Source organism: Robiginitalea sp., from assembly GCF_982776155.1.
In genome coordinates this window covers 197,122-254,792 of the sequence record NZ_CEXZKX010000003.1, presented here as the reverse complement: position 1 = coordinate 254,792, position 57,671 = coordinate 197,122, and the positions used below count along the sequence as shown (strand labels likewise).

Sequence of the window (57,671 nt, the reverse complement as noted above, 5' to 3'; positions counted from 1 at the left end):
TAAAGAGGACTTCTTCGGATATCCCCATCAGGGAGGCGCACTCCTGTACGTAAACCTCCCGTTTGATGCGATCGGGGATCCGGGCGATGCTGCTGACGATATCCCGGATGGTCTCTGCGCGCCGGATCGGGTCGTTGGCGGCTTCTTCGGTTAGCAGGGCCGTTTTAAACTGTATAAAATCCCGGGAATTCTCCTTGAGGTAGGCCTCGATGGCATCCCGGGAATGAGACCGTGCAAAACTGTCCGGGTCCTCCCCTGCCGGGAACGTGCATACCCGGACGTTCAGCCCCTCTTCCAGGATCAGGTCGATCCCCCGGAGGGATGCCCGCAGCCCGGCTGCATCCCCGTCAAAAAGGACCACCACGTTCACCGTCAGGCGTCGGATCAGGCGGATTTGTTCCGGGGTCAGCGCCGTACCGCTGGAGGCGACCACGTTTTCAATGCCGCTCTGGTACAACTGGATGACATCCGTATACCCTTCCACCAGGTAACAGACATCCTCGCGGGCTATTGCCTTCTTGGCGTGGTAGATGCCGTAGAGCACCTTGCTCTTGTGATAAATCTCGCTTTCGGGCGAATTCAGGTACTTGGCGACTTTCTTCTCGGAACTCAGGGTCCGGCCCCCGAATCCGAGAACCCGTCCGCTCATGGACTGGATGGGGAAGAGTACCCGCCCCTTGAAGCGGTCGAATTTCCTCGGTGGCTGGGCGGGGTCGGCGGCGGGTTTCACTATGGTCAGGCCCGTTTTCTCCAGGAATTCCAGTTGATAGCCCTTTTCCAGGGCCGCATCGGTAAAGGCAGACCACTGGTCCGGGTTGTACCCCAAGCCGAATTCGCGGATAGTATCTTCGGAAAACCCGCGCTCTTTAAAATACGTCAGCCCGATGGCCTTCCCGCTCTCGCTCTCCCAAAGGCACTCCTGGAAAAAATCCCGGGCAAACTCGCTGACCAGCAACATGCTTTCCCGTTCACTCGCCTGCTCCTTCTCCTCGTCCGTCCGCTGGGTTTCCTCTACTTCAATCTGATATTTGCGGGCCAGGTATTTGATGGCCTCCGGGTAGGTGAAATGCTCGTGTTCCATTAGAAACGCCACCACATTGCCCCCCTTGCCGCTGCTGAAATCCTTCCAGATCTGTTTCACCGGGGAGACCATAAAGCTCGGCGTCCGTTCGTCCGTGAACGGGCTCAGCCCCTTGAAGTTGGAGCCGGACTTTTTTAACTGCACAAAATCCCCGATGACCTCTTCCACGCGGGCGGCGTCAAAAACCTTGTCAATAGTCGTCCTGGCAATCAATTCTTCCCGTTTTTGGCAAAGGTAAATGTACGAAATCGTATGGTCCGGAAAAAGGTATTATATCCCGGGTCGTACTGGAAAAAATAAGGGGCGCCCGAAAGCGCCCCTACCGTTATCGGGAATCCGGAACAACGGCTCAAAGGTCAAATCGCAGGCCCAGGGACAGGTTGTGCTCGTCCACCGCCGCGTTTTCAAATATGGGGTTCAGGTCGTACTTGGCATAGAGCAGCACCCCTTCCACGCCGATGTACCCGGCCAGGCCATAGACCAGGTCGGAGGTATTGTAGCCCCTTTTCAGTTTGTCTTTTACGCGTTCCCCGTCCCGGGTGTACTTGAGTTTCTGGCGCGCCCCCAGGTTGAAGCCGCCGTACCCGCCCAGCCCGATGCGGAACTGGTTCTCCAGGGAATACCGGAAATGGTCCTCGTACTCCTTGTAGCGCGAAGGCCCGAATTCCAGGTACACGGGCACCACCAGATTGTCCATCCGGAATTTGGATTTGTCCAGCTCGTACTCAAATTCCTGCAGGTTGGTTTGCCCGTCCTCGGCTACGAAATACTGGTTGCCCTCCGGTTTTAAGCCATTGAATTGCAGGGATACCCCGTAATGGAACCGCAAAAAATTACTGTTGTTGAAAACCCGGGTCCGCCAGGACCAGCCAATCTCAAAAAACCGGCTGCCGGCGAGTTTATAGGGGGCCTCCTCCAGGCTCCGGCCGGAAGCCAGAGCATTGTTGAAGCCCACGGCCACCACCAGGTCGGAATACGTGCGGCGGTCGTATTTTACCGGCCGGTTCCGTTCGCGCCAGCCAAACACATCCTCGTCGTTAAACCGGATGTTGAAGCCCACCACCTCCCCGGCATCATCACGGTTCTTCCGGGTGCCGAGCACTTCACCTTCGTTCCGCTCCAGCAGGGCAATCTCCCGGTCGATCATGTTGATCCGGTCCGCGATATTCAGGGCGCGTTTTTCAGCGGCGGCTTCTTTGAGCTGCGCTGCCTCCGCCTCCGTAATCTCCCCGTCAATCAGGCGCTCCTCAATACGCAGGATTTCCTGTTTCAACGCCTCCTTCTCCTGAAGGGAGACCTGCTCCCGCATCTCTTTGAGGGATTCGACGCGATTTTCATAAGGTTCCTGGCCCAGGGCGATTTGTGTACTTGCGAGGATCAACATGGGGATTAACAGGCGTACTAATGTGTTCATTTCTTTTTGATTTGATGATTGATGAATAGACTCCTCCCGGACCCCGTTACGGGATCGGAATAATTGTTTGTATTTCAATGGGTTAATTGTTCCGGTCGGCTACTGCCGTCCGCACCTTCCTAAAGCCGTCTTTCAACTTTTCGAACAGCTCTTCCCGAAAAGTCTGGTCGAGTTCCGATTCGGCGGCCGAAAGTAGCGACCGCGCGTCCACCGAATCCCGGGGCATGCGGTAGGCCGAGGCAGCTATCCGCTCCTGCGCCTCCCGCAGCAGCGAATCGATTTCGGCATCCGTAACGACAGCGCCCCCTTCCTGCTCCCGTTGGGCAACCTCCGTGAGGATGGCATCGAGTTGCCGGTTTATCTGCAAGGCCAGGCCGCTGGTATCCACCCCGGTTGCCGGGGCCTCCCCGTTATTGGCGATATCCGGGCCGGGATCATCATTTAGCGGCAATTGGGCCGCCCGCGTCGGATCTGCCGACGGTTGCCTTCCTGCCGCAGATTCGGTGGCTTCCCGACGTTTCTCCGGGCTGGCCTCCCCGGCCAGGGCATCCGCAGGGGGCTGCTCCCCGGGGGGTTGTGACTGTTGGCGGTCCTCCGCCCGGGTGTCCGGGGCGGCAACTACGGGCAGGTCCCCGGAAGCCGGATACGGCCCCATGGGATCAATGCCCCCGGCGCTTCCCGGGCCGGATAGCATCCGAACCCCCAGGACGATCAGCAGGCAGGCTGCCGCAGCGTACATCCAGGGCAACCAACGTTTCCGACGGCCCGCCCCACGGGGTACGTCGAGCCGTCCGGACAGGCGCTCCCAGGCCCCGGGGGTCGGTTGGATCTCCTGTTCCTGTAATTTTTCCTTTATTTTCCTTTCAAAATCAACGGGTGCCATAGCGGGTAATTTGATGTTTTTCCAGCTGCTCCTGCAGCAATTTCCGGGCCTTGTACAGCTGGGATTTGGAGGTGCTCTCGGATATATCCAGCAACTCCGCAATCTCCGGGTGTTTGTAACCTTCCACAACGTATAGGACAAAAACGGTCCGGTACCCTTCGGGCAAGGCGTCAATGAGCTCGTAAATCTGGCGCAATTCCAGGAAATCCGATTCCCGATCCGGTTTGCTGGCGGGCTCCGGCAGTTCCTCCTGGAGCACCAGGAATTGCCTTTTGCGCAAAAAGTCAATCGATTGCCGCACCATGATCCTACGCATCCAGCCTTCAAAACTCCCTTCGTGCCTGTAGGTTGCCAGGTTTTCAAAGACCTTGACAAACCCTTCGATCATCACGTCTTCTGCGTGCTGCAGGTCCCGTACATACCGACGGCAAACAGCCAGCATTTTCGGGGACCAGTGTTCGTAAAGCGTTTTCTGTGCTTCCCGATGCCCATCGCGGGCCTTTCGGATAAGGGCCTTCTCGTTCTGAAATAAGGCGATGATCTTCACGGTTTGGTGTCGGTTTCTATAGATATAGACGAAGCCGGATGAAAAAGGGTTGCCTGGCCGTCTGATTACTGCCTGCGGTCCACCACATAATTGACCATCAATTCCAGGGCCTCCCGGTAGGATGATTGCGGAAACGGTTTGAGCATTTCCAGGGCTTCCTGTTTGAATTCCTGCATCCGCCCTTCGGCGTATTCCAGGCCGCCGGAAGATTTTACAAAATCGATCACTTCGCGCACCCGCTTCTTATCGGTGTTGTGGTTCTTTACCGAATTGATCAGCCACTTCCGGTCCCGTTCGGAGGCTGAATTCAGCGCATAGATCAGGGGAAGCGTCATCTTCTGTTCCTTGATGTCAATCCCGGTAGGCTTCCCGATCCGGTTTTCGCCGTAATCGAACAGATCGTCCTTGATCTGGAAGGCCATACCGCAGCGTTCCCCGAATTTCCGGAACATTTCCACATATTCCGAATCGGGACGGACCGAGGCGGCCCCCAGGCTGCAGCACGCCGCGATCAGGGTAGCAGTTTTCTGCCGGATGATCTCGTAATACACTTCTTCGGTAATATCCAGCCGGCGCGCCTTCTCGAGCTGGAGGAGTTCGCCTTCGCTGATTTCCCGCATGGCCGCCGAAATAATCCGCAACAGGTCAAAATCTCCGTTGTCCACGGATAACAACATCCCCCGGGCGAGCAGGAAGTCCCCCACCAGGACGGCAATCTTGTTCTTCCAAAGGGCATTAATGGAGAAGAAGCCGCGTCGCTTGAAGCTCTCATCCACCACGTCGTCGTGGACCAGGCTGGCCGTATGGATCAACTCAATGACCGAGGCGCCGCGGTAGGTCCGTTCGTTTACCTGGCCTTCGTTGAGCAGTTTGGCTGTCAGGAAAACGAACATGGGCCGCATCTGCTTGCCCTTCCGGTTGACGATGTAATAGGTAATCCGGTTGAGCAGCGGCACCTTGGACGACATGGACTGATGGAACTTCTTTTCAAAGAGTTCCATCTCCTTATCAATGGGCTCACGGATGCGGGCGCTGGTCTTCAATCGGGTCGTTTTGGAAGGTCATGTCTAAGCAGGTATAAATGTAGGCAAAAAGGCGGGAAGCCCGGCAGGAAACCGCCCAAGCGACCTGCATTGTGGATGGACGTCGCCGGATTCCCTTCCTGGGCCAGCCATCCAGGGCCCTGGTCGTCCGCCCGTTGTAACAAAACGCAGCATCCTGCGACCAATTAGGCATGAAAAAGCTACAGATTATCAACGCGCTCCTATGGGCCGCATCGATCCTGGTAACCTCGTATTTCTTCCGGGAAGGGACGGGGTATGAGTATGTCCTGGGGGTACAGGTAATTGCGGCAACCCTGATGCTCGGGTTGATCCAGAACCAGAGCAGGAAGCGCGCGAGAACCCGTTAGGAACTGGTTACGGGTCGTGCCGGCCAGACAATGACAGGAGCAGTTGTCTTTTGGGGAGTTACCCCTTGTTGGCGAGCTGCCCGCAGGCGGCGTCGATGTCCTTGCCCCGGGAACGCCGTACAGTAACCGTGATCCCGGCTCCCTCCAGGGCACTGATGTATGCCTGCAGGGCGGGTTCGGATGCCTGCCGGAAGGCATCGTCCCCTATAGGATTGTACTCAATCAGGTTGACCTTACAGGGGGCGGCCCGGCAGAATGCCAATAGTGCAGCCACGTCCTCCGGCCCGTCGTTAATCCCCTCCCAGACCACGTATTCGTAGGTCACCCGGTTCCCGGTCTTTTCGTACCAGTATACGATGGCGTCCCGCAGGTCGTCAAGCGGAAAGGTCTCGTTGAACGGCATAATCGTTGAGCGGGTGCTGTCGATGGCGGAATGCAGGGATACGGCCAGATTGAAACGCGGGCCCTCTTCGGCCATCCGGCGGATCATCTTGGGGACCCCTGAGGTGGAAACGGTAATGCGCCGGGGGGACATGCCCAGGCCCTCTTCCGAGGTGATTTTATCAATCGCCTTCATCATGTTCGGGTAGTTCATGAGCGGCTCCCCCATCCCCATAAAGACGATATTGCTCAGGGGGCGACCGAAATAGAGCCGGCTCTGCCGGTCGATTACCACCACCTGGTCGTAAATCTCGTCCGGGTTCAGGTTCCGCATCCGCTTCAGGCGGGCCGTGGCGCAGAATTTGCAGTCCAGGCTGCACCCCACCTGGCTGGATACACAGGCCGTGGTGCGGTTTTCGGTGGGGATCAGCACGGATTCCACCACGAGTCCGTCGTGCAGGCGCACGGCGTTCTTCACCGTGCCGTCCGCGCTGCGCTGCATCCGGTCTACTTCAATATGGTTGATGGTGAATTCGGCTGCCAGCTGCTCCCGGAGATCCAGGGAGAGGTTCGTCATCGCATCAAAGTCATGCGCCCCTTTTTTCCACAGCCATTCATATACCTGGTTGCCACGGAAGGCCTCCATCCCGCGGGATTCGAAGAAGTCCCGCAGCTGCTCCCGGCTCAGGGCACGGATATCTTTCTTGGCCTCGGACTTCATATGGGCAGGGGTTCAGGCCGCTTCCGGCCGGTTTTAAATTAAAGGATCAGCATAGCATCCCCGTAGGAATAGAACCGGTACTGTTCCAAAATGGCTTCCTTGTACGCCCGCTTCATCAGGTCATGGCCCATAAAGGCCGAAACCATCATCAGCAAAGTGGACTTGGGCAGGTGGAAATTGGTCACCATGCAATTGGCGATGCTGAACTCATACGGAGGGAAGATGAACTTGTTGGTCCAGCCTTCGTGGGTGTTCAGCATGTGCTCGGACGAAACGGCACTTTCCAGGCCTCGCATCACCGTGGTTCCCACGGCACATACCTTGCGTTTGTTTTTCTTGGCGGTATTGACGATCTCGGTGGCCCGCTCGTCGATGACCAGTTCTTCACTGTCCATCTTGTGTTTTGACAGGTCTTCCACCTCAACCGGGCTGAAAGTCCCCAAGCCAACGTGCAGGGTGAGCTCGGCAAAGTTGATGCCCTTGATCTCCAGCCGCTTGAGCAGGTGCTTGGAGAAGTGCAGGCCGGCTGTCGGGGCGGCTACGGCACCCTCGTACTTGGCGTAGATGGTCTGGTAGCGGCTTTCGTCTTCCGGTTCCGGGTCGCGCTTGATGTATTTCGGGAGCGGTGTCTGCCCGAGCTCCCGCATCTTGCGGCGGAAATCCGTATAGGAGCCGTCGTAGAGGAATCGCAGGGTCCGTCCCCGTGAAGTGGTATTGTCGATTACCTCTGCCACCAGGGCCTCGTCTTCCCCGAAATAGAGCTTGTTGCCAATCCGTATTTTCCGTGCCGGGTCTACCAGCACATCCCAGAGGCGCTGTTCTTCGTTCAGCTCGCGGAGCAGGAAAACCTCGATGCGCGCCCCGGTTTTTTCTTTGTTCCCGTACAGGCGGGCAGGGAATACCTTCGTGTTGTTGAGCACTACCACATCGTCTTCCTCAAAGTAGTCGATCAGGTCCTTGAACAATTTGTGCTCGATCTTACCCGTTTCCCGGTGGACGACCATCAATTTGGATTCATCCCGGTTCTCTGTCGGGTACTCGGCCAATAGTTCTTTGGGAAGCTCAAAATTAAAATGTGATAGTTTCATAGTCTGGCGTTCGTGTTTTTTGCGGCTGCAAATATACGACCCTCAAACAGGGGATGTCAAGTAATAGAGAGACTTAAATTGGAAAATGCTGGGAAGTTGCAGGCGGAAGCCCACCCGATTTCCGGCAGAAGCGCCAATTGCTTATCTTTAAACGCCCTGAAAGAGGGGGCAAAGCCTGGTATATGAAATACAATTATTGCCTATCCATCATCCTCTGCCTGGCAGCCTTCGGTTCCTGCGGGACCCCCAAAGCCACCGGCGATTCCGGGTTTCCCTATGCCACAACCTGGGAACTCGATTTTATTTCGGGTACCCGAATCGCTTTTGAGGGCTTGTTCCCGGATCGGAAACCCGTCCTGACCTTTGATGCCGGCGAGGGCACCGCCTCGGGCAACAGCGGGTGCAACGGTTACACGGCTCCGGTTGAGATTTCCGGCAACCGGATTGAATTCGGGCAACCCGGCCCCTCCACCATGATGTACTGCGGACCCGGAGAGAACCAATTCCGGGAAATGCTTCAGAAGGTAAACCGCTGGGAGGTAAATTCGAACGGCAAACTCACGCTGCTCCTCGGGGACATCCCGATGCTGCGGTTTAAAAAGGCTTCTCCGTGAATGGGATAAAATCCATAACGACAAATAAAGTTTGCTGCCCGGTTGCCATCGGCCTCTCTTTGTTGCTGGCCCTTGTCGGTTGCACGGAGTCTCCCACCGGGGAGGCAAAGCCCGTGGTGAACTGGCAGGAGCGGGCTACGCGTATCCCTGAAGATTCCCTGCAGGCAGGGGCTACGTATCTGTCGGTCTATTCACAGATCTACAGTCAGTCAGAGCACCGGACCTTCAACCTGACGGTCACCGTCAGCCTGAGAAACACGAATACGGCCGATACGGTCTATATCCAATCCGTGGATTACTACGACACCAGCGGGGAGGCTATCCGGAAGTACATCCGGCAGCCCGTATTTATCGCGCCCATGGAAACGGTGGAAATCGTTATCGCCGAAGACGACCTGCAAGGGGGTACGGGTGGCAATTTCTACTTTGACTGGCTCACCCCGGCAGGATCCCAACCGCCGTATTTCGAAGCGGTTATGATCAGTACCTACGGGTCTCAGGGGCTGTCCTTCAGCACCCAGGGACATCCGGTTGGCACCCCCCGGAAGCATCCGTAGAACCGGGTTGCCGTATAGGTTTTACACCTCAAGGTGGCTGAACCCCAGCGCCTCCAGGTCCTCCCAGAAGTCCGGGTAGGATTTGGAGACTACACCCGCATCCTCAATTACCAGGTCCGTTTTCAGCCCCAGGGGGGCGAAGGCCATAGCCATCCGGTGGTCATTGTAGGTGCGGATGCGCTGCATGGCCACAATTCTCCGGCTGGGTTCCAGGTGCAGGGATTTGTCTGTTACACGGATCTCCGCCCCGAGTTTCTTCAATTCGTTTTCCAGGGCTACCAGCCGGTCCGTTTCCTTGATCTTCAGCGTGTGCAACCCGGTGAGCTCGCATCCGATCCCCAGCCCGAAACAACAGGCTGCCAGGGTTTGGGCCAGGTCGGGGGAACGGATCAGGTCGCAGCGGAAAAAATCGGATTCCGGGTCCCCGCTGCGGGTAATTTCCAGCCGGTCGTCCTCAAAATGGGATTCTACCCCCAATTGCCCGAATATTTCGGGCAGCACGCTGTCTCCCTGCAGGGAGTCTCCCCGGAAGGATCGCAGGCCAATCTGGCTACCCGTGGGGGACAGGGCCACCAGGCTGTAGAAATAAGAGGCCGAACTCCAGTCGGATTCCACCGTGCAGATGCTTTCCGGCAGGGAGGCGGCGTGTTCCACCCGGATGGTTTGGTCCCTGAATTCGGTCTTCACGCCAAGGCGGTCCAGCAGTCCGAGGGTCATCCGGATATAAGGAACCGAGGTGATGGTCCCCTCCAGATGGAGGGTCAGCCCATTCGGAAGGCTCGGGGCAATCAGCAGCAGGGCCGAGATATACTGGCTGCTCACATGGGCAGGCAGGGTAACCTCAGACTTCTCCAGGCGTTTTCCCCGGATTCGCAGGGGCGGGCAGCCCGGGTTTTCCAGGTAGTCGATCTCCGCCCCCAGGTCCCTGAGCGCTTCCACCAGGATTTCTATCGGGCGTTCCTTCATCCGTTGCGATCCGGTAAGGGTCACCTCCCGGCCTTCCCTGCTGGCAAAATAGGCCGTCAAAAATCGCATGGCGGTACCCGCGTGGTGGATGTCCACCATATCCGCCCCGGATGCCAGGCCGTTTTGCATAACGCGGGCATCGTCGGAATTTGAAAGATTCCGGATCTCGATACCCGGATAGAGGGCGCGCAACAAGAGCAGCCTGTTCGACTCGCTCTTGGAGCCCGTAATGGTGATATCCTGCTGGAGGCGTTGCTGGCGGGGGCCGCTGATTTGTAGATCCAAGTCGGGCGAATTTAATGAACGACCAAAGATAGTTATTTCAACTTTTCATTCCCCCGGTGCCGGTCGTGATCGCGCCGGGCCTTCAGGTGGAGTTTTCGGTTGAATGCGGCTTCCAGGTCAATCCCGGTCTGGTTGGCCAGGCAGAGGACGACAAAGACCACATCGGCCAGTTCCTCCCCGAGGTCTTTCCCCCGGTCCGATTCCTTCTCGCTTTGTTCGCCGTAGCGGCGCGCGATGATGCGGGCCACTTCGCCCACCTCCTCGGTGAGCTGCGCCATATTGGTGAGTTCATCAAAATAGCGGACCCCGTGGGCCTGTATCCAATTATCTACCGCCTGCTGTGCTCCCCTGAGTTCCATCGGAAATTGTTTTTGTCAAAACTACTTGTTCTGAATCTTTTTTACACAATAAAATGGGGCATTATTCCCGCCTCCGGCTGTCGATGGTGATGGTTACCGGCCCGTCGTTGACCAGGTGCACCTGCATGTCCGCCCCGAATTCCCCGGTTCCAACCGGGCGTCCGGTTAATTCTGCCAGGCTGGCGACGAAGGCTTCGTACATCGGCACCGCCTCCTCGGGCCGGGCTGCCCGGATATAGGAAGGCCGGTTGCCTTTTTTGGTGGCGGCCAACAGGGTAAACTGGCTAACCACAATGGCCTGCCCGGAGCTATCGATCAGCGACCGGTTCATCTGCCCGTCCGCATCCGGGAAAATCCGCAGGTTGGCAATTTTCCGGCAAAGCCATTCCCGGTCCCCGGCGGTATCCCCGGTTTCCACCCCGAGCAGTATCAGCAAACCCGGGCCGATTTCGGAAACCGCTGCTCCCGCCACTTCCACGCGGGCCTCCCGGACCCTTTGCACCACAGCCCTCATGCTTCCTGAAAAGGATCCTGGCGGTAGGTGTCTTCCTCCCCGGTTACCATTTGCACATAGGACCGGTAGCGACTCTGCGGTATCCGACCCTCCCCGACGGCGTCTTTTATGGCGCAACTGGGCTCATCTAGATGGAGGCAGTTGTTGAATTTACACTGAGCCTTCAATTCAAAAAATTCCGGGAAATAATCCCCGATTTCCCCGGGTTCCATGTCTACCAGGCCAAACCCCTTGATCCCCGGGGTGTCGATAATTTGCGCCCCGAACGACAGGTCGTACATCTCGGCAAACGTAGTGGTATGCTGCCCCTGCCGGTGCTGTTCCGAGATCTCCGAAGTCCGGAGTTCCAGACCGGGCTCAATCGTATTGACCAGCGTGGATTTCCCCACCCCGGAATGCCCGGCAAAAAGCGAAGTTTTGCCCTCCATGAGTTGCCGCACCTCTTCCACGCGCTCCCCGGTCCGGGCCGAAATCCGCAGGCAGGTGTAGCCGATATCCGAATAGAGACGGTACATCCGGTCTACCTCCGCCTCCATGGCATCCCCGGTGACATCGATCTTGTTGAACAGCAACACGCAGGGGATGGCGTAGGCCTCGGCCGTGGCGAGGAACCGGTCGATAAAAGCCGGGTACGTCCGCGGGTTTTCCAGGGTCACCAACAGGAAAACCTGGTCGATATTGGCTGCGATGATATGGGTTTGTTTGGAGAGGTTGACGGATTTCCGGACGATGTAGTTCTTCCGAGGTTCAATTTCCTCAATGTTCCCAACGGTTTCGTCCCCGATGGTTTCCAGACTGAAGCGCACCCTGTCGCCCACCGCCACCGGGTTGGTGCTCTTGATCCCCTGCAGGCGAAACTTCCCCTTGATCCGACAATTCTGGAATACCCCGTTTTCGTCCTTCACGGTATACCAGCTTCCTGTCGATTTATATACGGTTCCCTGCATTTCTTTTTTTGGCGCCGTCGCAAATTAAGAATTATCGCGTAACATTGTACCGACTTCCCCCGTCATTCATTCATAACATTTTAAACCCATTCGCATGAAAAAATTGATTTTTCTGACATTTTGCGTGCTCCTCGGCCTCCCGGGGCTCAATGCGCAGACGTACAAAGTGGTTACCAGCGTGGAATCAATCGTCCCGAACGGACTCGGCCGTTCCCGGATCATCAACGCCATGGAGGACAAAGACTACAAGGAATTCACCAGCGTACAGACCGAAGACGACAACACGCGGAACAAATCGGACCGCTCGGAAATACGCGTCAAGAATTTTGAAGAGACCAAGTTGCTCAACTTTTACAACCTCGGCGGGATCCGCTTCCAGAACATTGCGGCCAACGACGCGCTTATCACCTCCATGATCAACGACATGACTGCCAACGGATGGGAACTAGTCTTTGTGTCCAGTGCCGTGGAGAGCGAAGGTGGCAAAGGGGATGGCCAGGGAATCTTTATCACCCGGTATATATTCAGAAAATAGCCGGGCAGTTTAAGCCGAAAAACCCCGGGAGCCAGGTGCTTCCGGGGTTTTTCATTTGTCTTGTGAGATGACGCCGCAGACTTAGTCCTTCAGGTAGATGCGGCCGCCAAAAATCCGGTCTTTCTGCACGCGTTTCGGGTTCCCGTAAACATAGACATCCCCGCCAGCGCGGATCTGTATATCCACTTCCTCCCGGGCAAATAGTTCGGCTTCCCCCCCGGCAGATACCCGGATACTGCTCGTTTCCGTTTCCAGGTCCCGGCCCTCGAAGATTCCCCCGGTATTCAGTGTAATCACCTGGTTGGTTGCCAGGCCGGAGGCATAGACCATCCCCCCGGTCACCGCCCGGATTTCCGCATCCCGGACCTTCATCCCGACCTCGATCCGGGCCCCTTCCTGGGCACGGAGTTCAATGCGGTCCTGCTCAATCATTTCGTTGCAGGTAATCCGGGCCCCTTCATTGGCATCCACCACCAGGATATCCGTGTAATATACCTCGATCAACGTGTCCTCCCCCCGGAATTTCTTGTCGAATTCCATCCGCAGTTTCAGCACCCCGTCCCGGTTGACAAACTCGATATCGCCGGCCCGGTCGCCCTTGATGACGATCCGGTTCTCATCGGATCGGATCATATTGACCTCGATCAGGTCAAAGACTTTGATTTCGTGAAAATTGCCGACCTCCCGGTCGATCATCTGCTGGGCACTTGCCGTGCCAAGGCCGAGGACCAGCATGGCAATCAGAAATGTTCTCATTGAAGTTATGTTTTTTCGTTGCTATATCTATAAAGACGGGGGCAAGACCCGGTTGTTACACCTGGCTGCCCCCGAAATTTTAAACCCGCAACGCATCCGGCTGCCGGCAGTGCGGAATCAGTTGTTGATCACCTTCTCCTGGTGGTTGATGGATTCCTGGTGAATCGCCTTGAACATCCTCAGCACGAATTCCTCGCTGAGCCCTTTGGACTCCCCTTCCAGGATCATATTACCCAGGATGGCATTCCAGCGTCCGGTTTGCAGTACCGCGACGTTGCGCTGCTTCTTGAGCGCCCCGATTTCATCCGAGATGCGCATCCGTTTCCCGAGGGTCTCGATTAACTGGTTGTCGATCACGTCGATTTGGGCCCGTAAATTGCTCAGCTTGTTGTTGTATTCCGCTTCCTCATCGGTTTCCTTCCGGATCCTCAGGTCGTTCATGATTTGTACAAGTCGTGCCGGGGTTACCTGCTGGGCGGCATCGCTCCAGGCGTTGTCGGGGTCGCAATGGGTCTCAATCATCAGCCCGTCGAAGTTCAGGTCCAGGGCGGTCTGGGATACGTCAAAGATCAGGTCGCGCCGCCCGCTGATGTGCGACGGGTCGTTGATCAGCGGCAGGTCCGGGAATCGCGTCTGCAGTTCAATGGCCAGCTGCCATTCCGGGATGTTCCGGTACTTGGTTTTTTCGTAGGTGGAAAACCCCCGGTGGATCACCCCGAGTTTCCCGATGTTGGCAGAGTGCAGCCGTTCCACGGCGCCGAGCCAAAGCGACAAATCCGGGTTTACCGGGTTCTTGATCAGCACCACCTTGTCCGTACCCTCCAGGGCATCGGCAATTTCCTGGACGATAAACGGACTCACCGTAGACCGCGCCCCGATCCAGAGCAGGTCCACATCGTGTTCCAGGGCCAGGTCCACGTGGGCCCGGTTGGCCACTTCAGTAGCCGTTTTCAGCCCGGTCTCCTCCTTGACCTTCTGCAGCCATTTCAGGCCAATGGCCCCTACCCCTTCAAAATTCCCGGGGCGGGTCCGCGGTTTCCAGATGCCGGCACGGTAGTAGTTGACATCCGTGTCCTTGAGTTCGTGTGCAATTTCGAGCACCTGCTCTTCGGTTTCCGCGCTGCAGGGCCCGGCAATCACCAGGGGGTGCGGCAGATCCATATCATCGAGCCATTTGCGCAGTTGTGTTGAATTCTCCATAGTCTGTTTTCAGCTTTTATTCAGTGGTATTCCTTTTAATATTTCCCGTATGCGGTTGGTTTGCTCCATTGCCTCATAGAGGGCTTCGTACTGGTCGGAATCGAGCAGGGCCCGGAATTCCTTCAGGTTGGCGATATACTCGTCCAGGGTTTCCAGGACGTTTTTCTTATTCTGTTCAAATATCGGCGTCCACATGGCCGGGGAGCTCTTGGCCAGGCGTACGGTGCTCTCAAATCCGCTTCCCGCCATATCGAAGATATCCCGTTCGTTCTTTTCCTTTTCAATCACCGTCTTCCCCAGCATAAAGGAACTGATGTGCGACAGGTGGGACACATAGGCTATGTGCCGGTCGTGCGCCTCCGGGTTCATATAGCGAATGCGCATCCCGAGCTCCCGAAAGAGGTCCAGGGCGCGTTCCTGTATGGCAAATGCGGTCTCCTCCACCTCGCAGATGATATTCACCTTGCCGTCAAAGAGCCCCTCGACAGCGGCGGCGGGGCCGGTGAACTCCGTGCCGGCAATCGGGTGGCACGCCAGGAAATTCCGCCTTTTGGGATGGGAGGCCACCTCCCTGCAGATCGGGGCCTTGGTAGACCCCGCGTCGATCACCAGTGTCTCGTCCCCCACCCGGTCCAGGATTGAAGGGAGTTCCTCTACAATTCGGTCTACCGGGATACTCACCACCACCAGGTCGGCCGCGGCCAGGTCTGCATCCGATGCCTTCCCGCCTATCAGCCCCAGTTCCCGGGCCGCTTCCAGGTGGGCATCGCTGATGTCCATCCCGAGGACGGTTGCCTCCGGGTCGCTGCGACGGATATCCCGGGCCAGGGACCCGCCAATCAAACCGATTCCAATGATCACTGCCTTCATTTACACTTCCTTTTTGGTTACCGCCGTTTGAATCCGCCCGAGGGCTTCCCGGATTTTCTCTTCGGGCACGCACAGGGAGAAACGGATATAACCGGCCCCGCGACTCCCGAAGATTGTCCCGGGGGCTACAAAGATATTGTGGTTGTACAGGAGCCCGTCAATATATGTCTCCGCGTCCGGGCTGCCTTTCGGCAGACGGGCCCAGACAAACATCCCCACCGCTTCTTTGTCGTAGCTGCAGCCCAGCAGGTCGGCGAGTTCATGCACGGCAGCGCGGCGGCGGCTGTAGATGGCGTCGAGGCCCTTAAACCATTCCGGGTCGCTTTTCAGGGCGGCAATGGCCCCCTTCTGTATCCCGTAGAACATCCCGGAGTCCATATTGCTTTTTACCTTCAGCACCGCAGCGATCAGGCGTTTGTCTCCCAGCGCCATGCCCACGCGCCATCCTGCCATATTGAATGTCTTGCTCAGGGAGTTGAGTTCCAGGACGTGGCCGGAGGCCTCCGGGATATCCAGGATGCTGATAGGTTCCCGGGCGAGCACAAAACTATACGGATTGTCGTTGACCAGCAAGATCTGGTGCCTGTGGGCAAAGGCCACCAGTTCCGATAACTGCTCCCGGGAAGCCTTCGCCCCCGTGGGCATGTGCGGATAGCTCGCCCACATAATCTTTACCCCGCTGAGGTCCGACTGTGAAAGGGCCTCGAGGTCCGGGAACCAACCGGATTCCCCGGATAGCCGATAATGGATGGGTTCGGCTCCTACCAGGCGGGTCACTGCCGCGTAGGTGGGATATCCCGGATCCGGGATCAGCACCTTGTCCCCGGGGTTCAGGAAGGCCATGCTGATATGCATGATCCCTTCCTTGGATCCCATCAACGGGAGGATCTCCGAATCCGGGTCCAGGGAAACGCCGAACTTCCGGTTGTAAAATTCGGATATGGTCTGCCGGAGTTCCGGCAACCCCTGGTAACTTTGGTACTGGTGGGCCCCCGCTTCGCGCACCGAGGCCGTGAGGGATTCCAGGACGGCCTGGGAAGGTGCCAGATCCGGGCTGCCGATGCCCATATTGATCACCGGGCGGCCTTCGGCCATCAGGCCCCGCACCTCGCGGAGCTTGCTCGAAAAATAATATTCCTTGACCGCCGAGAGGCGGCGGGCTTCTTCAATCATATCCGTGCATTTTTGTATTCCCCCAGGACCCGGAAGTCCTCGGTCATTATCGCCAGGAGGGACTTTGCCTTTTCGAACTGCGCATAGGCCTCAAAGGTCACGTCCACAAAGAAGGAGTACTTCCAGGGGGTGTCGATCACCGGCAGCGACTGGATTTTGGTCAGGTTCAGGTTGCAGTCGCTCATCACGTTCAGGACCGTGGCCAGGCTTCCCCGTTTGTGGTCGGTAAGGAAGCGCATGGAGGCCTTGTTAATTGCATCCCGCGGCCATTCCTTGTTCACGGTTTTGACGATGATAAACCGGGTGGCGTTGTTGTTGATGGTCTGGATTTCGGAGGCCAGGATCTCCAGGCCGAATAGTTCTGCTGCCAGGGCCGGGGCGATGGCGCCGACACCTTTTAATTGTTCCCGGGCAATCTTCCGTGCGGGTTCCGCCGTATCGGCATCCTCCACAACGGTCATTTGCGGCTTCTCCTTCAGGTAGTCCCCGCATTGGAGGAGTGCCATCGGATGGCTTCGAACCACCCGGATATCCTCCAGGCGCTGCCCGGGAAGCGCCATCAGGTGGTGGTGTACGTTCAGGTAGTGTTCCCCGATGATATGCAGGCCGTTGTCACAGACCAGGTTGTAATTCGGAATGATGGATCCGGCGATGGAATTCTCGATGGCCATTACGCCTTTCTCCGCCTTTCCCTCAAGCAGGCTGTCTACCAGGCCGGTGAACGACATGCATTCCACCAGCTCGATCCCCTGCCCAAAATATTCCGAAGCCACCTTGTGGTGGTTGGAGCCTTCGATTCCCTGTATGGCAATTTTCCTGGGTTTCATATTCCGTATGCCTTCTGGCACCCCTAAAAAAAAAGTCCCGTTAAGAACGGGACCCGGTTTTATATACTTGTGCGTATGCTACAACGGTCCCGTACTCCCCTTAAAAAAGAAGTAAAAAAAGAAGCCGTTCCAGAAATACGTGGTGTTCATAACGAATTAATCGGGGCTAATGTAGCCATTAATTTTGAATGCCTGCCGGGCACCGTAAATTTTTCACAAAAAAATGCGAATCCGGGATGATGTTGCATTTTTTAAAACGAAATGCGCGTTTTAATGAGAATCCCATATTGACCAGGCAGGTGGCGGTTGTCCGATTTACACGGCCGAATGCGGCAAATACCGCATGGTAAATCGGGGGCAATCCGTATTTTTACCCAAAATAAACGCTCATGTCCATCCGCGTTACCGGTATTTCCAAGCGATTCGGGGCCCAGCTGGCCCTGGACGATGTCCATTTTTCGATTGGCAAAGGGGAAGTGGTGGGGTTTCTCGGGCCGAACGGGGCCGGGAAATCCACCTTGATGAAAATCCTGACCACCTATTACCGGGCGGATTCGGGGACGGCGGAAGTGAACGGGTTGGATGTGGCACGGCATCCGGAACAGGTGCAGCGTAGCCTCGGCTACCTGCCGGAACACAACCCGCTCTACCTGGACCTGTATGTCCGGGAATATCTCGGTTTTTGCGCATCCGTTTACCAATCGTCCCGGGATCGGGTGGCCACTGTGGTGGAGCAGACAGGTCTCGCCCCGGAGGCAGGTAAAAAAATCGGGCAGTTGTCCAAGGGGTACCGCCAGCGCGTGGGCCTCGCCGCAGCCCTGTTGCACGACCCCGATGTCCTGATCCTGGACGAGCCCACGACGGGTTTGGACCCCAACCAGCTCCTGGAAATCCGCAAACTGATCCGGGACATTTCCGGGGAAAAAACCATATTGCTCTCCACGCATATTATGAAAGAAGTGGAAGCCGTATGCGACCGGGTCCTGATTATCAACAAGGGGCGGTTGGTAGCGGATACCACGCTGCGGGAATTGCGCAAGGATGAAATGCAGGTCATCGAGGTGGAGTTCGACTACCGGGTGGAAGAGGTATTGCTCCAGCAGATCCCGCATGTAGACGGGGTGCGCAATACGGGGGGCTTTGTATATGAACTCCGTTTCAGCACGGAGAAGGATATGCGGCCTGCAGTGTTCGACTTTGCCCACGACAACCAACTCAAGACGCTGCAACTCGCCCGGAAGACCCGGAACCTCGAAGCGCTCTTTACGGAACTGACTTCCGGGGCATCAATCGCCGATTAAAGCGGCTCTATTAGTCTACCAATTGAAAATCGATGGTGGAGACTACCCGGACATTTTTGATCTGAGGGGTGTTCGCATCCCGGTTGCTGATGGTGAACAAGCCCTGGCGGGCCACCCGGATCTCCCCTACTTCTGAGTCCGAGTCCCGCGCAAACTTATCTGCCACCTCCCGGGCATTTTTAGTGGCTTCCTCTATCATTTCCGGCTTGATTTCGTTGAGGCCCGTAAAGATATACTCAATGGGCTCCCACTCATTCTTGGATGCGAAGAGAATACCTTCGGACAACAAACCGAGGGAGGCATCCAGGGATTTGAGGAGTTTGGGGATATCCGATGTCCGGACGGTCAGTTCGGATTTGGCCAGGTACCGGTACTTGTTGTACTGGGCGTTTGAATTGTAGAGGTTGGCCTGGGCATCGCTGATATTCACCACGCCCCGGGTCACCTCATCCGCATCGAACCCCTGGTCCATAAAGAACCGGTAAACCTGTTCATTCTGGGTTTCGATCTCCCGCCGGAGCGTCTGCAGGTCGTTCCCTGTCAATACAATGTTGATTGGCCAGACGGCCAGGTCGGCCGGGACTTCCCGTTCGGAAAGCCCTTTTACGGAAACATACCGGTCGAATTTCTTGCCTTTCAGGAAGGTCTCCCCGATAAAATACCCGGCAAGGGCAAGCCCCAGGGCAACTATCAGGGCCGGGATCCAATTTGTTTGTTTCATAAGTCTTCGGTTTTGGGATGTTAAGGAGTCCGTATTGCCCGGAGCCCGGATGGGGTCCAGTTGCGGGCCGCTGATAAATATACGGGCATTTCAGGGGATTCAGATTTCAGGTATCCAATTCGGGGTAGGCCACTTCTGTTGTTATTTCGGGTACATTCCCCGGGTAGGATTTGCCCCGCAACTTCCCGACTGTGTAGGCGGCGAGCTCCTCCTCCGGATAAGAACGGATCAATTCCTCAAGGGCCTGGCGGTCTGCCGCGTCCTGGCAGGGCTCCAGCCACTTATCGGCCAATTCGTCCGGCAGGATCAGCGGCATCCTGGGGCCCGCCAGCTTTGGGTTGTTGTGGATTCGGGCCATCATCGGGTTGCCCTCGGTGGTGACAATGGAAAAGGAGGTGATGACCTCCCCGGTCTCCGGATCCGCCCAGTCGCTGTAGAGGCCGGCCAGGATCAGGGGTTCCCCGTCCCTGCGGTGGATATAATGGGGATAGGTGCTGCCTTTGTGGTGGTGGTGTTCGTAAAACCCGTCAACGAAAAGCAGGCAACGATTGCCTTTGGCTGCCAGGCGAAAAGCGGGTTTCTCAAAAATCGTTTCGCCCCGGGCATTCAGCGTACGGTTCCAAATCTGTTTTTGCTGGGCGGAATCTTTTACCCAGTGCGGGATTAGCCCCCAGGTGGCAACGGACGGGTATTCCGGGGATTCGTCCGTATAGATGAGCAGGCGCGGGTGGCTGAACCCGGATGCGTGGAAAAGGGGCAGGTCGGTAAAGGGCAGTAATTTTTCCCGAATCTCCCCGGCTGCCTCCTGGTCGCCCCGCCTCAGGGCGCGTTTTAACTGGGTCTCCAGGCTGGCCCGGATATCGTAGCACATATTCTTGGTTTTCTCCGGGGGCCCTGCCCCCTCCCGATTTATAAGTTACATCATCCCAATGCAAAAGATACAAAAAAACACCCCCAAACCAGGCGTTTAATTGCCGGGCCGGGCTGGGAACACGAGGTTGAAGCCGGCTATTCCAGGATAAACTTCACCTGGACGCTCACCTCCACCCGGGTCTTCTGGAAATCCGAGTCGACGGGCTGGTAGGCGTCCGCCTCCTGCATGGCGCTCATCTGGACTCCGGCGGCTTTGCCCCTGAGCATCGGGTAGACATTGTATCCGGAATCGGAAATATAGATGGCCCTGCCCAGCCCCTGCCCCAGGGCCTCGCTCATCATCCGCCCCTGTTCCCGAGCTTTGCGGACAGCAGCCGTCTTGAGTGCCATCTGCAGGGATTCCAGTTTGGAGTATTCGGTGCGATTCAAAGAAACATTGGCGATACCGAGTTTCTCCAATTCAAAGAGGACACGGCCCGCCATTTGCGCATCGTATACGACCAGTTCAAAAGATTTGTCTTTTTCCACTTCCTGCCCGCGGAGGAAGTACCGGCGAAAATCGCTCGAAAGACTTGCCACAGCCAGTTGCTTTTGGGTATCGACACCAATGGCTTTTAGGCGGGCCGACATTTGTTGTTCGAGCTCCTCTACAGTGGTGCGGCCCCGGGTATCGGATTCCTTCAGCAGGATCCCCAGGTAGATGCGATCCGGGATGACCAGGGTGTCTGCGGAGGCGGAAGTTTCCAGATAGGGCTGGTCCAGGAAATTTTTATTCTGGCCGGTGGCCGCGGCCGTAAACAGGAGCCCGGCAAAAAGGAACAATAGCTTTCTCATTTTTTTAAATTTTTGTTACAAGCCTAATGTACAGGGATTGTGCCAAATTTATGCTTCCCCCCTACGCGGGAATACCCCAATGCGCATCGAGTGGAATGCAATGCGTCAAATAGCCGGTTGATTGAGGGAGCCGAATGAACCTGCCGCGCCTTCGGCAGGTTGGCCCGGGCATTCAATCCCCCGCATTCCATCCCCTCGCAGGTATTCAACCCCCTTTGTCCCGCCCGGCACTTTCCAGCCCTGACAAGGCGGCATCGATGGCCGTGTCGAGTACGGGCTGAACACCCGGATCCGTACAATTCATCAGCACAGCCAGCACAACTTCCGCATCCGGATAGACGAAAAAATTGCTGTATCCCCCCACTGCATTGCCCACATGACCATAGTACCGGCGGCCGCAGGCATCCCGGCCGACCTGCCAGCCCAACCCGTACCAGGTGGGGCCCTGGGGCGTTTCCCGCGATGTCAGGAATTCCGCGGCCAGATCCGGATTCACGGCAGAACCATCCAGATAGGCCTGGCCGAGCCTGCACACATCCCCAACCGTTGACAGGTAACCGCCCCCTGCGAGTTTGTACCGGTTATCCACTGGCACGGCCCTTCGGAAGCCCCCGGCCCTTCGCGTATAGGGCTTGGCCAGGCCGTCGGGCAGCTGTTCGGGCTGCTCGGCCTGCGTATGTTCCATCCCAAGGGGTTGCAACACGAGTTCCCGTACCAATGCGTCAAACGGCATGCCCGCGGCCCGTTCCATCGCCAGGGAGAGCAATACAAAATCAAAGCTGTTATAGAGAAATCCGGTTCCCGGGGCAAATTCCAGGGGGTCGTCCCGGAATACTTCCAGGCTTGCCTCAATGGAATAGGGCCTGTTCAGGGCGTACTCCTTTCCCCGGTACCCCCGAAGCCCGGCCGTATGCGCGGCGAGTTGGTGGAGCAGGATGCCGTGGTCGGGATATTCGGGCACATAGCGCGCCAGCGGGTCGTCCAGTCGGAGCAGGCCTTCCCCCGCCATCCGCGCCAACGCCGTGGCCGTAATCGGTTTGGATACGCTGGCGATACGGAATAGCGTTTGGGGCGTGGCCGGCACCCCTCCTTCCAGGTCTGCATACCCGAAGGCGGCTTCGTGCACCCATTGCCCCCGGTGCTGGATACGCATTGCCAGGCCGGGAACCCGTCCACCTTCCGCCAGGTCGCCGAGCAGCCCGGCAGCCCCGTTCACCTATTCCGGACCGGATGGTTCCGAACGGGAGGCTGCTGAAGAAAAAACCTCCCTGATCTGTCGCCAGAAATTCCCCATCATTCCACAAATATCAATCGCCCCCGGTAACGTTCCTCCACATCCACAGTATCCGGCCGGTTGTAGCTCAACACATCCCCGTAGCCCCGGATAACCCCGTCAAGCCGGCCCGTCGGGTTTACGAGGACCTGGTTGCTGCCCCGGTGGTCCAGCGTCACCCGCCCGGATACCAGTTCGGAAGCCTCCACCCGGGAATCCCCGGCCGCAATGGTTACCCGCAGGGACCCGGCGGTACCGCGCAATTTAAAATAGGCAATCCCGTTGGCTACCAATCGGACTTCGCCGGCAGCCAAATCCATGTCAAAGGCACCGTCGGTGGTTTCCGTTTCGGGGTTGTTGAAACTCTCCGAAATCAGCGTCAGCGCATCAAAGGCCAGTACCCCGTCGCTTGCTATGGGCCATCCGGTACTGCTTCGGATGGTGCCGAGATCCGGGGCGGTTACGTAGAACGTGGTGAGCCCGTATTCGCGAAACAGGTTGCAGTTGTTGGAATCGCGCAACTCCAGTACGCCGTCTTCCACCCGGGCGGAAACCCCATCCCTGAGGTTCTTCCCGGTTTCCAGGACCACGCGTTGCTCCGGTCCCTGACGGACAACCAGGCGGACGTTTTCAAAGACTGTGATCTCCGAAAAGCCGGGCACGGCAATTTCCTCCCGCTGCAGGTCGCCCGCAGATCCGAGGCAGCCCGCACCCTCCTTGCCGCATCCCCACAGCGATACGATCAGGGCGAACAGGCAAGCGAACCGGTATGTGGCAGGTAACTTCATGGTCAGAGGCGGATTCCGATTGCAAATTCCAGGGCTTCGGCCTTGGCTCCGTGTGATTTCAGGCTGAGGGCGCCAAACCAGTTTGGCCCGAAATAGCGCTTGAGCCCGACCCGGTTGTAGGTTCGCCCTTCAAAATCAAAAGGGTAATATACGTAATAGCCCAGTTGGGTGATGACGCTGAGCTTATTGATAAAGAGCTCGTGGCCGATAAAAGCCCCGGCCCTTTTGTAGTCCGCATCCGGGTCTACGCCAAGTTCCGGGAAAGCTGTAGCCTGGAACCGGATAAGTTCCTTCAGAAAGTTGGAATAGAAGATGTCCGTACCCAGCTGGATGGCGCTTAACCGGCCGAGGCGCTTGTCCGCATAGGCGGAAAAAATGTAAAAGGGGAATTGCCCGGACCCCACCACGTCGCTTTCGTTCACGCCGCTGCGGAATGCCAGGTTAACCCGCAGGCGTTCCTGTACGGGATCTGATGATGTAACCCGGTACCCGGGTTCATCCGCCGGGGACAGGTCGTATAAAATCCCCGCAGTGAGCCCGAAGGTATTCGTGGAGGTATTAGGAGCCCGCAGGTTTGCGTTGGAATAATGCACCAGGGTTAGCCCGGCCCGGAATCCCCATCGATCCCAAACGCGTTGCCGGTAATATTGCAGCATCAGGTAGGTGGAACTCAGCAGGTGGGTGCCGTAGGCATTGTTGCGGAAATTTTCCGTCGCATCGTAGGGGTTGGTGTTATAGGCCACCCCCTGGCCGATCCGCAGCTGGAGGCTCCTTTGGAAGAAATAGAAATTGTAGTGGGCATACAGCCCAAAGTGCTGTCCCAGGGTTTCGTTCCGCATGTCCTGATAGACAAAGGAAATGCCGGTATCCGGGTAATTGAACAGGGACTGCCAGGCTTGTGAGCCAAAGGTTTTGGTGTTCCAGCCCAGGATGATCCCGGAGGGATGGTTGCGAATCAGGTGGGAGATGTCCGTGTTGTGCAACAGGACGGACCCGTAAAACGCATTCAGATCCAGGTTGCGCACCGGCTGTTCTGCCTGGGCAAAAGTACGTGACAGGGCCAGCAACGCGGCAGAAAGAAACAGGATACGACGCCTCATGCCGACCAAAGGTAGTTTTTTTGGCCCACAGGCCGAAGCCGGGAACCGCCTAAAAAACGGCCTTGGCAATTGCCTGTATATTGTCGGATTTCCCCATGGAGTAATAATGCAGCACGGGTACGCCCGCCGCTTTCAGCTCCCGCGACTGTTCAATGGCCCATTCGATACCCACCTGCCGGACCGCCTTGTTGTCCTTACAGGCTTCCACGGCCTCAATCAGGGGTTCGGGCAGCTCGGTGCGGAAAACCTGGGGCAAGAGCTGCAGGTGCCGCTTTACCGCTATGGGCTTGATCCCGGGGATAATCGGAACGTCAATCCCCATTTCGCGGGCCAGATCTACAAATTCAAAGAATTTTTGGTTGTCGAAAAACATCTGGGTGACGATATAATCGGCGCCCAGGTCTACCTTGTGCTTCAGCCACTTGATGTCCGTGCGCAGGGAAGGGGATTCCAGGTGTTTTTCCGGATAGCCCGCCACCCCGATACAGAAATCCGAGCAATCGTCCGTCTCCACCACATCGTGGAGGTATTGCCCCTTGTTCAGGCAAACGATCTGGTCTACCAGTTCCGAGGCGTAGGCGTGCCCCCCCTGGGTCGGTTCAAAGTATTTCTGCTCCTTCATCGCATCCCCCCGGAGCGCCATCACGTTGTCGATGCCCAGGTAGTGGCAGTCCACGAGCAAATACTCGGTTTCCTCCTTGGTAAACCCGCCGCACAATACGTGCGGGATCGTATCCACATCGTATTTGTGTTTGATGGAAGCGCAGATCCCAAGGGTCCCCGGCCGCATCCGGGTCACCTGCTTCTCGTAGAGCCCGTCCCGATCGATGTAGACGTATTCCTCCCGGGAAGTCGTCACGTCGATAAACGGGGGCTTAAATTCCATCAGCGGGTCGATATTCCGGTAGAGCTCATCGATCCGGCGGCCTTTCAGAGGCGGGATGACTTCAAAGGAAAACAGGGTTTCCCTGGCATTTGCGATATGTTCGGTTACTTTCACGGGTTGAATTAGGTAGCTAAGTTATACATGGTCGGAGGTGTGGCTCATTGAACGGTTGCGGCTGCTTCTGCCAAATTGGGCTGCAGCCATTTTTCTGCGGTTTCCAGGGGGATTCCCTTGCGGTCTGCGTAATCCTCCAGCTGATCGCGCGTAATTTTCCCCAGCCCGAAATACCGGGCGCCGGGATGCGCAAAATAATATCCGCTGACGCTGGCCGCCGGCCACATGGCCAGGCTTTCGGTCAGTTCCACGCCGATGGTTTCTTCAACTTGCAGGACCTCCCAGATGGTCTGCTTCTCCAGGTGGTCCGGGCAGGCGGGATACCCGGGGGCGGGGCGGATGCCTTTGTATGCTTCGCGGATCAGCGCGTCGTTGTCCAGGGTTTCCCCCGGGGCATACCCCCAATGCAAAACGCGCACCTCCCGGTGCAGGTATTCGGCCGCCGCCTCGGCCAGGCGGTCGGCCAGGGCCTTGACCAGGATGCTGTTGTAGTCGTCCAGGCGGTCTTCGTATTCCCGGGCGAGTTCGGCTGCGCCAAATCCGGCCGATACGCAAAAACAGCCCATGAAATCGGAAATCCCCGAATCTTCCGGGGCGATAAAATCCGCCAGGGCGATGTTGGGTACCCCCTGTTTCTTTTTGGTTTGCTGCCGCAGGGTCCGGAAGGTGAACTCGCGGTTGTCATCCCGCCGGATGACGATATCGTCCCGACGGGTGGAGACGGCCGGGAACAAACCGAAAACGGCCCGCGCTGTCAGGGATTTTTCCCGGAATATCTTCTTGAGCATCTCCCGGGCATCCCGGTAGAGTGCCGTTGCCTGCTGGCCAACTACCGCATCCTCCAGGATGTCCGGGAATTTGCCGTGCAGGTCCCAGGACCGGAAAAAAGGCGACCAGTCGATAAACGGTTCCAGTTTGCGCAGGTCGATAGACTCGATTACCTGTACCCCCAGTTGTCGGGGGACATGTACCTGATCCGGGCCAAATTCCAGGCCGAGCCTGTTGGCGCGGGCAGCCTCCAGCGGAAGGTATTCCCGGATTTTACCGCGTTTCAGGAACTTTTCCCGGAAGGACTCGTAGTCGAGCTTCACGGCCTTTTTATACTCCTGGGACCGCTCTTCCTGCAACAGGTCGCCCACCACGGTCACCGCCCGGCTCGCATCGTTGACATGTACCACGGCAGCGCTGTATTGCGGATCGATCTTGACCGCCGTATGCGCCTTACTCGTGGTTGCCCCGCCGATGAGCAGGGGTACGCGGAAGCCCTGCCGCTCCATCTCCCGGGCCAGGAAAACCATCTCGTCCAGGGACGGGGTGATCAGCCCGCTTAGGCCGATAATATCCACATCTTCCTCCCGCGCCTTTTCAATAATGCGTTCCGGGGGTACCATCACCCCCAGGTCCACAATCTCGTAATTGTTGCACGCGAGTACCACGCTGACGATGTTTTTACCGATATCGTGCACATCGCCTTTTACGGTTGCCATCAGGACCTTGCCGGCGGCCTGTTTGCTGCCGGGCTGGGCCGCCTTCGCCTCTTCGATGAACGGGGTGAGGTAGGCCACGGCTTTCTTCATCACCCGGGCCGACTTCACCACCTGGGGCAGGAACATTTTTCCGCTGCCGAAGAGGTCGCCCACGACGTTCATCCCGGTCATCAGGTGGCCCTCGATCACTTCAATGGGCTTCCCGGCCGCTTGCCGGGCCTCCTCCACATCCGCTTCGATAAACTGGTCGATCCCCTTGACCAGGGCCCGGGTAATCCGGTCCTGTAATGGGGCCTCCCGCCAGCTCATATCGGTTTTGCGGTCTTTTTGGGTCCCCTGTACGGTTTCCGCGTATTCCAGCAGGCGCTCCGTGGCTTCCTCCCGCCGATCCAGGAGGACATCTTCCACATAGCCCAGCAATTCCTTCGGGATGTCGTCGTAAACCTCCAGCAAGGTGGGGTTGACAATACCCATATTCATCCCCGCCCGGATGGCGTGGTAAAGGAAGGCCGAATGCATGGCTTCCCGTACCGGGGTATTCCCGCGGAAACTAAAGGAAACGTTGCTGACCCCCCCGCTCACGCTGCAATGGGGCAGGTTGTCCCGGACCCACCGGGTGGCTTCGATAAAATCCAGGGCGTTTCGGCGGTGCTCCTCCATGCCGGTAGCCACCGGGAAGATATTCAGGTCAAAAATGATATCCTCGGGCGGAAATCCGGCCTGTTCGGTAAGCAGGCGGTAGGACCTTTCGGCTATTTCGATCCGCCGCTCGAAGTTGTCTGCCTGCCCGGTCTCGTCAAAAGCCATCACGATGACCGCTGCCCCGTAAAGGAGGATTTTCCTGGCCTGTTCCAGGAAGACAGCTTCCCCTTCCTTCAGACTGATGGAATTGACCACGCTTTTGCCCTGCACCACCTGCAGCCCCGCCTCGATGATGTCCCATTTGGAACTGTCGATCATGACGGGGACACGCGCGATATCCGGCTCGGCCAGCATCAGGTTCAGGTACTTGACCATCGCCGCTTTCCCGTCGATGAGCCCGTCGTCCATGTTGACGTCGATAATCTGGGCGCCTCCGTCCACCTGGTCGCGTGCAATCTCGAGCGCCTCCTCAAAGTTGCCTTCCTTGACCAGCCGCAGGAATTTCCGGGAACCCGCCACGTTGGTGCGTTCCCCCACATTGACAAAATTGCTTTCCGGTGTAATCACCAGGGGTTCCAGCCCGGCCAACTTCAACTGCCGGGGTCTGCCGTCGGGAATCTGTCGCGGCTTGTATTCGGCCACCAGTTCGGCCAGGGCGCGGATGTGATCGGGAGTGGTCCCGCAGCAACCGCCCACGATATTCACCAGCCCTTTCTCCAGGTATTCCCGTACCTGCCGGGCCATTTGCGCCGGGTTCTGGTCGTATTCCCCAAAGGCATTGGGCAAGCCTGCATTCGGGTGGGCCGAGACGGCCACGCCGGCACGCGCGGAGAGGACCTCCAGGTGGGGCACCAGCTGGGATGCGCCCAGGGCGCAATTCAGGCCGATGGAGAGCATCGGGATATGTGAGACCGATACCAGGAAGGCTTCCGCAGTTTGTCCCGACAAGGTTCTCCCGGAGGCGTCCGTGATGGTGCCGCTGACCATTACGGGCGTGTCGATGCCCCGTTCCGATTTGAGTTCTTCAATGGCAAATAGTGCCGCCTTGGCGTTCAGCGTATCGAAGACGGTTTCCACCAGAAACAGGTCCACCCCCCCGTCGAGCAGGCCTGCAGCCTGTTCCCGGTAGGCCAGCCGGAGGGCTTCAAAATCAATGGCGCGGTAACCCGGGTCATTCACATCCGGCGACATACTGGCCGTTTTGTTGGTCGGGCCCAGGCTCCCGGCCACAAATCGGGGTTTCGCCGGGTTGGCCCGGGTGGCGGCTTCGGCTTCCCGTTTGGCAATTTCCGCGGCGGCCCGGTTGATTTCGTACACGAATTCCTGCATGCCGTAATCCGCCATGCCCACGGAAGTTGCAGAGAAGGTGTTGGTTTCCAGGATATCCGCCCCCGCCTCCAGATAGGCGCGGTGGATCTCGCCCAATGCCTTTGGCTGGGTCAGGGAAAGCAGGTCGTTGTTGCCCTGAAGCGGCTGGGGCCAGTCCGCAAACCGGTCACCCCGGTAATCGGCTTCCGTAAAGCCGTACCGCTGCAACATGGTCCCCATGGCGCCGTCCAGCACCAGGATTCTTTCAGTCAGCAAATCGCTCAGGTTGTGCATGGTATGTTTTGTTTGGGTTCACCGCAGGCCGGACCTGCCGGCAGGCCGGTCAGGCGTATCGAAATCAAGAAAGTTCTGGAACAATGAGCCACTGGGGCTAATGGTTATCTGTCCGGGCAGCGGTTTCCGGTGCGGGTAGCCACCGGGCTGCAGGATAGAATGTAGCACCTTCTTTTGCCCCGGACAGGGGTAAAGGGTTGCTAAGGTTTCACCGGGTCTATTCCCTCCACCTTTCTTGATAACGCTCAGGCTGGCAATGAACAGTTGCAAAGTAACGGTACGCCTGCTTCAAAAGCAAACATTCCCATTTCTTTTTAGGCTTTAAAAAAAGCCCGGCCCCCTGAAATTACAGGGTTCCGGGCCAAGCCAACTAATTGTAGGATCTCAGGCAATAGCCTGTATGACTTCTTTTTTCGCTTCCTTTTTACTCCCGTCAAACCCGGTGACCCCGCCCACGGTAGTGTACTTCATCACGTAGCGTTTACCCGGGTTTACCACCTGGTAGGCACTCTGGCACATTACAGCCGCCTCGTGGAAACCGGAGAGGATCAGCTTGAGTTTCCCGGGATACGTGTTCACGTCCCCGATGGCATAGACCCCCGGGATATTGGTCTGGTAATCGTAGGCGTTATTAACCTTGATGGCATTCCGCTCAATCTCCAGGCCCCAGTCGCCTATGGGCCCGAGCTTGGGCGACAGGCCGAATAACGGGATAAAATGGTCTGCCTCCACGTACGATTCGCCCCGCTCCTGGTCATTATAGGAGACGACGACGGCTTCCAGGTGGGCATCGCCGTAGAGCCGCGTCACCTGCGCCTCCGTATAGAGCCGGATCTTCCCGGCAGCCGCCAGGGCCGATGCCTTTTCCACAGAATCCAGGGCACCCCGGAATTCATTCCTCCGGTGCACGAGGCTCACCTCAGCGGCCACATCGGCCAGGTAGATGGACCAGTCCAGGGCCGAATCGCCACCACCGGCTATGACCACTTTTTTATCGCGGAACACCTCGGGGTCCCGAACCATATAACTCACGCCCCGATCCTCAAAATCCGCGAGGTTGTCGATCTGGGGTTTCCGCGGTTCAAAAGAGCCCAGCCCGCCCGCTATAACCACGACAGGCGCCTTGTGGCGTGTTCCCCGATTGGTGGTCACCACAAATTGGCCGTCCTCCTGTTTCTCCAGGGTCTCGGCGCGTTCGCCCAGGGTGAAACCCGGGTTGAAGGGTCGGATTTGTTCCATAAGCCGGTCTACCAGGTCGCCCGCCAGGATCTCCGGGTAAGCCGGGATATCGTAGATGGGCTTTTTCGGGTAGATCTCCGCACACTGCCCGCCGGGCTGTGGCAGCGCATCGATCAGGTGGCATTTGAGCTGGAGCAATCCGGCTTCGAATACGGTGAACAGCCCGGTGGGGCCTGCGCCAATGATCAGGATATCGGTTTGTATCATGCTAAATTTCTGTTTTTTGGGCTACCAGCTTTTGGGTAACTTCATTCATCTCGTTTACTTTGGCCTCAAAATCCCCGGCCAGGGTTTTCCGGTACGCGTTCAGGTACTCCACCATCCGGCTGATATCATCCGGGAGCACGGCTTCGAAAAATTGCCGGAGCCGTTTGGCTGTGGTCGGCGACTTGCCGTTTGTACTGATGGCGATCTTCACATGTCCCTTGGTGACAATTCCGCCCATATAAAAATCGCACAGGGGCGGGTTGTCCGCTACATTTACCAGAATGTGTCGCTGGCGGCAGTCTGCAAAGATCTTTTCATTGACCTTCGGGTTATCCGTGGTGGCAATCACCAGGTGCTGGTCCTGCAGGTATCCCGGATGGTATTCCGATTCAATCAGCTTTGCGCCGAATTCACCGGCCAGCCTCCGGGTATCCTCCCTGAAAAACGGGGCCACCAGGGTTACCTGGGCGTCCGGGCTGGACTTGGTCAGGAAATACAATTTTTCCTCGGCCACATATCCGCCGCCGACAATGAGGATATCCAGCGCCCTGCATTTCAGGAATATGGGGTACAGATTATTTCGTTCCATGATTACGCGGTTTCCAATGGGTTCGTAAATGCCGCTTTAACCGGATGGGATACCTGCCGGGGCTCGACGCGCGCAGACCAGGTGCCTTCCCGGTGGCGCACGGTTTCTCCGATCAGGATGATCGCCGGGTTTGTCAGCCCGAGGCGCGAGACTTCCCCTGCAATGGTATCCACAGTCCCCAGGGCAATCCGTTCGCCCTGGGTGGTCCCTTCCTGGATGACCGCTGCCGGGGTCCCTCCCTTGCCGTTCTCACGGAAAAGCGCGGTTATTTCAGGGAGTTTGGACATGCCCATGAGGATCACCACGGTGGCCGACGATCGGGCCGCCAGGGCTACGTCCTCACTGAGCGCGTGCTCCCGGGTGGTGCCTGTTATAACCCAGAAACTCTCGGCAATACCGCGGAGGGTAACCGGGATGTGCTGGCTGGCGGGAACGGCCAGGCCGGAGGAAATCCCCGGAATCACGGCGACTTCCATCCCGTGGGCAGCTGCATGGGCCATTTCCTCGGCCCCGCGTCCGAATACAAACGGGTCACCGCCTTTGAGACGGACCACGTGCTTGCCGCCATTGCCCCGGGCGACGATCAGGTCGTTGATCTGGGGTTGCCGATAAGCCACGCAGCCTTTACGCTTCCCGACAAAGATGCATTCGGCCCCTCGGGCGTATTCGAGCAACTCCCTGGCCACCAGTGCATCGTAGAGCACAACATCCGCCCGTTCCAAGGCCCGCAGGGCCTTGAGCGTAATGAGTTCCGGGTCGCCGGGCCCGGCGCCGATAACCGTTAATATACCTTCAGGACGCATGGCTGAGTTCTTTTTGTCGGAAGGCTGAAGCTTCGGAGAGGAAGTTGCGCGCCTGTTCCAGGTATTCCCTTGCAAAGCCGGCGTCCGGCGCATGGCGGTTCATCCGCAATACGGCCTGTCGAAACGAATCGTTCCCGAATCCGCGCGGCTGGTCGATAAAATGGGTGTCAAAATCTTTCAGGATGGCCGCATGGGAATTTACCGCGACGTCCTCGGAAGTGAGCAGTGCCTTGGCTGCGTGGATTTGCGCACTGTAGGCATAGTAGATAGAAGCGGCCCATTTGCCCGCTTCCAGGGCCTTTTGCGCGTCCTCCAATTTCTCTTCCGCTTCGAGCAGCAAGGTGGAAATCAGGTCGATGACCACCCCGGCACATTCCCCTATGCCGATCGCCTTCTCGTACTTTTTATCAGTGCCCCAATCGATAAAATCTTCCGGGGTCAGGTCGGAAACATCGGAAAGCGGCTTGAGCTTGTCGTAAAAGTAATGCTGCCCCTGTTCCTGGTAATAGCGATCGTAGGGTTGGCCGCCGCCGTTTTCCAGGTAATCGTCCAGGATAATGCGCAGCGCCTGGGGACCCCGCTTGGACGGGATTTTGATCACCTTGTCGGCGAAAATCCCTTCACCCCCGCCGCGGTTGCCGCCTCCCAGCAATACCTGTAGGGCCGGTGCCACCCGTTTGTCGCGGGTACGAACCGACATGCCCTGGAAACCGATATGAGCCATGTTGTGCTGCCCGCAGGCGTTCATGCACCCGCTGATTTTGATAACCACGTCCGGGTTGTGGATAAAGTCCGGGTATTCCGCTGCAATTACCCTTTCGAGTTCCGTCGCGATGCCCGTACTGCTGGCAATCCCCAGGTTGCAGGTATCCGTACCCGGGCAGGCCGTAATGTCCGCGGCCGTATTGTACCCGGGTTGGGCCAGGCCGATTTTTTCGAGTTCATTGTGGAAATACGGCAACCAGGCTTCCCGGACAAATGGGATCAGTATATTCTGGCGGAGGCTGAGCCGGATTTCCGAAGCGGCGTACCTGGCAACCAGGTCGGCCAATTGACGCGCTTGCCGGGTAGTGAAATTCCCCAGGAAGACCCGAAGCCCAACCGCCACATACCCGTCCTGCTTCTGCCGGATGGTATTGGTCCGTTTCCACGCCTGGTAGGCCTCCGTGTCCGCAGGAACCGGGATATCAGGGGGAGTCGAAGCAGGCCGGGGTTGCGGATAGGCCTCCGCGTCGATGGGATATTCCCTGACGGGAATCCCGGGGGTTTCCTCGGCCAACAGCTCCCGGAACCGGTCCAGGCCAATATCCCTGATGAGGAATTTCATCCGGGCCTTGGCCCGGCTTTTCCGTTCCCCATACCGGTCAAAGACCCGGAGAACCCGCTCCATTAACGGGATAATCTGTTCCTGGGGCAGGAATTCGTACAGCACGTCCGCATGGCGCGGCTGGGCACCCAGGCCGCCCCCAACCAGGACTTTGAATCCCCGCCGGCCGGCTTCCACCCGGGCGATAAACCCGAGATCGTGCATATAGGAAAGCCCGGTGTCCGCATCCGATGCGGAAAAAGAAACCTTGAATTTCCGACCCATCTCCTGCCCTACCGGGTTCCTCAGGAAATATTCGAAAAGCGCCTGCGCATAGGGGGATACGTCGAAAGGTTCCCCGGGGTCGATCCCCGCGGTCTCACTGGCCGTTACATTGCGGACCGTATTCCCGCATGCTTCCCGAAGCGTGACGGCATCCCTTTCGAGTTCCGCCCACAGTTCGGGGGTTCGGTCCAGGTCCACATAGTGGATCTGGATGTCCTGTCGTGTGGTAATATGGAGGATCCCGGTAGAATAGGTGTCGGAAACATCGGCAATGCGGTGCAGTTGCCGCGCAGTCACTTTTCCGTAGGGGAGTTTGATCCGTACCATCTGCACCCCGGGTTGCCGTTGGCCGTAAACGCCGCGGGCCAGCCGGAGGCTTCGGAACTTCTCCTCATTGAGCTCGCCTTCGCGGAACTGCCGGATCTTCCGTTCCAGTTCAACAATATCCTTCTCAACCACCGGGTTCTCCAATTCTGTGCGAAAGCTTTTCATATATCTATTATTCCTATGGTTTTTATAGTTTATTAGACGCATTCCTGCCGGGCAGGTACGAACAGGCAAAATCAGGTGTGCAGCCCGCACTCCCGATTCTCGAGCACCTTGGTCGGGTCAAAATACGTATGCTCGTTCGGCAGGTCTCGGGATGCCAGGTAGACGTCCAGCTGCGAGTCGTTCCAGTAATAGAACGGGCTTACCTTGAGGATCCCGTCCTTGCTCAGGCTCAGGATATCCAGGGTGTCCCGGTGTGCCGTCTGCCCCTTCCTCAGGTTCGTGAACCACACGTCCGGGCGGTGTTCCGACATGGCGCGCCGGAAGGGTTCCAACTTCACCTGTTCGGTAAACAATTCGTGGCGGGGGTCCTCGATATCGGGGATACCCATAATGGCATCCCGATGGGCCGCCGTCTGTTTGGGAACGTAGAGCCGGATATCGAGTTGGAGTTTGACAATGAGTTCTTCGGCATGCCGGTAGGTCTGCGGGGTATTGTAGCCCGTGTCGCACCAAATTACCGGAACGCGGCGGTCGATATCCGTTACGGCATGCAGGATGGCGACCTCATACGGCCTGAAATTCGTGGTGAGTACCGGCCGTTTTGCCCGGTCCAGGGCCCAGGAAATAATTTCTTCCGGCGGAATGCCTTTCAGTTGCTGGTTCAGGTGTCGGACCTGAGATTCGGAGATAACCATAGTATTAAATCTATTGACTTACTAGACTATTTGATTTCAAAACTACACTTCTTTTCCAAACCTCAACGTTAAAATTTGATAAAATGTATGATTACCCTATAGTTTTAATAGATTTTTAAAATTTTCGGGGGGATGTTGCCAAATTGACAACCCCGGGCATAGCGGCTCCCCGGGTCTACACAAAATCGGCCAGCGTATGGTTCCGGTATACGGCCAGGGCGCTGTCGCGCACCATGAGCATCAGCTTATGGACCGAGCAGGCAGATTCGTCCGGGCAATCGTCGCAGGGTTCATAAAAATTCAGGCTGACGCAGGGTACCATGGCGATGGGTCCTTCCAGTACCCGCATGACGCTGGTCATCCGGATTTCACCCGGGTCCTTGATCAGGTAGTAGCCTCCGCCCTTCCCCTTTTTGGACCCCAGGAATCCGTTTTTGCGAAGCGTCAGGAGGATGCTTTCGAGGAACTTCTGGGAAATATTCTCGTGCCGGGCGATTTCGGCAATCTGAACGGGTTCCCTGTCTTTCTGCGCAGCCAGGTAGGTGAGCGCCTTGAGCCCGTATTTCGTTTTCTTGGATAGCATAGTACCAAGATAGGCAAAATAGACCTACTTCCCCTATTTTACGGCATCCAGGGCCTGCCCCAGGTCGGCGCAGATATCATCCGGGTGTTCCAGGCCCACGGATATTCGCACCATCCCGTCGGTTATCCCGGATTCCAGGCGGTCTTCCGGGCTCAGTTTGCTGTGGGTGGTGGAAGCCGGGTGGGTGACGATGCTGCGGGTATCCCCCAGGTTGGCGGAGAGCGAAAGCAGTTCGATCTGGTCAAAGAATGTCCTACCGCCATCGACCCCCCCCTGCACCTCAAAGGCGACTACGCACCCCCCTGCTTTCATTTGCTTCTTGGCCAGTTCATATTGCGGGTGGGTCTTTAGAAAAGGGTATTTCACCCAGTTCACCTTGGGGTGGGACGAGAGGAACTCGGCGATTTTCAGCGCATTCTCGCAATGGCGGTCTACCCGTACCGCAAGGGTTTCCATGCTCTTGGACAGGAGCCAGGCATTGAACGGTGAGAGCGCCGGGCCGGTAATCCGGGAAAACCTGTATACCCGGTCTATCAGTTCCCTGCTGCCCACGGTAATCCCCGCCAGCACACGCCCCTGACCGTCCATGAGCTTGGTTCCGGAATGAATGACCAGGTCGGCCCCGAACCGGATGGGCTGCTGGAGGTACGGCGTGGCAAAACAATTGTCGATGACAAGCAGCAGGTTGTGCTTACGGGCCAGTTGCCCGAGGGCCTCCAGGTCCAGCACATCCACTCCGGGATTCGTAGGCGATTCCGCATAGAGGATCCGTGTTTCCGGGCGGATGAGCGCCTCGGCCTCCTCCAGACGGTCGTAGCGGAAGTAGGAATGGCTGATATTCCACTTGGGGAAAACCTGCGTAAACAGCGTGTGGGTAGACCCGAAAACGGAACGGGAAGACACTACGTGGTCGCCGCTGTTGAGCAAGGCGGCAAAGGTGGAAAATACCGCGGCCATCCCGGACGCAAAGGCAAAACCGTCTTCGGCCCCTTCCATCTTGCAAACTTTCTCAATCCATTCGGAGGTATTCGGGTTTGAGTAGCGGGAGTAAATGGTCCGCTCCTTTTCCTCGGCAAAAGACGCCCGCATATCTTCGGCGTCCTCAAATACAAAGCTGGAAGACAGGTAAAGCGGTGCGGAGTGTTCGAGGAACTCCGTCCGGTTGATCTGCGTACGGATGGCTTCCGTCTCTGGCTGATGTCTCTTTTTCATGACCTGGTGTTCTTTTGGTTTCATGGCGGGGCTCCCGCGCCGCTGTGTTTTTTAATCTGCAAATCCCTTCTCGGCAATGCGAAGAATGTCCCCGAAAACGCCCCGGGCGGTAACGGCTGCACCGGCACCCGCCCCCTGGATCACCAGGGGTCGTTTCCCGTAGGATTCCGTGTAAATCTCTATCAGGGAATCCGCATCCTTTACCTGGCCGAGCGGGCTGTCGGCGGGCACGGATACCAGCTTCACCTCCAGGTTGCCCTTGTCCTGCTGCAAGTCGCCGGACAGGTCGCCCACATAGCGAAGTACATGGCCCGCCTCCTGCCGGTCGCGGATGGCCCCGAAGTGATCATCGAGTTGGGACAGGGATTCCAGGAATTCCTCCCGGGTCCCGCCCCGCAGTTCTTTGGGAATCAGGTTTTCGATGGATACATCCCCGAATTCGTTCTGCAGGTCGAGTTCGCGGGCGAGGATAAGGAGTTTGCGCCCCACATCGTTGCCCGAGAGGTCTTCCCGGGGGTCCGGCTCGGTAAATCCTTTGTCCAAAGCTGCCTGAACGCAGGCAGAAAACGAGGTTCCTCCCCGGGAAAAGGTATTAAAAATATAACTGAGCGACCCGGAAAACACCCCGCGGATACGCGTAATGTTCTCCCCGGACAGATGCAGGAGCTGTATGGTGTCGATCAGCGGCAGGCCGGCCCCGACATTTGTTTCGTACAGGTACTGCTTCTGATGGGATTCGAGCTCCTCCCTCAGGAGGCTGTAGAAATCGTATCCCAGCGTATTGGCGACCTTGTTGGAGGAAACCAGGTCGAACCCGTTCTCCACAAAATCGAAATACCGGGCCACAAAATCCTCGCTGGCCGTATTGTCCACGGCAACTAGGTTCTCCAGGTGGTGCGACCGGGCGTAGTCGAACAGCTCCGTAAGCTGGTAACCCTCCGGGGCGCTGGACAAGCGGGAACTCCAGTCCGCTCCCACGCCTGCCTCGTCGAGCAACAGCCGGGTGGAGTTGGCCACCGCAAAGACATTCAGGCGGATGCCTTTGCGCGCCTCGATCTTGTCTGCCGAGGCGAGGAGCTGGTGCATCAGCGTGCTGCCAACCGTCCCCACGCCGAACACCGCCAGGTTGATCTTCTTGCTGATCCCGAAAATCTGTCCGTGCATCACATTCAGCGCCTTGAGCGTATCAGCTTTGCGGACCACCAGGCTGACGTTCTTGCCGGTCACTGTATTGTTGAACAACAAGGGGATCACCTGGTTGCGGATCAGCGCATTATACGGTTTGTGGAAGGTGCTCAGGTCCTGCCCCACGATAGAAATGACCGAGACGTCCGAAGTGATGTGGATCCGGGTGATGTCCTGGTTGCGAAAATCCTCCTCGAACTCCGCTTCGAGCGCTGCCTTGGCGCGCTGCGCCGCATCCGCCCGTACCACCAGACCGATACCCCGTTCCGAGGAACCCTGGGAGATAATCCCCACATTGATCCCGCTCTGTCCGAGCGCCTTGAAAATCCGGGCATCCACGCCGACCTTGCCGAGCAGCCCCCGTCCCTCCAGGTGGATCAGGGCCTCGTGCTCGATGACCGAAAGGGAGCGGATACCGTCCCGGCTGGACCGGGCGCTGATCAGCGTACCCTCCCCGTCCCCGTCAAAGGTATTTAGGATGCGCAACGGGATATTCTTCTCCAGGAGCGGAATAATGGTTTTGGCATGGAGGATCGTCGCCCCGAAATTGGCCAGTTCGTTGGCCTCCGAATAGGAAAGCTGTTCGATGCGCCGGGCGCCGGGGACCAGGTCCGGGTTCGCCGTGTAGATTCCGTTGACATGGGTGTAATTCTGCAATTCGGATGCGTTCAGGTAGTTGGCCAGCAGGGAAGCCGTGTAATTGCTCCCATTGCGGCCCAGCGTGGTGGTCTCCCCCAGGGCGTTGGATGCGATGAACCCCGTGACGACGGCCACGGTGTCTGCCTGGAGCCCGGAGAAAAAGCGGTTGACGTTTTCCCGGGATACTTCGTCCAGTACCTGGGCGTTCCCGAAGCCCGAGTCCGTACGGATCAGCTCACGCGCATCTACGAGTACGGCGTTCAGGCCCCTGCCGATCAACAGCTTGGTTATCAGCCGGGCAGACAGCAACTCTCCCTGGGCCAGGACCTGGTCTTTGATCTTCGGGCTGTAATCGCCCAACAGGCGCACCCCTTCCAGCAGCCTCGCAATTGCTTCAAAGGAATCCCCCAGACCGACATTGGAGAACGTGTGCCGCTGATAGTTTTCGAAACGGCTGAAAGCCTCGCTGTAATCCTTCCCGTCCGCGGCCAGTTCCAGTAGTTCTTCGAGCTGGTCCGTGGCCTTTTCCCGTGCGGACAACACCACCGCTACGCGTTCCTTTTCCGCTACGCGTGCCGAAATGATATCCAGGACGCGGTCAATGCCCTCGCCGTTGGCCAGGGATTTCCCGCCGAACTTCAGCACCTTCAGGGGACGCTGTCCGGTGCCACCGAAAACGTCCTGCAGCAGCTGTTCCATCTGGTCGAATTCTATCAGGAAGGCATCGTGCCCGTGCACGGAATGGATTTCCCCGTAGGTGACATTGGAATTGACCTGGGCGAGCTGTTTATAGGTCTCCTTGTTTTCGGCAGCCGTAAAAAACAAATCGGAATCCACCCCGATGATATGGATATGCGTGGCGCTTTGCTGGAGCCGCTGGAAGGCCTCTTCCCCACCCCTTGTAATATCGATGGTCTTCAGGAGCTGGTTGGTGAGCTTGTAAGCCGCCAGCTGAAAACGTTCCTGCAGCTTCTTGCCGTGGTGGAGCAGCCAGCTTTCGACGTTGAACAACCGGGACTCCTCGTTTGTACTCCGGCGAAAACGCTGCTTAAACGACTCGGGGGTCCGGTAACAGAGCATGGCGTGCATCCGCGCATCGTGTACGGGTTGGGAGGAATTTACCAGGAATTGCTCCTGTATCTGGCAATTGGCGATGAGCCAGTCTGTCGACTTCCAGTCGGAAGCCACCGGGATCAGGTGGGTTGCCAAATCCGGGCGCAGAGCTGCCATCTCCCAGGCAATCCCGCCCCCCAGGGAGCCGCCAATCAGGGCAAAGAGCTTGTGGATGCCGAGGTATTCCAGACCCAGGAGGAAGATGCGTGCAATGTCCCCGGCGATAAAATCCTTGTAATTCTCTATCAGGAAACCGTCATAGCCGTTTCCGGGAACATTAAAACAGAGTACCGTGTAAGTCTCCGTGTCGATGCACTTGCCCGGGCCCACCAGGGACGTCCACCAGCCGTCCGGCCCGGCGACGTTGGAATTTCCCGTGAGGGCGTGGTTTACCAGCACAACGGGGGCCGTGTGGAGTTTCCTCCCGAAGAGCTGGTACGACAGCTCGATCTGCTGGGTAACGCCTTTTTCGGTGGTAAAGGCGTTTAACTGGATATGTTGCAATGGCGATGCTTCCATGGTTTTATTTGAAGGCCGTTCCGTCCGGGGCGTCCGTTGGGCACCCATCCGGAATACGGATTGCTTTAAATGTCGGCGTTAAAAAGAAAATGGAAGCGGGGCAGCGCCCGGTTGTTATCTGCCCCGCACCGCGGCAGCCAGCTGGCCCCGATCCCGGTCCGGGTTAGAATGTAGCACCTTCTTCGATTGTGCGAAGGGTTGCCAAGGCTTCACTGGGTCTAGTCCCTCCACCTTTCTTGATAACGAGTCAGTATATATGTGAACGTCTCGGCAAATATAGGGATGCCACAAGGGAAATTCCCAATTTCGGGCCGAATAATTTAATGGGCAAAGCTTTTTGTCCCAGCCCGATGCCTTTGGCCCGGGCCAACACCACCGGCTACAGGCCAAAGGCTTCCCTGACCGCGTCCACGGCGTCCAGCTTCTCCCAGGTAAAGAGTTCCACCTCCTTGGTCACCCGCCCGTTGTACGGGGATTCAAACACCTTGGTAACCACGCGGGGTTCTTTGCCCATGTGTCCGTAGGCGGCGGTCTCCAGGTAGATGGGGTTTCGCAGCTTCAGCCTTTCCTCAATGGCAAAGGGCCGCATATCGAACAGTTCGGCAACTTTCGCCCCGATCTGCCCGTCGGTGAGATTGACCCTGGAGGTGCCGTAGGTCGTTACGTTGATGGAGGTTGGCTCCACCACCCCAATGGCATAGCTCACCTGAACGAGGATCTCGTCGGCCACCCCGGCTGCCACCAGGTTTTTGGCCGCATGGCGGGCCGCATAAGCCGCACTTCGGTCTACCTTGCTCGGGTCCTTGCCACTGAAGGCACCGCCTCCGTGGGCACCTTTGCCCCCGTAGGTATCCACGATGATCTTACGGCCCGTGAGGCCCGTATCCCCGTGGGGTCCGCCGATAACAAATTTACCCGTCGGGTTGATATGGTATTTGATCCGCTCGTCGAACAGGCCCCGCAACCGTTCTGGCAGGCCGGCCACTACCCGGGGAATCAGTATTTCCAGCAGGTCCTTCTTGATCCGGGCCAGCATTGCGGCGTCGTCCGGGTCAAACGGGTCGTGCTGGGTGGAGATGACAATCGTATCGATACGCTGCGGCTGGTCGTCATCGGAGTATTCGATGGTTACCTGTGCCTTGGCATCCGGGCGCAGATACGGAATCGCATCGGATTCCCGGCGAAGCGCGGCGAGCTCCTGAAGGATCCGGTTGGCGATGTCCAGCGCCAGGGGCATATAATTGTCGGTCTCCCGGGTGGCATACCCGAACATCATGCCCTGGTCCCCGGCACCCTGAAGTTTTTTATCCCCCCGGTCCACCCCCTGGTTGATTTCCTGGGATTGCTCGTGGATGAGGGAAATCACCCCGCAGGAATCCCCGCTGAACTGGTAGGCGCCTTTGGTGTAGCCGATGTCGTTGATCACCTCCCGGGTAATCTGTTGCAGGTCTACGTAGGTATGGCTCCTGACCTCTCCGGCCAGGACCACCTGCCCGGTGGTCACCAGGGTTTCGCAGGCAACCTTGCTCTCGGCGTCAAAGGCGAGGAAATTATCGAGGAGCGCATCGCTGATCTGGTCGGCGACCTTATCGGGATGTCCCTCGCTTACGGATTCGGATGTGAATAAATAGGGCATGTGCGCGTTTTTAATGCGAGACAGCCGACGGATCGCGGGGATGCAAAAAGCGCATTGGCTGTCGCCCTGAGAGCGGAGCAAACTGCTTTAGCATTTTTGGTGGTCCGGCACAATTCCGGATCAGAGGTTGCAATCAGTCAAATCTGTCCTCTGGAAAACAATGGCGCAAAGGTAATGAATTGGCCGGAATCTGAAACCCGGCGGGAGCGGGTTTTTAGCACCCCGAATTCGCGTCCCCATCCTTTCAGGGTCCGGCGATACTTCGTATATTGTGTGCCCTTTTCAGACGTTACCAACCGAAAGAACAAACGTATGCATATTGCGGTTGCCGGCAACATCGGCGCAGGGAAAACCACCCTAACCAAATTGCTTTCCAAACACTATCAGTGGGATGCGCATTTTGAAGATGTGGTGGACAACCCCTACCTGGATGATTTTTACACCCAGATGGAGCGGTGGAGTTTCAACCTGCAAATCTACTTCCTCAACAGCCGGTACCGGCAGATTCTGCGAATCCGCGAAAGCGGGAAGGACGTCATCCAGGACCGGACCATCTACGAGGACGCCCATATTTTTGCCCCGAACCTGCATGCGATGGGGCTGATGACCAACCGGGATTTCCAGAATTACACGAGTTTATTCGAACTGATGGAAACCCTGGTGATGCCGCCGGACCTGATGATCTACCTGCGCAGTTCCATCCCGAACCTGGTCAACCAGATCCACAACCGGGGGCGGGAATACGAAAATTCCATTTCCATCGACTACCTCAGCCGGCTCAACGAACGCTACGAGGCCTGGGTACACAGCTATGAAAAAGGCAAGTTGCTGATTATCGATGTCGACAAACTGAACTTTGTGGACAACCCGGAACACCTCGGGGAGGTCATCAACCGCATCGATGCGGAAATCCACGGGTTGTTCTAGTTCCGCCCCCCGACGAGCCCGGATCTGCCCGCAGGCCCTTTCACAAGGCGTAACTACGCGTTGGTCGTTCCGCAAGACGGGACTTGCCGCCGGGCGTTTTGCAAGACGTAACTTCCCGCTGGCCGCGCTGCTTGCCGGGGTACATTTTCTAAATAATGCCGATCGACTCCCCATGGCGGATCACCTCCTCGGACTGGTCCACCAGTAATATGGGAATATGCGTGTTTTCGGCAATCAGGTCCCGGACGCGCTGCATCCTTTTGGTGTGCCGCACACTGCGCAGGTAGATGGCCAGTACCCGCCCCGGAAACTGCCGTGCAATGGCCAGGTAGATATCCGCATCCCGCTCCCCGCTGTCCCCTATCAGGATAAACGGCATGTCCGGGTAGGTTTTAAAAATATTCTCGATCTCGTGCCGCTTCTGGGGCACGTCCTGTTTCTTCCGCTTCCAGAAACTGGCCATACTCCGCAAGAGGATGGGACCTTTTGGAAATCGGTTATTGCTGAGGAAGAATTCCAGGTAGCGATACAGGTTCCAGGGGCTGTGGCTTACATAAAAAACGGGATTCGCACTCTGGCCGTCGCGACCCCGGTGCAGCCGGTGGTAGAGTTCCGGGGCTCCCTTTAGCGGCAGGCGCCTTTCCACCCCTTTGAATAGCGTATTGGCAATAACCTGCCACTTCAGGTAGGACGTTACCCCGGTGTGCAGGATCGTGTCGTCGATATCGGTGATCACCCCGTATTGGGCGCCCACGGCCGGGATCATCAGCGCCCCGGGAAACCGGTTTTCCCCCAGGACCGGGCGGGAGAGCTTTTCGGTGCGGAACGAAATCTCAAAGTGTACCCAGCCCTCCCGGTTCACCAGTTCTCCGAGTCCGTCTACCTGCTCGTCCAGCAGGTAATACCCGTCGGAACCCGTTTCCACCTCAAAGCAGCGGTCGTCGGGGAGCCGGATGGTCAATGGCGTATGCCGGATTTCATCGGTCTCAAAGCGTTTCCAGCTGTTCAGCAGGAGTTTGACGATCCCCTTCTGAGCCAGGTCGATGGTCTCATCCTCCAGTGCCCGTCCGCGGATATACAGGCGGTTTTTCGTGCCGTAGCTTTGGAAAGCCACGATCTGCAGCGGGTCTTTCCTCCCCAGCCAACCCATATCAGAGATGCCAGTTTTGCGGCCAGAGCCAGATAATCAGCAGGCCGGCCCCTATCCCCAACCCAAAGGAGATACCGATCCAACGCCCCAGCTTCCGGGTACCCAGCACGGCCGCCATGGCCCCCTTGAAAGCCAGGTTGGAGAGGGATGCCAGCAAAATGAGTTTCCAGCCCGTGGAGATTTCCAGGCGATCCTGCCGCATGAGCTGCGAAAGGGAGAGCGTAATGGCGTCCACGTCCGTGAGCCCGCTAATGACCGCCAGGCCGTACAGGGCTTCGTTCCCGTACTCCTGCTTGATAAATGCCACTGCCAACAGGATCAGGCCGTAGAGCAGGCCAAATATCAGGGCGCTTTTGAACTGGGCCGGATTTTTAGGTTCCGGGACGGACTTCACGGAATCGTCCCGGTTCATGCGCAGGTAAATCCAGACGCAGATTCCGACGAGCACCAGGAATTCGGCCAGCAATGGGAGGATCATTGCGGGCAGGTGTTGCGGGATAACCACCCCCACTTCCACCAGCACCCGGATCACGGCAACCGCGGAAGCGGCCACGATGACAAAAGCCGCCATGATGTGTACTGCGCCGGATTCCTTGGTTTTCCGGGCATAACTCACCGTAGTGGCCGTACTGCTGATCAGCCCCCCCAGGATGCCCCCGGAGATGGTGCCTGCCCTGGCACCCATGAATTTGTAGATAAAATATCCCACAACACTGATGCCCACAATCAGGGTAACCATCAGCCAAATGCTGCGCGGGTTGAGCACATCCAGGGGGCCGAAGGTTTCGTTGGGCAACAACGGCAGGATGACCAGGGAAATCCCCGCAAATGTCATGATGGCCGCCAGGTCTTTTTCCTGCAGGTCTTCGATAAAGTCGTGGAGTTTGTCCTTGAGGTAGAGCAGAATTGCCAAGGCACCCCCGGTAACCACCGCGATCATCCGTTCGCCCATGACCAGGTAGGCCCCGATGGCAAACATCAGCAGGGCGGCCACCTCCGTGGTCTGCCCGATGTCCGGGGTGTCCGAGCGGCCGTTCTTGATCACGTTCGCGGTAATCAGCAACCCCCCGAGCACCAGGCCGAATGCCGGCATGATCAGCGGACTGTCATACACCCGGCTGAGCATTCCGGACAGCACCCCGAGCATGGCAATCAATGTAAAAGTACGCACCCCGGCCATCTTTGAGTCGGCGTGCTGCCGCTGCAAGCCGGTGAGCATCCCCAGTCCGAATGCAATGCCCAGGTTGATCAGGTCTTCGTACTCCATGGCCCATGAAGATAGCACAGCCGGCCTTGACGGGCAAACGCGATCCGAATTATTCGGGGCCTGCCACAAAAAAACCCCGGCTTGCGGCCGGGGTTCGTTCTTCAGGTAAAGGGTTTAAGACCCAGGGGGGGGGGTCATTTTATTCCTCCACCACCTTTTTCACTTTTTTCACGTCTTTTTGGACTTCAACTGAAGCTTCAGCCTCGGTGTAGTTTTCCAGGCTGACTTTTACATCTTCCTCCGTCCCGGTGAAAGTCACCTCCTCAACAGTCTTTTCCCCGTCTACACTGGTGGTGGTAGTCACGTAGGCCGTAACGGTGCCGTCCTCATTCTCATCCATCTGCACCTGCAGTTGCTTCTGGACTTCGCTGCCTTCCGAATAAGCCGCCAGACCGTCCGAGGACAGCGCGATACTCGGGGCGATAACCAGCGCCACCACAGAGATCAGCTTCAACAGGATGTTCAGGGAGGGTCCCGAGGTATCCTTGAACGGATCCCCGACGGTATCCCCAACCACGGCTGCCTTGTGGGCATCCGTGCCTTTGCGGCCCTGCTCTTCGATCATCTTTTTGGCATTGTCCCAGGCACCCCCGGCATTGGATTGGAAGATGGCCATCAATACGCCTGCGGAAGTAACCCCTGCAAGCAGGCCTCCGAGCATTTCCGCACCCCCGATAAAGCCAATCGCGACAGGTACAGCAATGGCCAGCAGCCCGGGAAGTACCATCTCTTTAATAGAGGCCTTGGTAGAAATTTCCACGCATTTCTCGTATTCCGCCTTTCCGTCGGCTTCGTCAAATATCTTCCGGTCGGCCGCAGAGGCCTTGGAGATATCCGCATCGTACTTGCGCATGACGGCAAGGGCGGCCTTCAACTCGGGGATATCCCGGAACTGCCGGCGGACCTCTTCGATCATCGACATGGCGGCACGCCCCACGGCATTCATCGACAGGGCCGAGAACACAAAGGGCAGCATGGCGCCCACCAGGAGACCGGCCATGATATCCGGCTGGGAAACGTCGATCGCCGTCACTTTTGCCGTTTTCATGAACGCGGCAAAAAGGGCCAGGGCCGTAAGGGCGGCAGAAGCAATCGCAAATCCTTTCCCAATGGCAGCTGTGGTATTCCCCACGGCGTCCAGTTTGTCGGTGCGCTCCCGCACTTCCCCGGGCAGTTCAGCCATTTCGGCAATCCCCCCGGCATTATCGGAAATCGGGCCATATGCGTCAACGGCCAACTGGATCCCGGTGTTCGCCAGCATCCCAACGGCTGCGATGGCAATCCCGTAAAGCCCGGCAAAGTAGTGGGATACCAGGATTGCGGCAGCGATCAGTAAAATCGGGATAGCCGTGGACATCATCCCCACGCCCAGGCCGGCGATGATATTCGTGGCGGACCCGGTCTCGGACTGCCGCACGATGGCGTTCACCGGCTTGGTCCCGGTTCCCGTGTAGTATTCGGTGACCTTCCCGACCAGCAAACCGGCCACCAGGCCGGCGATTGTCGCCAAAAAGACGCCCATGGAAGTAAACTCCCGACCGCCTTCAGTCCATGTTTCCGGAAGCATGGCGCCAATCAGGAAATAGGAAACCACCAGCATCAGGGCTGCCGATCCGAATTCCCCGATGTTCAGGGCCTTGTGCGGGGAACCGCCGTCCTTCACACGGACAAAGAAGGTCCCGATAATGGACATGACGATTCCGGCACCGGCCAGTGCCAGCGGCAGGTAAACGGCCCCCAGGCCGTTAAATGCCCCCTGGAACTCCGGGAGTACCACAAAAGAAGCCCCCAGTACCATGGTACCGATGATGGAGCCCACATAGGACTCGAACAGGTCGGCCCCCATCCCGGCAACGTCCCCCACGTTATCGCCCACGTTGTCGGCGATGGTAGCGGGGTTCAGCGGGTGGTCTTCCGGGATGCCGGCTTCCACCTTCCCGACCAGGTCGGCCCCCACATCGGCGGCCTTGGTGTAGATACCCCCGCCCACACGGGCAAACAGGGCAATGGAAGAAGCCCCGAGGGAGAATCCTGAGAGGACGTTAAGGACCTCATCGATCCCCCAACCCTGGGCACTGTAGATCATAAACAAACCGCTCAGGCCCAGTACGCCGAGCCCGACGACACCCATCCCCATGACGGATCCGCCTGCAAAAGCTACTTCCAGGGCTTTCCCAAGGGAGGTCCGGGCGGCATGCGTGGTGCGTACATTCGCCTTGGTGGCAACCTTCATCCCGATAAACCCGGCAAGGGCGGAGCAAATGGCCCCGACGATAAAGGACACGGCAACCATGCCGTTGGAACCGGCTTCGTTCTGCCCCTTAAAGAATAGCAGAACCGCCACGGCAGCGACAAAAATCGAAAGGATTTTGTACTCCGCCTTCAGGAATGACATGGCCCCGTCGGCAATATTTTTGGCAATCCGGGCCATTTTGGCATCCCCTTCTTCCTGCTTGGATACCCAGGCGTTCTTCACCAGGACAAAGAGCAGCCCCAGGACGCCGAAGGCTGGTAAGAATTTCACGATTTGTTCCATAATGTAGTCAGTATAGTTTCGTTAATGTAATCTGAAAGTGTTGCACTTTTTTTAACATTTTAAGCGCGAGCAAATGTAGTAAAATACCGGACAATAAAAAAAGCCCTTAACCATGCGGGATTAAGGGCTTTGCGGTGCGCAGGGCCGTCGGTCAGATCATGAATTTCCGGATGGTTTTGTATTCGCTGTCCTCATAGCGCCGGACGCAACTGCGGTAGATTTCCCGGGCTTCTTCCGCATTGCCCCAGCCACCGGTATCCACTTTCTTCTCCTCGAGATCCTTGTATACCTGGAAAAAATGCTCGATTTCCTTCAGCCGGTGGGGATTCAAATCGCTGATATCCCCCTTCAGGCTCCAGATCGGGTCGTTCAGGGGCACGCAGATCAGCTTCTCGTCCGGCCCTTTTTCGTCTGTCATGTGGAACACCCCGATAGGGCGCACCTTCATGACCACCATCGGGTAGGCGGGTTCCGTGGTCAGCACCAATACATCCAGGGGGTCCTGGTCCAGCGCCAGCGTCTCGGGCACAAACCCGTAATCCCCGGGGTACATCATGGAAGAAAAAAGCGTGCGGTCAAAGCGGATTTTGTTCAGGGTAAAATCGTATTCGTACTTATTCCGGCTCCCTTTGGGGATTTCGATCAGTACGTCAAAAGTAACCTCATCATTGTTTGTCATAGGCAGAGATTGTAGGCGGTGGCGGCTCCCGCACCGGCGGTTGGCACCACCCGGTTATCCGGGATTCGCCCCGGGCTGCAAAACTACGAAAAAACAGCCGTTTGCCGTCCGGAAATCAGAAATGGAAGCCAAAGGCGCCGGTAACGCTGAAAGCCCGGGCATCCGGATTATCCAGGTAGTTCCCCCGGAAATTGAAATCGATCCGGAAGATCTTGAAGATGTTGCCCACCCCCACGCTGTACTCCCAGTAGATAGAGTCATCCGGGGCCTGCAGGGGGATGTTGGCCGGGCTGTTGAGGAGCTGGTTGGCCTCGGAAAGCTGCCCCCAGACCCCGCGGAGCCCGACAATTTCCCGCAGGTTCCAGTCGCGCAGCATCGGGATGCGCGAAAACAGTCGGCCGTTGAAGTTGTGCTCCAGGTGGAGGGAAGCGTAGGTGTCCGTAACGAATTCGTAAAAATCCAGGTTCGGGAAGGTATTGTAGATGGAAAACAGCGTCTGGTTCCCGGGTACCACGTTGAGCATCACCAGGGGGACCTCCCCAAAGGTCTTCCCGACCTCCACGGTGCTCAACAACCTCCCCATGCCGCCCACCTGCCAGGGCTGGGAATAGGAGAATTGCACCTTGCGGTAGTCGAAATCGCTTTCCAAAAATCCCTGCAACCCCTGGGTATAATGCAGCAAAAGCGTGCTGTAGGTGTCGTTCACATCCCGACGTTCCACGCCGTAGCCAATGGTTTCCTTCCCCGGGGTGTAGATGAGCGTGGTGGTCAGGTCGAATTGCCTGACCTCCGAGGCGACGCCCCCCGGGGCCTCCGGATCCAGGTAGTCCAGGCTGAAAACATCCGGCAGGGCAGACCGGAGCGTGCGCATCGATCCCCCGAACCGGATCCTGAAATTCTCCAGGGGTTCTATATCCACCGCCAGGGTAGACAGGTTGATGTTTGTCAACCGGTTGTTATTCCCCACGGTAAATACGGCCGAGGAAGCCACGCTACGACCGAGCACGTCGTTGGTGGCGGTCAGGCTCAGCCCGAGTTGCTCGATGTCGCGGCGGTTGCCCCCCGAGAGTATCAGCCGGGTTTTGCGGTCCAGCAACCATTTACCCGAGATCCCGTACTTGACTTTTTTGTCCAGGAAGCCATAGGCCATATACCCCTCCAGGCGCCAGGGGTCGTTCTGCCCGAAATAGGTCCGCGCCCCACCCCTCAGGCGGACGCCCTCTGCATCGTTGTACCCGAAAACGCTGTAGATGTTTCCCAGGTCCAGGTTCCATTTGTCGATCTCCACGTAACCGGAACCCAGGATGCTGACCAGGTTGTAATAGGTATTGAATTTCGGCACCGTCCGCAGCGTGTCCAGCAAGGTGTAGATCCCCCGTTCGTCCTTGTTGAGTGCTTCCAGCCGGTTGGCGGACCAGAAAGCGTCGTCCCGGTTGAACACCCGAGGGTCGAAAGGGTCGGATTCCCCCTTGTAGAATGCCCGCCCCCTGGGACGATTAAAGACATAGTTGTCGTAAACGGTGGTGCGCTTGCCGTAGACCCCCCGGGATTCCTCCTTTTTGTTCAGCGCAAAATCGCTGAGCATGTAATCCCTTTTGAGCAGGAAAACCGAGTCCGAAAGCACGTCGAATTCCTGTTCGATGTAAATTTCCTTGACCCAGTTGATATTTGCACTCCGCGTCACGGCCAGGTTGATCCTGGCAACCGCGTAGGTGGTGTCATTTACCCAGAAATCCCCCTTGAAAGTCAGTTCGTTTTTCCGCCGCGGGTAATAGATGATGTTGTAGCACCACTTGTCTCCCAGGAAGGCAGAATCCGCCAGGACATAATTATAGGTGTCCACCCCCGTGGTTGAAAGCGGGCTGGTAAAACTCTTGTCGAAAAACTTCAGGTAGTTGTCGTAGATGTCGTATTCCGAATAGAGGTCCTGTACAAAGGCGATGATTGCCTGGTTGTTGCTGAACCCGGAATTTTTGTTGCCCAGCACGTCTGTGCGCTCCTCCCCGATCCGGTTGTCCCCGTAGACCCGGGAGAACTTCTCGTTCAGGAATATCGGCAGGTAGGTCTTCCCGGTGATCCGGGAGGTATCCAGGTCTTCAAAAATAAATTCCAGCCCCCGGAATACGCGGCTCTCCATCAGGCTGCTGTCGATGGTATTCAGGTCAAACTCAATCTTCTCGTAGGTGTCGTAGGCGTACTGGTCAAAAAGCTTCACGCCGTTGCGGCGCTTTTTCTCCCAGATTTTCCGCAGGATGTCGATGGCCGGATTGTCTTTTTTGGGTTGCCGGCCCATGTAAACCACCACTTCGTCCAGCTCCTCCCCGGATTCCTCCATCTCAATCCGCAGGCCCGTATTGACCCGCTGCTCCAGAACGATCCGCCGCGTGGCATACCCGATGTAGGAAACCACCAGCGTATCCCAGACGGCCTCAGACTCCAGGTAAAACCTGCCGTCGTCATTGGTAATGGTGCCTTCGGACGAGCCCGCAAACAGGATATTGGCAAACGCCACCGGGTCTCCGGATGCATCTACCACCAGCCCCCCGGCCTTGGTTTGGGGCCAAAGCACCTGGCAGGCGAACAGCAACAGGATTGGGAACAGATAGCGGCGTACGGACATGCGTCGGAATTCGAATGGGCATGAGGTTTCCGGCAGGGTCCGGGGAGATGAGGGTGGTGCAGGCGCGCCGGGCCATAACCTGTCAGCAGCCCCTCCGGACCTTTCCGGCGGGGCTAATATACGGCAGCAAGCGGTGCCGATTACTTATATAACACTTTCTTAACAGCGGCGATTACGTCCTCGCTGTTGGGCAGCCATTCCTGCAGCAGGACCGGCGAATAGGGTGCCGGGGTGTCCGCGGTATTCAGTTTGATGATGGGGGCGTCCAGGTAATCGAATGCCTTTTGCTGTACCTGGTAGGTGATCTCGGTAGCCACATTTCCGAAGGGCCAGGCCTCTTCCAGGATCACCAGGCGGTTTGTTTTTTTGACCGATTCCAGGATGGTTTCATGGTCCATCGGCCGGACGGTCCGCAGGTCGATGATTTCACAGGATATCCCTTCGGAATCCAGCTTTTCTGCCGCTGCGTAGGCCTCTTTGATAATCTTTCCGAAGGAAACGATGGTGACGTCGGTTCCTTCCCGTTTAATCTCCGCCACCCCGATCGGAATCGTGTATTCCCCTTCCGGGACTTCCCCTTTGTCCCCGTACATCTGTTCGGATTCCATAAAGATTACCGGGTCGTCGTCCCGGATGGAGGCTTTAAGCAGCCCCTTGGCGTCCTTCGGATTGGAAGGCACCACCACTTTAAGCCCCGGGCAGTTGGCGTACCAGCTTTCAAACGCCTGGGAGTGCGTGGCCGCCAATTGGCCGGCGGAAGCGGTCGGGCCCCGGAAAACGATGGGGATATTGAATTGGCCGGCGGACATCTGCCGCATTTTTGCGGCGTTGTTGATGATCTGGTCAATACCGACCAGGGCAAAGTTAAACGTCATGAATTCAATGATCGGCCGGTTGCCGTTCATGGCAGATCCCACGCCGATACCGGCAAAACCAAGCTCGGAAATGGGGGTGTCAATCACGCGCTTGGGACCGAATTCGTCCAGCATGCCCTTGGAAGCCTTGTATGCCCCGTTGTACTCGGCCACCTCCTCGCCCATCAGGTAAATGGATTCGTCTCGCCGCATCTCTTCGGACATGGCTTCGGCAATGGCTTCTCTAAATTGTAGTGTCTTCATGTTATCTGGGTGTTCGCTGGTTCGCAATTCGGTAACAAAATGCCCACAAAAATAGAAAAATATCGCGCAAAATACGGGGCGGCGACTTCAAAAAATCAGGAAATTTTTACTATGCATGCATAGTATTTCTGAAATATATTGGCTATCTTAGCAGCCACTTTCAATCCTAAAGCTATTGAAAATATGAAGCTATTAGTTTGTATCAGCAATGTGCCCGATACTACCTCTAAAATCAATTTCACGGCAGACCAGACTGCTTTTGATACCACCGGCGTGCAGTTCGTCATCAACCCGAACGACGAATTCGGGCTGACGCGGGCCATGTGGCTTAAGGAGAAGCAGGGCGCAACCCTGCATGTAGCCACCGTCGGGACGGCCGCTGTGGAACCTACCATGCGGAAGGCACTGGCTATCGGGGCCGATGAGGCCATTCGCATCGACGCGGAGCCGAAAGACGGCTTATTTGTGGCCCGGCAGCTGGCCGAGGTGATCAAAAACGGGGGGTACGACCTGGTGATTGCCGGGAGGGAGTCCATCGACTACAACGGTGGCATGGTCCCCGGGATGATCTCCGCCCTGCTCGATATGAACTTCGTCAATAACTGCATCGGGCTGGAGCTCGACGGTACCAAAGCCACGGCCGTACGGGAAATCGACGGCGGAAAGGAAACCCTGGAAACCAGCCTGCCGCTGATTATCGGCGGCCAAAAGGGCCTTGTGGAAGAGAGCGACTTGCGGATCCCGAATATGCGGGGGATCATGATGGCGCGTCAGAAAAAACTCAGCGTGGTTTCCCCCGTGGACATGCAACCGGGAACCGAGGACAAACGCTTCGAAAAACCAGCGCCGAAAGGCGATGTAAAACTCGTGGACCCGGGCGAGCTTGACAAACTCGTAGATCTGCTCCACAAGGAAGCCAAAGTCATTTAAACTGCTGCTGCAGCGGCCCGTTACGGGCACGCTCGCTCAACCAAAAACATTCGGACATGTCAGTACTCGTATATACAGAAACAGATAAAGGTAAATTCAAAAAGAATGCCTGGGAAGTGGCCAGCTACGCCGCGGCCCTGGCCGAAAAACTCGGTACCGAGGCCGTGGCAGTTGCCATCAACCCATCGGACCCCGGGGCGCTGGGCACCTACGGCATTTCCCGGGTGCTCGAAGTCAGCGAACCCCGTCTGGAAACTTTTAATGCCCGGGCGGCGGCGGCCGTAGTAAAACAAGCGGCCTCCCAGGCCGGGGCAACCGTAATCGTGGTCAGTTCCAGCGCGGATGCCAGGTTTATGGCTCCTATACTGGCCGGGGTCCTCAAGGCGGGATACGCCCCGAACGTCGTGGGCCTGCCCGAGCAGACGGACCCGATCGTGGTCCGCAGGACTGTATTCAGCAACAAGGGCTTTGCTCATACCCAGCTAGACGGCACCCTGGGAATCATCGGGGTGTCCAACAACGCATTTGGGGCCGTGGAAAAAAACGGGGACGCCACCGCGGAAGCCTTTTCCCCGGAACTCCCCGATTCCCTGTTCAGCACAAAATCGGTTTCCGTGGACAAGGCCACCGACAAGATCGCCATTGCCGATGCGGAAATTGTCGTCTCCGGCGGCCGCGGCCTGAAAGGCCCTGAAAACTGGGGGATGGTAGAAGAACTGGCAGAGGTTCTCGGGGCGGCTACCGCCTGTTCCAAACCGGTTTCCGACATGGGATGGCGGCCCCACAGCGAACACGTCGGCCAGACGGGGAAGCCCGTGGCCAGCAACCTCTACATCGCCATCGGGATCTCCGGGGCCATCCAGCACCTCGCCGGGGTGAACGCTTCGAAAGTCAAGGTGGTTATCAACAACGATCCGGAGGCGCCCTTCTTTAAGGCCGCCGATTACGGAGTGGTTGGCGACGCCTTTGAAGTCGTCCCGGAACTCATCGAAAAATTAAAGGAGTTTAAGGCCGAAAACGCCTAATTTTTGTTAATTTGTCCCTTTAATAGGGCTGTTAAATAACCCGTCCCTGTTGTTTAACAGCCTTTTTTAATTGCGCGAACGATCTATGAGCCTTGTACGGTTGAAAATAAAAGGAATTTCCTATAGTCAAACCCAGAACGGGGCCTATGCCCTGATCCTGAATGAGGTGGAGGGGGATCGAAAACTCCCCATCGTGATCGGTGCATTTGAGGCGCAATCCATCGCGATTGCCCTGGAAAAGGAAATCAAGCCGCCCAGGCCGCTCACGCACGACCTTTTCAAGAATTTCGCAGACCGTTTCGATATAGTAATCAAGCAGGTGATCATCCACAAACTGGTAGACGGCGTATTTTATTCGAGCATTATCTGCGAACGGGATAAAATCGAAGAAATCATCGATGCGCGTACCAGCGACGCGATTGCCCTGGCCCTGCGGTTTGGGGCGCCGATTTTTACCTACAAAACCATTTTGGACAAGGCGGGTATCTACCTGAAGTTTTCCTCCAAGGATAAAGAGAAAGAAACCGGGGACGACAGCATTGTGGTGGATGAAATCCTCCAGGAAAGCGAAGCCGTGGAAATCGATTCCGGGGCTGCGTCGGCCTATAAGGAAATGACCCTCGAGGAGCTCCGCGCCGAACTGGACAAGGCCGTAGCCAGTGAAGACTACGAGAAGGCGGCCAAATTGCGGGATGAAATCTCCAAACGCAAATAGTTTGTCAAGGACTATCCGGTTCAAAGCGATCGCATGCCTCGGAATCACCGGGATTGCCCTGGCCTTTCCCGATCAATTATCCGCCCAGGTGGACAGCCTGGCCAGCACCGCCCTGGACACCACCCTGTTGAATGACGCACAACCGAGCCAGGCCGTGCCCAATCAGGGATTTACCCTGGAATCGCTTGGCCGCGGGGCACTGGGCATGGCCGTCCTGCTGCTCCTCGCCTTTGCATTCAGTGCCAACCGCAAACGGATCAACTGGAAAACCGCAGGTATCGGCCTGGGCATCCAGCTGCTCCTGGCCATCGGCATCCTGAAAATACCGGCCGTCCAGTGGTTTTTTAATATGCTCGGGGGGTTTTTCAACAGCATCCTGGAATACACCCTGGCCGGGAGCACCTTTATTTTCGGGAACCTGATGGACCTGGACAATCCGAATATCGGCTATGTATTTGCCTTCCAGATTTTGCCGACGATCATTTTCTTTTCGGCCCTTACCTCGGTACTCTATTACCTGGGCGTCATCCAGAAAATAGTTCGCGGGCTGGCCTGGCTCCTGACGCGTTCCCTGGGTATTTCGGGCCCGGAGAGCCTCAGTGTGGCAGGGAATATCTTTCTGGGGCAGACGGAAGCCCCGCTGCTCATCAAGGCCTACCTGGAAAAAATGAACCGATCGGAAATCCTGCTGGTGATGATCGGGGGCATGGCCACGGTAGCCGGGGGCGTACTGGCCGCCTATATCGGGTTCCTTGGGGGGAACGACCCGGCCCTCCGCCTGGAATTTGCCCGTCACCTGATCGCGGCATCCGTCATGGCAGCCCCCGGGGCGATCGTCGTATCCAAGGTGTTGTATCCCCAGACCGAGCCGGTGGACAGCGTTATCCGGATTACGGATGAAAAAATCGGCAGCAACATATTGGATGCCATCGCAAACGGCACCACGGAAGGCCTGAAACTGGCCGTAAACGTGGGGGCCATGCTCCTGGTATTTGTGGCCTTTATCGCCATGATCAACGGGATCCTGGACTGGACCGGCGGGACCACGGGCCTCAATGCCTGGATCGCCGAACGGACGCCCTACGAGAACCTGTCGCTCGAAGCCATCCTGGGGGCCGTTTTTGCCCCGCTGATGTGGCTGATCGGCGTGCACGCAGACGATATGATGCAGATGGGGCAGCTGCTGGGGATCAAGCTGGCCGCCAGCGAATTTGTAGGGTATATCCAGCTGGCAGACCTCAAGGACGGGGCAGGCTCCACCGGCCTGGGGTACCAGAAATCCATCATCATGGCCACCTACATGCTCTGCGGCTTTGCGAATTTCGCCTCCATCGGCATCCAGATCGGGGGCATCGGTTCCCTGGCCCCGGGACAGCGAAAAACCCTGTCCGAATTCGGTATGCGGGCCGTTCTGGGAGGCACGCTCGCCTCGTTGCTCTCGGCCACCATCGCCGGGATGATCCTGGGATAAACCGGGGTTGATAACTGTTGGATAATTGCCGGCGGCCTGCCCCGTGGGAACCCTGTGAAATTGTTTATTTTTGATCCCGGCCGGGACCGACCCCGGCCGCATTCGGAAGACGATATCCCCATGAAACAGTACCACGACCTGCTCCGGCACGTTTTGAAAGAAGGATTGGAAAAAACCGACCGTACCGGCACGGGAACGGTAAGCGTATTCGGCTACCAGATGCGCTTTGACCTCTCGGAGGGATTCCCCCTGGTCACCACCAAAAAAATCCACGTGAAATCCGTCATCCACGAACTGCTCTGGTTCCTGCGCGGGGACACGAATATCGCATACCTGAAAGAGAACGGGGTCCGCATCTGGAACGAATGGGCAGACGAAAACGGCGACCTGGGGCCTGTTTACGGGCATCAGTGGCGCAACTGGAACAGCGAGGGTCTGGACCAGATTGCCCAGGTTGTGGAAACCATCCGCAACAACCCGGACAGCCGCCGGATGCTGGTGGCCGCCTGGAACCCGTCCGTTTTGCCGGACACCTCCAGGACATTTGCGGAAAACGTCGCCGACGGCAAGGCCGCCCTCCCCCCCTGCCACGCCTTTTTCCAATTTTATGTCGCCGACGGGAAACTCTCCTGCCAGCTTTACCAGCGTTCAGCGGATATCTTCCTGGGGGTTCCCTTCAACATCGCCTCGTACGCGCTGCTGACACTGATGGTGGCACAGGTCTGCAACCTGCAGCCGGGGGAATTCATCCACACCTTTGGCGATGCACATATCTACAACAACCACCGGGAGCAAATCCGGCTGCAGCTCAGCCGGGAACCCCGGCCGCTGCCGACCATGGAACTCAACCCGGAGGTGACCGACCTTTTCGCTTTCCGCTACGAAGACTTTACCCTGCACAACTACGACCCGCATCCGCTGATCCGGGGGAGGGTTGCTGTTTGATCCGCGTATCCCGTAGGCCCGGATAGGTGCCCGATCGGGGACCGGGCTGGACTACAGCCGGGAAATTCCCTATCTTTCAGGAAAAGCATGAAATGCCCGTTACCGCTACCCTGGCAGACCGCCTGCTAAGTACCCGATCCCATTCCGAAGCCCTCTGCCAGCCCTTACAGACTGAAGATTACGTCGTACAGCCCATCGAGGACGTCTCCCCGCCCAAATGGCATCTGGGACACACCACCTGGTTCTTTGAGGAGTTCGTATTGAAGCCCTTCGTCCCGGGCTATTCGGTTTTTCACGAAGATTACGCCTTTGTTTTTAACAGCTATTACGAAAGCCTGGGCGAACGGGTGATACGGGCCAACCGCGGCAACCTCTCCCGTCCCTCCGTGCAGGGGGTCTACAAATACCGGCGCCACTTTACCGAAAAACTGATGGAATTCCTGGAAGGCGAGGTGCCCGCAGAGGCCTGCGATCTTGTGGAAGTGGGCATCCACCACGAACAGCAACACCAGGAACTCCTGCTTACCGACATCAAGTATATCCTGGGCAACAACCCCTTGCTCCCGGCGTACAGCGACTGCGGGCCGGAGGAATTTCCAAAGTTGGGGGCCGCGGAATGGATAACGGTTCCCGGGGGACATTACGATATCGGCCACCGGGGGGAGGGCTTCTGTTTTGACAATGAGCTCGGGCGGCACCAGGTACTCCTGGGGGATTTTGAAATTGCCAGCCTGCCGGTGACCAATCGGGATATGCTGGATTTTATCGCTGACGGGGGCTACCGGCGTTTCGACCTCTGGCATGCCGAAGGCTGGGACTGGGTAAACCGGGAAGGCATCCGGGCGCCCCTCTACTGGCACGAGCGGGACGGGCAGTGGCAGTATTATACGCTAAAAGGCCTGCAACCGGTAGACCCGGAAGCCCCCCTGGCCCATATTTCCTTTTACGAAGCCTACGCCCTGGCCGAATGGAAAGGTTTCCGGCTGCCCACCGAATTTGAGTGGGAAGCTGCCCAGGAGGCATTTGGCTGGGGCA

General features: G+C 57.3%; 51 protein-coding genes and 2 riboswitches (2 of these 53 only partly in view). Of the genes, 12 read left to right on the top strand and 39 right to left on the bottom strand.

Annotation, left to right across the window (positions count from 1 at the left end; translation table 11 throughout):
• The 5 genes from dnaG to AC3DKS_RS06870 form a co-directional block, all read right to left on the bottom strand.
• Nucleotides 1–1,294, bottom strand: partial view of a DNA primase gene (gene dnaG / locus AC3DKS_RS06890; RefSeq protein WP_015755786.1) — the 5' portion only. It extends 683 nt beyond the left edge of the window; the window shows 1,294 of its 1,977 coding nt (coding positions 1–1,294); it begins with the start codon at nt 1,292–1,294; the stop codon falls past the left edge of the window.
• Nucleotides 1,295–1,430: 136 nt separating this feature from the next.
• A complete protein-coding gene (locus AC3DKS_RS06885; protein WP_272607528.1) occupies nt 1,431–2,495 on the bottom strand; it encodes a porin family protein in 1,065 nt (354 codons plus the stop codon).
• Nucleotides 2,496–2,577: 82 nt separating this feature from the next.
• Nucleotides 2,578–3,378, bottom strand: coding sequence for a hypothetical protein (locus AC3DKS_RS06880; protein WP_272607529.1), 801 nt, complete (start codon nt 3,376–3,378; stop codon nt 2,578–2,580).
• Complete coding sequence (locus tag AC3DKS_RS06875; protein ID WP_272607530.1) at nt 3,365–3,925, bottom strand: RNA polymerase sigma factor; 561 nt, start codon at nt 3,923–3,925, stop codon at nt 3,365–3,367. Before AC3DKS_RS06875 ends, AC3DKS_RS06880 begins: the two co-directional genes overlap by 14 nt.
• A 65-nt stretch (nt 3,926–3,990) precedes the next feature.
• Nucleotides 3,991–4,968: a polyprenyl synthetase family protein gene (locus tag AC3DKS_RS06870; protein WP_272607531.1), complete on the bottom strand. Its 978-nt coding sequence runs from the start codon at nt 4,966–4,968 to the stop codon at nt 3,991–3,993.
• 191 nt (nt 4,969–5,159) lie between these two features.
• On the opposite strand from AC3DKS_RS06870, the gene AC3DKS_RS06865 reads away from it, so the two are divergent.
• Nucleotides 5,160–5,336: a hypothetical protein gene (locus AC3DKS_RS06865; RefSeq protein WP_272607532.1), complete on the top strand. Its 177-nt coding sequence runs from the start codon at nt 5,160–5,162 to the stop codon at nt 5,334–5,336.
• 58 nt (nt 5,337–5,394) lie between these two features.
• Here AC3DKS_RS06865 and rlmN read toward each other — a convergent pair whose 3' ends face one another.
• Nucleotides 5,395–6,438 carry a dual-specificity RNA methyltransferase RlmN gene (gene rlmN / locus AC3DKS_RS06860; protein ID WP_272607533.1) on the bottom strand — a complete coding sequence of 348 codons (1,044 nt, stop codon included), beginning with the start codon at nt 6,436–6,438 and terminating at the stop codon, nt 5,395–5,397.
• A 38-nt stretch (nt 6,439–6,476) separates the two neighbouring features.
• On the bottom strand, nt 6,477–7,526 hold the full coding sequence (queA, locus tag AC3DKS_RS06855; protein WP_015755794.1) for a tRNA preQ1(34) S-adenosylmethionine ribosyltransferase-isomerase QueA: 1,050 nt from the start codon (nt 7,524–7,526) through the stop codon (nt 6,477–6,479).
• 182 nt (nt 7,527–7,708) lie between these two features.
• On the opposite strand from queA, the gene AC3DKS_RS06850 reads away from it, so the two are divergent.
• Nucleotides 7,709–8,140, top strand: coding sequence for an META domain-containing protein (locus AC3DKS_RS06850; protein ID WP_272607534.1), 432 nt, complete (start codon nt 7,709–7,711; stop codon nt 8,138–8,140).
• On the top strand, nt 8,137–8,697 hold the full coding sequence (locus AC3DKS_RS06845; RefSeq protein WP_238528082.1) for a DUF3124 domain-containing protein: 561 nt from the start codon (nt 8,137–8,139) through the stop codon (nt 8,695–8,697). Before AC3DKS_RS06850 ends, AC3DKS_RS06845 begins: the two co-directional genes overlap by 4 nt.
• A 21-nt stretch (nt 8,698–8,718) precedes the next feature.
• Here the strand turns inward: AC3DKS_RS06845 and AC3DKS_RS06840 are convergent, their stop codons facing one another.
• The 4 genes from AC3DKS_RS06840 to rsgA form a co-directional block, all read right to left on the bottom strand.
• Nucleotides 8,719–9,948 (bottom strand): 3-phosphoshikimate 1-carboxyvinyltransferase, encoded by a 1,230-nt coding sequence (locus AC3DKS_RS06840; protein ID WP_272607535.1) that lies wholly within the window; start codon nt 9,946–9,948, stop codon nt 8,719–8,721.
• A 32-nt stretch (nt 9,949–9,980) separates the two neighbouring features.
• Nucleotides 9,981–10,307, bottom strand: coding sequence for a nucleotide pyrophosphohydrolase (locus AC3DKS_RS06835; RefSeq protein ID WP_272607536.1), 327 nt, complete (start codon nt 10,305–10,307; stop codon nt 9,981–9,983).
• Between the two features lie 61 nt (nt 10,308–10,368).
• The gene (gene dtd / locus AC3DKS_RS06830) at nt 10,369–10,821 is read right to left on the bottom strand and encodes a D-aminoacyl-tRNA deacylase (RefSeq protein WP_015755799.1); all 453 of its coding nucleotides are present in this window, start codon (nt 10,819–10,821) and stop codon (nt 10,369–10,371) included.
• Entirely contained in the window at nt 10,818–11,768 is a 951-nt protein-coding gene (rsgA, locus tag AC3DKS_RS06825; RefSeq protein ID WP_272607537.1) for a ribosome small subunit-dependent GTPase A, read from the bottom strand. Before rsgA ends, dtd begins: the two co-directional genes overlap by 4 nt.
• A gap of 94 nt (nt 11,769–11,862) precedes the next feature.
• Between rsgA and AC3DKS_RS06820 the strand changes: the two genes are divergently transcribed.
• A complete protein-coding gene (locus AC3DKS_RS06820) occupies nt 11,863–12,303 on the top strand; it encodes a hypothetical protein (RefSeq protein ID WP_015755801.1) in 441 nt (146 codons plus the stop codon).
• 81 nt (nt 12,304–12,384) lie between these two features.
• Here AC3DKS_RS06820 and AC3DKS_RS06815 read toward each other — a convergent pair whose 3' ends face one another.
• The 5 genes from AC3DKS_RS06815 to AC3DKS_RS06795 all read right to left on the bottom strand — a co-directional run bounded on the left by AC3DKS_RS06815 (nt 12,385) and on the right by AC3DKS_RS06795 (nt 17,129).
• A complete protein-coding gene (locus AC3DKS_RS06815; RefSeq protein WP_041327334.1) occupies nt 12,385–13,059 on the bottom strand; it encodes a head GIN domain-containing protein in 675 nt (224 codons plus the stop codon).
• A 117-nt stretch (nt 13,060–13,176) separates the two neighbouring features.
• Nucleotides 13,177–14,259, bottom strand: coding sequence for a bifunctional 3-deoxy-7-phosphoheptulonate synthase/chorismate mutase type II (locus AC3DKS_RS06810; protein WP_015755803.1), 1,083 nt, complete (start codon nt 14,257–14,259; stop codon nt 13,177–13,179).
• Between the two features lie 9 nt (nt 14,260–14,268).
• Complete coding sequence (locus AC3DKS_RS06805) at nt 14,269–15,129, bottom strand: prephenate dehydrogenase (RefSeq protein ID WP_015755804.1); 861 nt, start codon at nt 15,127–15,129, stop codon at nt 14,269–14,271.
• Nucleotides 15,130–16,302, bottom strand: a complete 1,173-nt coding sequence (locus AC3DKS_RS06800) for a pyridoxal phosphate-dependent aminotransferase (RefSeq protein ID WP_015755805.1) — start codon at nt 16,300–16,302, stop codon at nt 15,130–15,132.
• Nucleotides 16,299–17,129: a prephenate dehydratase gene (locus tag AC3DKS_RS06795; protein ID WP_015755806.1), complete on the bottom strand. Its 831-nt coding sequence runs from the start codon at nt 17,127–17,129 to the stop codon at nt 16,299–16,301. Before AC3DKS_RS06795 ends, AC3DKS_RS06800 begins: the two co-directional genes overlap by 4 nt.
• Before the next feature lie 389 nt (nt 17,130–17,518).
• On the opposite strand from AC3DKS_RS06795, the gene gldA reads away from it, so the two are divergent.
• Nucleotides 17,519–18,430 (top strand): gliding motility-associated ABC transporter ATP-binding subunit GldA, encoded by a 912-nt coding sequence (gldA, locus tag AC3DKS_RS06790; protein ID WP_015755808.1) that lies wholly within the window; start codon nt 17,519–17,521, stop codon nt 18,428–18,430.
• A gap of 10 nt (nt 18,431–18,440) precedes the next feature.
• Here the strand turns inward: gldA and AC3DKS_RS06785 are convergent, their stop codons facing one another.
• From AC3DKS_RS06785 to metK, 17 genes are all read right to left on the bottom strand, one after another.
• Nucleotides 18,441–19,151: an SIMPL domain-containing protein gene (locus AC3DKS_RS06785; protein ID WP_015755809.1), complete on the bottom strand. Its 711-nt coding sequence runs from the start codon at nt 19,149–19,151 to the stop codon at nt 18,441–18,443.
• A 106-nt stretch (nt 19,152–19,257) separates the two neighbouring features.
• The gene (locus AC3DKS_RS06780; protein WP_272607538.1) at nt 19,258–20,022 is read right to left on the bottom strand and encodes an SOS response-associated peptidase; all 765 of its coding nucleotides are present in this window, start codon (nt 20,020–20,022) and stop codon (nt 19,258–19,260) included.
• 137 nt (nt 20,023–20,159) lie between these two features.
• On the bottom strand, nt 20,160–20,858 hold the full coding sequence (locus tag AC3DKS_RS06775) for an SIMPL domain-containing protein (protein WP_272607539.1): 699 nt from the start codon (nt 20,856–20,858) through the stop codon (nt 20,160–20,162).
• Nucleotides 20,859–21,063: 205 nt separating this feature from the next.
• Complete coding sequence (locus AC3DKS_RS06770; RefSeq protein WP_272607540.1) at nt 21,064–22,074, bottom strand: serine hydrolase domain-containing protein; 1,011 nt, start codon at nt 22,072–22,074, stop codon at nt 21,064–21,066.
• Between the two features lie 77 nt (nt 22,075–22,151).
• On the bottom strand, nt 22,152–22,919 hold the full coding sequence (locus tag AC3DKS_RS06765) for a head GIN domain-containing protein (protein ID WP_272607541.1): 768 nt from the start codon (nt 22,917–22,919) through the stop codon (nt 22,152–22,154).
• 2 nt (nt 22,920–22,921) lie between these two features.
• On the bottom strand, nt 22,922–24,019 hold the full coding sequence (locus AC3DKS_RS06760) for an acyloxyacyl hydrolase (RefSeq protein ID WP_041327335.1): 1,098 nt from the start codon (nt 24,017–24,019) through the stop codon (nt 22,922–22,924).
• Between the two features lie 49 nt (nt 24,020–24,068).
• Nucleotides 24,069–25,019 carry a methylenetetrahydrofolate reductase [NAD(P)H] gene (metF, locus tag AC3DKS_RS06755; protein ID WP_015755815.1) on the bottom strand — a complete coding sequence of 317 codons (951 nt, stop codon included), beginning with the start codon at nt 25,017–25,019 and terminating at the stop codon, nt 24,069–24,071.
• 44 nt (nt 25,020–25,063) lie between these two features.
• Complete coding sequence (gene metH, locus AC3DKS_RS06750; RefSeq protein WP_272607542.1) at nt 25,064–28,750, bottom strand: methionine synthase; 3,687 nt, start codon at nt 28,748–28,750, stop codon at nt 25,064–25,066.
• Between the two features lie 101 nt (nt 28,751–28,851).
• Nucleotides 28,852–28,995, bottom strand: a riboswitch (SAM riboswitch).
• A gap of 139 nt (nt 28,996–29,134) precedes the next feature.
• Entirely contained in the window at nt 29,135–30,196 is a 1,062-nt protein-coding gene (locus AC3DKS_RS06745; RefSeq protein ID WP_272607543.1) for an NAD(P)/FAD-dependent oxidoreductase, read from the bottom strand.
• Nucleotide 30,197: 1 nt separating this feature from the next.
• Nucleotides 30,198–30,785 carry a precorrin-2 dehydrogenase/sirohydrochlorin ferrochelatase family protein gene (locus AC3DKS_RS06740; RefSeq protein ID WP_272607544.1) on the bottom strand — a complete coding sequence of 196 codons (588 nt, stop codon included), beginning with the start codon at nt 30,783–30,785 and terminating at the stop codon, nt 30,198–30,200.
• A 2-nt stretch (nt 30,786–30,787) separates the two neighbouring features.
• On the bottom strand, nt 30,788–31,588 hold the full coding sequence (cobA, locus tag AC3DKS_RS06735) for a uroporphyrinogen-III C-methyltransferase (protein WP_272607545.1): 801 nt from the start codon (nt 31,586–31,588) through the stop codon (nt 30,788–30,790).
• The gene (locus tag AC3DKS_RS06730) at nt 31,578–33,671 is read right to left on the bottom strand and encodes a HEPN domain-containing protein (protein WP_272607546.1); all 2,094 of its coding nucleotides are present in this window, start codon (nt 33,669–33,671) and stop codon (nt 31,578–31,580) included. Before AC3DKS_RS06730 ends, cobA begins: the two co-directional genes overlap by 11 nt.
• Before the next feature lie 71 nt (nt 33,672–33,742).
• Complete coding sequence (locus tag AC3DKS_RS06725) at nt 33,743–34,366, bottom strand: phosphoadenosine phosphosulfate reductase domain-containing protein (RefSeq protein ID WP_015755821.1); 624 nt, start codon at nt 34,364–34,366, stop codon at nt 33,743–33,745.
• A 175-nt stretch (nt 34,367–34,541) separates the two neighbouring features.
• The gene (locus AC3DKS_RS06720; RefSeq protein WP_015755822.1) at nt 34,542–34,949 is read right to left on the bottom strand and encodes an RrF2 family transcriptional regulator; all 408 of its coding nucleotides are present in this window, start codon (nt 34,947–34,949) and stop codon (nt 34,542–34,544) included.
• 33 nt (nt 34,950–34,982) lie between these two features.
• Nucleotides 34,983–36,161: a trans-sulfuration enzyme family protein gene (locus tag AC3DKS_RS06715; protein WP_041327939.1), complete on the bottom strand. Its 1,179-nt coding sequence runs from the start codon at nt 36,159–36,161 to the stop codon at nt 34,983–34,985.
• A 51-nt stretch (nt 36,162–36,212) separates the two neighbouring features.
• On the bottom strand, nt 36,213–39,617 hold the full coding sequence (gene thrA, locus AC3DKS_RS06710) for a bifunctional aspartate kinase/homoserine dehydrogenase I (protein WP_272607547.1): 3,405 nt from the start codon (nt 39,615–39,617) through the stop codon (nt 36,213–36,215).
• Nucleotides 39,618–39,728: 111 nt separating this feature from the next.
• Nucleotides 39,729–39,863: riboswitch (SAM riboswitch) on the bottom strand.
• A gap of 133 nt (nt 39,864–39,996) precedes the next feature.
• Complete coding sequence (gene metK, locus AC3DKS_RS06705) at nt 39,997–41,253, bottom strand: methionine adenosyltransferase (protein WP_272607548.1); 1,257 nt, start codon at nt 41,251–41,253, stop codon at nt 39,997–39,999.
• A 312-nt stretch (nt 41,254–41,565) separates the two neighbouring features.
• Here metK and AC3DKS_RS06700 point away from each other — a divergent pair, with 312 nt between their 5' ends.
• Nucleotides 41,566–42,180: a deoxynucleoside kinase gene (locus tag AC3DKS_RS06700; RefSeq protein ID WP_041327941.1), complete on the top strand. Its 615-nt coding sequence runs from the start codon at nt 41,566–41,568 to the stop codon at nt 42,178–42,180.
• 148 nt (nt 42,181–42,328) lie between these two features.
• Here AC3DKS_RS06700 and AC3DKS_RS06695 read toward each other — a convergent pair whose 3' ends face one another.
• The 6 genes from AC3DKS_RS06695 to AC3DKS_RS06670 all read right to left on the bottom strand — a co-directional run bounded on the left by AC3DKS_RS06695 (nt 42,329) and on the right by AC3DKS_RS06670 (nt 51,550).
• Complete coding sequence (locus AC3DKS_RS06695) at nt 42,329–43,330, bottom strand: App1 family protein phosphatidate phosphatase (protein ID WP_474731603.1); 1,002 nt, start codon at nt 43,328–43,330, stop codon at nt 42,329–42,331.
• Between the two features lies 1 nt (nt 43,331).
• Complete coding sequence (locus tag AC3DKS_RS06690; protein WP_474731604.1) at nt 43,332–44,597, bottom strand: MgtC/SapB family protein; 1,266 nt, start codon at nt 44,595–44,597, stop codon at nt 43,332–43,334.
• 139 nt (nt 44,598–44,736) lie between these two features.
• Nucleotides 44,737–47,133, bottom strand: a complete 2,397-nt coding sequence (locus tag AC3DKS_RS06685; protein ID WP_015755829.1) for a sodium-translocating pyrophosphatase — start codon at nt 47,131–47,133, stop codon at nt 44,737–44,739.
• 151 nt (nt 47,134–47,284) lie between these two features.
• Entirely contained in the window at nt 47,285–47,812 is a 528-nt protein-coding gene (locus AC3DKS_RS06680; protein ID WP_015755830.1) for an inorganic diphosphatase, read from the bottom strand.
• A 115-nt stretch (nt 47,813–47,927) separates the two neighbouring features.
• On the bottom strand, nt 47,928–50,432 hold the full coding sequence (locus AC3DKS_RS06675) for a DUF5686 and carboxypeptidase-like regulatory domain-containing protein (protein WP_272607551.1): 2,505 nt from the start codon (nt 50,430–50,432) through the stop codon (nt 47,928–47,930).
• Between the two features lie 140 nt (nt 50,433–50,572).
• The gene (locus AC3DKS_RS06670; RefSeq protein ID WP_041327942.1) at nt 50,573–51,550 is read right to left on the bottom strand and encodes a pyruvate dehydrogenase complex E1 component subunit beta; all 978 of its coding nucleotides are present in this window, start codon (nt 51,548–51,550) and stop codon (nt 50,573–50,575) included.
• A gap of 183 nt (nt 51,551–51,733) precedes the next feature.
• Here AC3DKS_RS06670 and AC3DKS_RS06665 point away from each other — a divergent pair, with 183 nt between their 5' ends.
• The 6 genes from AC3DKS_RS06665 to egtB form a co-directional block, all read left to right on the top strand.
• Complete coding sequence (locus tag AC3DKS_RS06665; RefSeq protein ID WP_015755833.1) at nt 51,734–52,480, top strand: electron transfer flavoprotein subunit beta/FixA family protein; 747 nt, start codon at nt 51,734–51,736, stop codon at nt 52,478–52,480.
• A gap of 56 nt (nt 52,481–52,536) precedes the next feature.
• Entirely contained in the window at nt 52,537–53,505 is a 969-nt protein-coding gene (locus AC3DKS_RS06660) for an electron transfer flavoprotein subunit alpha/FixB family protein (protein WP_015755834.1), read from the top strand.
• A gap of 85 nt (nt 53,506–53,590) precedes the next feature.
• Nucleotides 53,591–54,220 (top strand): bifunctional nuclease family protein, encoded by a 630-nt coding sequence (locus AC3DKS_RS06655; protein ID WP_015755835.1) that lies wholly within the window; start codon nt 53,591–53,593, stop codon nt 54,218–54,220.
• Between the two features lies 1 nt (nt 54,221).
• Entirely contained in the window at nt 54,222–55,691 is a 1,470-nt protein-coding gene (locus AC3DKS_RS06650) for a NupC/NupG family nucleoside CNT transporter (RefSeq protein ID WP_272607552.1), read from the top strand.
• Between the two features lie 120 nt (nt 55,692–55,811).
• A complete protein-coding gene (locus AC3DKS_RS06645; protein WP_015755837.1) occupies nt 55,812–56,636 on the top strand; it encodes a thymidylate synthase in 825 nt (274 codons plus the stop codon).
• A 92-nt stretch (nt 56,637–56,728) separates the two neighbouring features.
• Nucleotides 56,729–57,671 carry the 5' portion of an ergothioneine biosynthesis protein EgtB gene (egtB, locus tag AC3DKS_RS06640; RefSeq protein ID WP_272607554.1) on the top strand. The gene runs 218 nt beyond the window's last position, so only the first 943 of its 1,161 coding nucleotides appear in the window; its start codon is at nt 56,729–56,731; its stop codon lies beyond the right edge, outside the window.

What these genes read in the sequence shown, in the direction of transcription:
- AC3DKS_RS06885 (WP_272607528.1), bottom strand. Translation starts at nt 2,495, where the DNA reads ATGAACACATTAGTACGCCTGTTAATCCCCATGTTGATCCTCGCAAGT.
- AC3DKS_RS06880 (WP_272607529.1), bottom strand. Translation starts at nt 3,378, where the DNA reads ATGGCACCCGTTGATTTTGAAAGGAAAATAAAGGAAAAATTACAGGAA.
- AC3DKS_RS06865 (WP_272607532.1), top strand. Translation starts at nt 5,160, where the DNA reads ATGAAAAAGCTACAGATTATCAACGCGCTCCTATGGGCCGCATCGATC.
- rlmN (WP_272607533.1), bottom strand. Translation starts at nt 6,438, where the DNA reads ATGAAGTCCGAGGCCAAGAAAGATATCCGTGCCCTGAGCCGGGAGCAG.
- queA (WP_015755794.1), bottom strand. Translation starts at nt 7,526, where the DNA reads ATGAAACTATCACATTTTAATTTTGAGCTTCCCAAAGAACTATTGGCC.
- AC3DKS_RS06850 (WP_272607534.1), top strand. Translation starts at nt 7,709, where the DNA reads ATGAAATACAATTATTGCCTATCCATCATCCTCTGCCTGGCAGCCTTC.
- AC3DKS_RS06835 (WP_272607536.1), bottom strand. Translation starts at nt 10,307, where the DNA reads ATGGAACTCAGGGGAGCACAGCAGGCGGTAGATAATTGGATACAGGCC.
- dtd (WP_015755799.1), bottom strand. Translation starts at nt 10,821, where the DNA reads ATGAGGGCTGTGGTGCAAAGGGTCCGGGAGGCCCGCGTGGAAGTGGCG.
- rsgA (WP_272607537.1), bottom strand. Translation starts at nt 11,768, where the DNA reads ATGCAGGGAACCGTATATAAATCGACAGGAAGCTGGTATACCGTGAAG.
- AC3DKS_RS06820 (WP_015755801.1), top strand. Translation starts at nt 11,863, where the DNA reads ATGAAAAAATTGATTTTTCTGACATTTTGCGTGCTCCTCGGCCTCCCG.
- AC3DKS_RS06815 (WP_041327334.1), bottom strand. Translation starts at nt 13,059, where the DNA reads ATGAGAACATTTCTGATTGCCATGCTGGTCCTCGGCCTTGGCACGGCA.
- AC3DKS_RS06810 (WP_015755803.1), bottom strand. Translation starts at nt 14,259, where the DNA reads ATGGAGAATTCAACACAACTGCGCAAATGGCTCGATGATATGGATCTG.
- AC3DKS_RS06805 (WP_015755804.1), bottom strand. Translation starts at nt 15,129, where the DNA reads ATGAAGGCAGTGATCATTGGAATCGGTTTGATTGGCGGGTCCCTGGCC.
- AC3DKS_RS06800 (WP_015755805.1), bottom strand. Translation starts at nt 16,302, where the DNA reads ATGATTGAAGAAGCCCGCCGCCTCTCGGCGGTCAAGGAATATTATTTT.
- AC3DKS_RS06795 (WP_015755806.1), bottom strand. Translation starts at nt 17,129, where the DNA reads ATGAAACCCAGGAAAATTGCCATACAGGGAATCGAAGGCTCCAACCAC.
- gldA (WP_015755808.1), top strand. Translation starts at nt 17,519, where the DNA reads ATGTCCATCCGCGTTACCGGTATTTCCAAGCGATTCGGGGCCCAGCTG.
- AC3DKS_RS06785 (WP_015755809.1), bottom strand. Translation starts at nt 19,151, where the DNA reads ATGAAACAAACAAATTGGATCCCGGCCCTGATAGTTGCCCTGGGGCTT.
- AC3DKS_RS06780 (WP_272607538.1), bottom strand. Translation starts at nt 20,022, where the DNA reads ATGTGCTACGATATCCGGGCCAGCCTGGAGACCCAGTTAAAACGCGCC.
- AC3DKS_RS06775 (WP_272607539.1), bottom strand. Translation starts at nt 20,858, where the DNA reads ATGAGAAAGCTATTGTTCCTTTTTGCCGGGCTCCTGTTTACGGCCGCG.
- AC3DKS_RS06765 (WP_272607541.1), bottom strand. Translation starts at nt 22,919, where the DNA reads ATGAAGTTACCTGCCACATACCGGTTCGCTTGCCTGTTCGCCCTGATC.
- AC3DKS_RS06760 (WP_041327335.1), bottom strand. Translation starts at nt 24,019, where the DNA reads ATGAGGCGTCGTATCCTGTTTCTTTCTGCCGCGTTGCTGGCCCTGTCA.
- metH (WP_272607542.1), bottom strand. Translation starts at nt 28,750, where the DNA reads ATGCACAACCTGAGCGATTTGCTGACTGAAAGAATCCTGGTGCTGGAC.
- AC3DKS_RS06745 (WP_272607543.1), bottom strand. Translation starts at nt 30,196, where the DNA reads ATGATACAAACCGATATCCTGATCATTGGCGCAGGCCCCACCGGGCTG.
- AC3DKS_RS06740 (WP_272607544.1), bottom strand. Translation starts at nt 30,785, where the DNA reads ATGGAACGAAATAATCTGTACCCCATATTCCTGAAATGCAGGGCGCTG.
- cobA (WP_272607545.1), bottom strand. Translation starts at nt 31,588, where the DNA reads ATGCGTCCTGAAGGTATATTAACGGTTATCGGCGCCGGGCCCGGCGAC.
- AC3DKS_RS06730 (WP_272607546.1), bottom strand. Translation starts at nt 33,671, where the DNA reads ATGAAAAGCTTTCGCACAGAATTGGAGAACCCGGTGGTTGAGAAGGAT.
- AC3DKS_RS06725 (WP_015755821.1), bottom strand. Translation starts at nt 34,366, where the DNA reads ATGGTTATCTCCGAATCTCAGGTCCGACACCTGAACCAGCAACTGAAA.
- AC3DKS_RS06720 (WP_015755822.1), bottom strand. Translation starts at nt 34,949, where the DNA reads ATGCTATCCAAGAAAACGAAATACGGGCTCAAGGCGCTCACCTACCTG.
- AC3DKS_RS06715 (WP_041327939.1), bottom strand. Translation starts at nt 36,161, where the DNA reads ATGAAAAAGAGACATCAGCCAGAGACGGAAGCCATCCGTACGCAGATC.
- thrA (WP_272607547.1), bottom strand. Translation starts at nt 39,617, where the DNA reads ATGGAAGCATCGCCATTGCAACATATCCAGTTAAACGCCTTTACCACC.
- metK (WP_272607548.1), bottom strand. Translation starts at nt 41,253, where the DNA reads ATGCCCTATTTATTCACATCCGAATCCGTAAGCGAGGGACATCCCGAT.
- AC3DKS_RS06700 (WP_041327941.1), top strand. Translation starts at nt 41,566, where the DNA reads ATGCATATTGCGGTTGCCGGCAACATCGGCGCAGGGAAAACCACCCTA.
- AC3DKS_RS06695 (WP_474731603.1), bottom strand. Translation starts at nt 43,330, where the DNA reads ATGGGTTGGCTGGGGAGGAAAGACCCGCTGCAGATCGTGGCTTTCCAA.
- AC3DKS_RS06690 (WP_474731604.1), bottom strand. Translation starts at nt 44,597, where the DNA reads ATGGAGTACGAAGACCTGATCAACCTGGGCATTGCATTCGGACTGGGG.
- AC3DKS_RS06685 (WP_015755829.1), bottom strand. Translation starts at nt 47,133, where the DNA reads ATGGAACAAATCGTGAAATTCTTACCAGCCTTCGGCGTCCTGGGGCTG.
- AC3DKS_RS06680 (WP_015755830.1), bottom strand. Translation starts at nt 47,812, where the DNA reads ATGACAAACAATGATGAGGTTACTTTTGACGTACTGATCGAAATCCCC.
- AC3DKS_RS06675 (WP_272607551.1), bottom strand. Translation starts at nt 50,432, where the DNA reads ATGTCCGTACGCCGCTATCTGTTCCCAATCCTGTTGCTGTTCGCCTGC.
- AC3DKS_RS06670 (WP_041327942.1), bottom strand. Translation starts at nt 51,550, where the DNA reads ATGAAGACACTACAATTTAGAGAAGCCATTGCCGAAGCCATGTCCGAA.
- AC3DKS_RS06665 (WP_015755833.1), top strand. Translation starts at nt 51,734, where the DNA reads ATGAAGCTATTAGTTTGTATCAGCAATGTGCCCGATACTACCTCTAAA.
- AC3DKS_RS06660 (WP_015755834.1), top strand. Translation starts at nt 52,537, where the DNA reads ATGTCAGTACTCGTATATACAGAAACAGATAAAGGTAAATTCAAAAAG.
- AC3DKS_RS06655 (WP_015755835.1), top strand. Translation starts at nt 53,591, where the DNA reads ATGAGCCTTGTACGGTTGAAAATAAAAGGAATTTCCTATAGTCAAACC.
- AC3DKS_RS06645 (WP_015755837.1), top strand. Translation starts at nt 55,812, where the DNA reads ATGAAACAGTACCACGACCTGCTCCGGCACGTTTTGAAAGAAGGATTG.